This is a genomic window from Leifsonia sp. NCR5 (genome assembly GCF_002105485.1).
Lineage (GTDB): Bacteria > Actinomycetota > Actinomycetes > Actinomycetales > Microbacteriaceae > Leifsonia.
The window spans coordinates 1-57,263 of record NZ_NCSR01000012.1 but is presented as its reverse complement, the minus strand read 5'-3'; the positions used below and the strand labels follow the sequence as shown (position 1 = coordinate 57,263).

47 protein-coding genes, 1 tRNA gene and 1 riboswitch (1 of these 49 running past the window's edge) are annotated in these 57,263 nt (G+C 70.3%); of the genes, 29 read left to right on the top strand and 19 right to left on the bottom strand.

The window, feature by feature from the left end:
* The 3 genes from B7438_RS11620 to B7438_RS11610 all read right to left on the bottom strand — a co-directional run.
* On the bottom strand, positions 1 to 403 hold the 5' portion of the coding sequence (locus B7438_RS11620; protein ID WP_085369759.1) for a glutathione peroxidase. Its footprint begins 86 nt before the window's first position; the window shows 403 of its 489 coding nt (coding positions 1–403); its start codon is at positions 401 to 403; the stop codon falls past the left edge of the window.
* Positions 404 to 466: 63 nt separating this feature from the next.
* Entirely contained in the window at positions 467 to 1,432 is a 966-nt protein-coding gene (locus tag B7438_RS11615; RefSeq protein WP_085369758.1) for a sulfurtransferase, read from the bottom strand.
* Positions 1,433 to 1,523: 91 nt separating this feature from the next.
* Positions 1,524 to 2,909, bottom strand: a complete 1,386-nt coding sequence (locus B7438_RS11610; RefSeq protein WP_085369757.1) for an L-serine ammonia-lyase — start codon at positions 2,907 to 2,909, stop codon at positions 1,524 to 1,526.
* Positions 2,910 to 3,035: 126 nt separating this feature from the next.
* On the opposite strand from B7438_RS11610, the gene B7438_RS11605 reads away from it, so the two are divergent.
* The 4 genes from B7438_RS11605 (at position 3,036) to B7438_RS11590 (ending at position 5,765) form a co-directional block, all read left to right on the top strand.
* The gene (locus B7438_RS11605; RefSeq protein WP_085369756.1) at positions 3,036 to 3,275 is read left to right on the top strand and encodes a helix-turn-helix domain-containing protein; all 240 of its coding nucleotides are present in this window, start codon (positions 3,036 to 3,038) and stop codon (positions 3,273 to 3,275) included.
* Positions 3,268 to 3,831 carry a Clp protease N-terminal domain-containing protein gene (locus B7438_RS11600; RefSeq protein WP_085369755.1) on the top strand — a complete coding sequence of 188 codons (564 nt, stop codon included), beginning with the start codon at positions 3,268 to 3,270 and terminating at the stop codon, positions 3,829 to 3,831. Before B7438_RS11605 ends, B7438_RS11600 begins: the two co-directional genes overlap by 8 nt.
* 117 nt (positions 3,832 to 3,948) lie before the next feature.
* Entirely contained in the window at positions 3,949 to 4,950 is a 1,002-nt protein-coding gene (locus tag B7438_RS11595) for an ATP-binding cassette domain-containing protein (RefSeq protein ID WP_085369754.1), read from the top strand.
* Complete coding sequence (locus B7438_RS11590; protein ID WP_085369753.1) at positions 4,947 to 5,765, top strand: ABC transporter permease; 819 nt, start codon at positions 4,947 to 4,949, stop codon at positions 5,763 to 5,765. The genes B7438_RS11595 and B7438_RS11590 overlap by 4 nt, the downstream gene beginning before the upstream one ends.
* A 126-nt stretch (positions 5,766 to 5,891) precedes the next feature.
* Here B7438_RS11590 and B7438_RS11585 read toward each other — a convergent pair whose 3' ends face one another.
* Entirely contained in the window at positions 5,892 to 9,170 is a 3,279-nt protein-coding gene (locus B7438_RS11585) for a BTAD domain-containing putative transcriptional regulator (RefSeq protein ID WP_085369828.1), read from the bottom strand.
* Positions 9,171 to 9,245: 75 nt separating this feature from the next.
* Between B7438_RS11585 and B7438_RS11580 the strand changes: the two genes are divergently transcribed.
* Entirely contained in the window at positions 9,246 to 9,830 is a 585-nt protein-coding gene (locus tag B7438_RS11580; RefSeq protein ID WP_085369752.1) for a trans-aconitate 2-methyltransferase, read from the top strand.
* Between the two features lie 26 nt (positions 9,831 to 9,856).
* Here the strand turns inward: B7438_RS11580 and B7438_RS11575 are convergent, their stop codons facing one another.
* Entirely contained in the window at positions 9,857 to 10,459 is a 603-nt protein-coding gene (locus B7438_RS11575; protein WP_085369751.1) for a CoA-binding protein, read from the bottom strand.
* The gene (locus B7438_RS11570) at positions 10,456 to 11,754 is read right to left on the bottom strand and encodes an O-acetylhomoserine aminocarboxypropyltransferase/cysteine synthase family protein (RefSeq protein WP_085369750.1); all 1,299 of its coding nucleotides are present in this window, start codon (positions 11,752 to 11,754) and stop codon (positions 10,456 to 10,458) included. The genes B7438_RS11575 and B7438_RS11570 overlap by 4 nt, the downstream gene beginning before the upstream one ends.
* An 81-nt stretch (positions 11,755 to 11,835) precedes the next feature.
* A riboswitch (guanidine-III (ykkC-III) riboswitch) is annotated at positions 11,836 to 11,901 on the top strand.
* A gap of 11 nt (positions 11,902 to 11,912) precedes the next feature.
* Between B7438_RS11570 and B7438_RS11565 the strand changes: the two genes are divergently transcribed.
* The gene (locus tag B7438_RS11565) at positions 11,913 to 12,233 is read left to right on the top strand and encodes a multidrug efflux SMR transporter (protein ID WP_085369749.1); all 321 of its coding nucleotides are present in this window, start codon (positions 11,913 to 11,915) and stop codon (positions 12,231 to 12,233) included.
* A 32-nt stretch (positions 12,234 to 12,265) separates the two neighbouring features.
* Here B7438_RS11565 and B7438_RS11560 read toward each other — a convergent pair whose 3' ends face one another.
* From B7438_RS11560 to B7438_RS11545, 4 genes are all read right to left on the bottom strand, one after another.
* On the bottom strand, positions 12,266 to 13,282 hold the full coding sequence (locus B7438_RS11560; protein ID WP_085369748.1) for a YeiH family protein: 1,017 nt from the start codon (positions 13,280 to 13,282) through the stop codon (positions 12,266 to 12,268).
* Between the two features lie 25 nt (positions 13,283 to 13,307).
* Entirely contained in the window at positions 13,308 to 15,083 is a 1,776-nt protein-coding gene (locus tag B7438_RS11555; protein WP_085369747.1) for a cell wall-binding repeat-containing protein, read from the bottom strand.
* Positions 15,084 to 15,169: 86 nt separating this feature from the next.
* The gene (locus B7438_RS11550) at positions 15,170 to 16,759 is read right to left on the bottom strand and encodes a protease pro-enzyme activation domain-containing protein (RefSeq protein ID WP_085369746.1); all 1,590 of its coding nucleotides are present in this window, start codon (positions 16,757 to 16,759) and stop codon (positions 15,170 to 15,172) included.
* Between the two features lie 46 nt (positions 16,760 to 16,805).
* Positions 16,806 to 18,419, bottom strand: coding sequence for a dolichyl-phosphate-mannose--protein mannosyltransferase (locus B7438_RS11545; protein ID WP_085369745.1), 1,614 nt, complete (start codon positions 18,417 to 18,419; stop codon positions 16,806 to 16,808).
* Positions 18,420 to 18,463: 44 nt separating this feature from the next.
* Between B7438_RS11545 and rsmI the strand changes: the two genes are divergently transcribed.
* The 5 genes from rsmI to B7438_RS11520 are packed head-to-tail and all read left to right on the top strand — an operon-like array spanning position 18,464 to position 23,658.
* Positions 18,464 to 19,279, top strand: a complete 816-nt coding sequence (rsmI, locus tag B7438_RS11540) for a 16S rRNA (cytidine(1402)-2'-O)-methyltransferase (RefSeq protein ID WP_085369744.1) — start codon at positions 18,464 to 18,466, stop codon at positions 19,277 to 19,279.
* Between the two features lie 54 nt (positions 19,280 to 19,333).
* On the top strand, positions 19,334 to 20,923 hold the full coding sequence (gene metG / locus B7438_RS11535) for a methionine--tRNA ligase (RefSeq protein ID WP_085369743.1): 1,590 nt from the start codon (positions 19,334 to 19,336) through the stop codon (positions 20,921 to 20,923).
* Positions 20,920 to 21,849 (top strand): TatD family hydrolase, encoded by a 930-nt coding sequence (locus B7438_RS11530; RefSeq protein ID WP_085369742.1) that lies wholly within the window; start codon positions 20,920 to 20,922, stop codon positions 21,847 to 21,849. Before metG ends, B7438_RS11530 begins: the two co-directional genes overlap by 4 nt.
* Positions 21,846 to 22,694 carry a 16S rRNA (adenine(1518)-N(6)/adenine(1519)-N(6))-dimethyltransferase RsmA gene (gene rsmA, locus B7438_RS11525; protein WP_085369741.1) on the top strand — a complete coding sequence of 283 codons (849 nt, stop codon included), beginning with the start codon at positions 21,846 to 21,848 and terminating at the stop codon, positions 22,692 to 22,694. The genes B7438_RS11530 and rsmA overlap by 4 nt, the downstream gene beginning before the upstream one ends.
* Positions 22,695 to 22,725: 31 nt before the next feature.
* Positions 22,726 to 23,658: a 4-(cytidine 5'-diphospho)-2-C-methyl-D-erythritol kinase gene (locus B7438_RS11520; RefSeq protein WP_085369740.1), complete on the top strand. Its 933-nt coding sequence runs from the start codon at positions 22,726 to 22,728 to the stop codon at positions 23,656 to 23,658.
* 8 nt (positions 23,659 to 23,666) lie between these two features.
* Here the strand turns inward: B7438_RS11520 and B7438_RS11515 are convergent, their stop codons facing one another.
* A complete protein-coding gene (locus B7438_RS11515) occupies positions 23,667 to 24,500 on the bottom strand; it encodes an undecaprenyl-diphosphate phosphatase (RefSeq protein ID WP_085369739.1) in 834 nt (277 codons plus the stop codon).
* A gap of 253 nt (positions 24,501 to 24,753) precedes the next feature.
* Positions 24,754 to 27,621: a LuxR family transcriptional regulator gene (locus B7438_RS11510; RefSeq protein WP_085369738.1), complete on the bottom strand. Its 2,868-nt coding sequence runs from the start codon at positions 27,619 to 27,621 to the stop codon at positions 24,754 to 24,756.
* A 141-nt stretch (positions 27,622 to 27,762) separates the two neighbouring features.
* Here B7438_RS11510 and B7438_RS11505 point away from each other — a divergent pair, with 141 nt between their 5' ends.
* Both B7438_RS11505 and B7438_RS11500 read left to right on the top strand, forming a co-directional pair.
* Positions 27,763 to 29,589 carry an ABC-F family ATP-binding cassette domain-containing protein gene (locus B7438_RS11505; RefSeq protein ID WP_085369737.1) on the top strand — a complete coding sequence of 609 codons (1,827 nt, stop codon included), beginning with the start codon at positions 27,763 to 27,765 and terminating at the stop codon, positions 29,587 to 29,589.
* A gap of 27 nt (positions 29,590 to 29,616) precedes the next feature.
* On the top strand, positions 29,617 to 31,260 hold the full coding sequence (locus B7438_RS11500) for an acyl-CoA dehydrogenase family protein (RefSeq protein ID WP_085369736.1): 1,644 nt from the start codon (positions 29,617 to 29,619) through the stop codon (positions 31,258 to 31,260).
* Between the two features lie 28 nt (positions 31,261 to 31,288).
* Here the strand turns inward: B7438_RS11500 and B7438_RS11495 are convergent, their stop codons facing one another.
* Entirely contained in the window at positions 31,289 to 33,784 is a 2,496-nt protein-coding gene (locus tag B7438_RS11495) for a glycosyltransferase (RefSeq protein WP_085369735.1), read from the bottom strand.
* Positions 33,785 to 33,850: 66 nt separating this feature from the next.
* Complete coding sequence (locus tag B7438_RS11490; protein ID WP_085369734.1) at positions 33,851 to 34,369, bottom strand: MarR family winged helix-turn-helix transcriptional regulator; 519 nt, start codon at positions 34,367 to 34,369, stop codon at positions 33,851 to 33,853.
* A 67-nt stretch (positions 34,370 to 34,436) separates the two neighbouring features.
* Between B7438_RS11490 and B7438_RS11485 the strand changes: the two genes are divergently transcribed.
* The 3 genes from B7438_RS11485 to B7438_RS11475 all read left to right on the top strand — a co-directional run bounded on the left by B7438_RS11485 (position 34,437) and on the right by B7438_RS11475 (position 36,942).
* A tRNA-Gln gene (locus tag B7438_RS11485) sits at positions 34,437 to 34,508 on the top strand.
* Between the two features lie 31 nt (positions 34,509 to 34,539).
* Complete coding sequence (gene glmU, locus B7438_RS11480; RefSeq protein WP_085369733.1) at positions 34,540 to 35,964, top strand: bifunctional UDP-N-acetylglucosamine diphosphorylase/glucosamine-1-phosphate N-acetyltransferase GlmU; 1,425 nt, start codon at positions 34,540 to 34,542, stop codon at positions 35,962 to 35,964.
* Complete coding sequence (locus B7438_RS11475; protein WP_085369732.1) at positions 35,965 to 36,942, top strand: ribose-phosphate diphosphokinase; 978 nt, start codon at positions 35,965 to 35,967, stop codon at positions 36,940 to 36,942.
* A 31-nt stretch (positions 36,943 to 36,973) separates the two neighbouring features.
* Here the strand turns inward: B7438_RS11475 and B7438_RS11470 are convergent, their stop codons facing one another.
* The 3 genes from B7438_RS11470 to B7438_RS11460 form a co-directional block, all read right to left on the bottom strand.
* Complete coding sequence (locus B7438_RS11470) at positions 36,974 to 37,324, bottom strand: hypothetical protein (RefSeq protein ID WP_085369731.1); 351 nt, start codon at positions 37,322 to 37,324, stop codon at positions 36,974 to 36,976.
* Positions 37,325 to 37,403: 79 nt separating this feature from the next.
* Positions 37,404 to 38,855, bottom strand: coding sequence for an NADP-dependent phosphogluconate dehydrogenase (gene gndA, locus B7438_RS11465; protein WP_085369730.1), 1,452 nt, complete (start codon positions 38,853 to 38,855; stop codon positions 37,404 to 37,406).
* A 189-nt stretch (positions 38,856 to 39,044) separates the two neighbouring features.
* A complete protein-coding gene (locus B7438_RS11460) occupies positions 39,045 to 39,704 on the bottom strand; it encodes a hypothetical protein (protein ID WP_085369729.1) in 660 nt (219 codons plus the stop codon).
* Between the two features lie 269 nt (positions 39,705 to 39,973).
* Between B7438_RS11460 and B7438_RS11455 the strand changes: the two genes are divergently transcribed.
* The 5 genes from B7438_RS11455 to mfd all read left to right on the top strand — a co-directional run bounded on the left by B7438_RS11455 (position 39,974) and on the right by mfd (position 46,194).
* Positions 39,974 to 40,606, top strand: a complete 633-nt coding sequence (locus tag B7438_RS11455; RefSeq protein WP_085369728.1) for a 50S ribosomal protein L25/general stress protein Ctc — start codon at positions 39,974 to 39,976, stop codon at positions 40,604 to 40,606.
* Positions 40,607 to 40,614: 8 nt separating this feature from the next.
* A complete protein-coding gene (gene pth, locus B7438_RS11450; RefSeq protein ID WP_085369727.1) occupies positions 40,615 to 41,196 on the top strand; it encodes an aminoacyl-tRNA hydrolase in 582 nt (193 codons plus the stop codon).
* Positions 41,197 to 41,289: 93 nt separating this feature from the next.
* On the top strand, positions 41,290 to 41,676 hold the full coding sequence (locus tag B7438_RS11445) for a hypothetical protein (protein WP_085369726.1): 387 nt from the start codon (positions 41,290 to 41,292) through the stop codon (positions 41,674 to 41,676).
* A gap of 118 nt (positions 41,677 to 41,794) precedes the next feature.
* Positions 41,795 to 42,496, top strand: a complete 702-nt coding sequence (locus tag B7438_RS11440; RefSeq protein WP_085369827.1) for an alpha/beta fold hydrolase — start codon at positions 41,795 to 41,797, stop codon at positions 42,494 to 42,496.
* Positions 42,497 to 42,576: 80 nt separating this feature from the next.
* Positions 42,577 to 46,194, top strand: a complete 3,618-nt coding sequence (gene mfd / locus B7438_RS11435) for a transcription-repair coupling factor (RefSeq protein WP_085369725.1) — start codon at positions 42,577 to 42,579, stop codon at positions 46,192 to 46,194.
* Between the two features lie 10 nt (positions 46,195 to 46,204).
* Here the strand turns inward: mfd and B7438_RS11430 are convergent, their stop codons facing one another.
* On the bottom strand, positions 46,205 to 47,374 hold the full coding sequence (locus B7438_RS11430; RefSeq protein WP_085369724.1) for a Na+/H+ antiporter NhaA: 1,170 nt from the start codon (positions 47,372 to 47,374) through the stop codon (positions 46,205 to 46,207).
* A 195-nt stretch (positions 47,375 to 47,569) separates the two neighbouring features.
* Between B7438_RS11430 and B7438_RS11425 the strand changes: the two genes are divergently transcribed.
* From B7438_RS11425 to B7438_RS11405, 5 genes are all read left to right on the top strand, one after another.
* On the top strand, positions 47,570 to 48,298 hold the full coding sequence (locus B7438_RS11425) for a MazG family protein (protein ID WP_085369723.1): 729 nt from the start codon (positions 47,570 to 47,572) through the stop codon (positions 48,296 to 48,298).
* A 64-nt stretch (positions 48,299 to 48,362) separates the two neighbouring features.
* A complete protein-coding gene (locus B7438_RS11420) occupies positions 48,363 to 49,415 on the top strand; it encodes an iron-siderophore ABC transporter substrate-binding protein (RefSeq protein ID WP_085369722.1) in 1,053 nt (350 codons plus the stop codon).
* 9 nt (positions 49,416 to 49,424) lie between these two features.
* A complete protein-coding gene (locus tag B7438_RS11415) occupies positions 49,425 to 50,498 on the top strand; it encodes an iron ABC transporter permease (RefSeq protein ID WP_085369721.1) in 1,074 nt (357 codons plus the stop codon).
* Positions 50,495 to 51,532, top strand: coding sequence for an iron chelate uptake ABC transporter family permease subunit (locus tag B7438_RS11410; RefSeq protein WP_256921992.1), 1,038 nt, complete (start codon positions 50,495 to 50,497; stop codon positions 51,530 to 51,532). Before B7438_RS11415 ends, B7438_RS11410 begins: the two co-directional genes overlap by 4 nt.
* A 2-nt stretch (positions 51,533 to 51,534) precedes the next feature.
* Positions 51,535 to 52,341 (top strand): ABC transporter ATP-binding protein, encoded by an 807-nt coding sequence (locus tag B7438_RS11405; RefSeq protein WP_085369720.1) that lies wholly within the window; start codon positions 51,535 to 51,537, stop codon positions 52,339 to 52,341.
* Between the two features lie 257 nt (positions 52,342 to 52,598).
* Here B7438_RS11405 and B7438_RS11400 read toward each other — a convergent pair whose 3' ends face one another.
* On the bottom strand, positions 52,599 to 53,723 hold the full coding sequence (locus B7438_RS11400) for an epoxide hydrolase family protein (protein ID WP_085369719.1): 1,125 nt from the start codon (positions 53,721 to 53,723) through the stop codon (positions 52,599 to 52,601).
* A gap of 31 nt (positions 53,724 to 53,754) precedes the next feature.
* On the opposite strand from B7438_RS11400, the gene hisS reads away from it, so the two are divergent.
* From hisS to B7438_RS11385, 3 genes are all read left to right on the top strand, one after another.
* Positions 53,755 to 55,047: a histidine--tRNA ligase gene (gene hisS / locus B7438_RS11395; RefSeq protein WP_085369718.1), complete on the top strand. Its 1,293-nt coding sequence runs from the start codon at positions 53,755 to 53,757 to the stop codon at positions 55,045 to 55,047.
* A 133-nt stretch (positions 55,048 to 55,180) separates the two neighbouring features.
* Positions 55,181 to 56,461 carry a phosphopyruvate hydratase gene (eno, locus tag B7438_RS11390; protein WP_085369717.1) on the top strand — a complete coding sequence of 427 codons (1,281 nt, stop codon included), beginning with the start codon at positions 55,181 to 55,183 and terminating at the stop codon, positions 56,459 to 56,461.
* Positions 56,462 to 56,689: 228 nt separating this feature from the next.
* On the top strand, positions 56,690 to 57,181 hold the full coding sequence (locus tag B7438_RS11385; RefSeq protein WP_085369716.1) for a septum formation initiator family protein: 492 nt from the start codon (positions 56,690 to 56,692) through the stop codon (positions 57,179 to 57,181).
* Positions 57,182 to 57,263 lie beyond the last annotated feature (82 nt).

Genomic DNA, 57,263 nt, shown 5'->3' with positions numbered 1-57,263 from the left:
CGCCGTTCGGGAGGACGACGAACTTCTCGAAGTTCCACTTGACCTTGCCGGCCTTGCCGGCCGCATCCGGGGTCTTGGTCAGCTCGGCGTAGAGCGGGTGCTGCGACTTGCCGTTGACCTTGACCTTCTCCATCATCGGGAACGTGACGCCCCACGTCGTGGAGCAGTACTCCTTGATCGCGTCCGTCGACGACAGCTCCTGCAGGAACTGGTTGCTCGGGAAGCCGATGACCGTGAAACCGCGGTCGCCGTACGTCTTCTGCAGCGCTTCCAGCTTTTCGTACTGGGGCGCGAGGCCGCAGCGGGATGCAACGTTCACGATCAGGACGACCTGGCCGTCGAACGCGCCGAGGGAGGTGGTGCCTCCGTCGATGGTGGTGAGTGGGATGTCAGCGAGGCTCATGATGTGAGCTTATGCACGCATACCGGTCGCGCGTCGGGCGTTCGGCGAATCCGAAGCGGGGATTCAGGTTGGGCGTCCGGCGTCCACGACCTCCAGCGGCGCATCCGGGTCGGCCGCCCACTCGTTGAGCGAGGCGTCGTAGATGGCGACGTCGTTCCGGCCGAGCACGGCCAGCGCCAGCGCGTCGGAGGCCGCCGCGATTCCCGCAGCACAGTACGCGACGATGCGGCTGTCCGTGGCGAGCACGTCGGCGAACGTCGTGCGCAGTGCGGCAGCGGGGAGGAACGCGTTGGTGTCGCGGGAGACAAGCCGCAGGGCCGGGGCGCTCACGCTGCCGGGGATGTGGCCGAGCCTGCTGCGCGCGCCGGCCTCGCCGCTGAACTCCTTCGGCGGAAGGCCGCAGACCAGCGAGGCGTCCGCACTGCCGTCGAGCACGGCGGCGATGTCTGCCTTCGACACCCAGGCGTCCGGCCGCTCCTCCGCGAGGAAGCCCGCCGCCGCGCGCGGTTCGACATGCCCGCGTTCGACCGGCCGCTCCTCCGCCTTCCACTTCACCGCGCCGCCGTCGAGCACGGCCACCCGCTCGTGCCCGAACGCCCGGAACAGCCACCACAGCCGCGCCGCCCACTGCCCGGTCGACGCGTCGTACACGACGACGGTGGTGTCGGCGTCGACCCCCACCGACTCCGCCGCCGCCTCGAACCCGGATGCGGTTGGGCGGCTGAACGGGTACGGCCCGGCCGGGTCGCTGAACACGTCGAGCAGATCGGCGAACACGGCGCCGGGAACGTGACCGTCGACCAGGTACTGGTCGAGCCCGCTGACGGAGGTGGGTGACCCGTCCTGCCGAGTGGATGCGACGACGGTCGCGTCGAGGATCACCAGGCCGTCCGAACCCAGGTGGTCGGCGAGCCACTGCGTCGACACGAGCGGCCCGGCCAGCGCCGCGCCGAGCGGGTGGGCGGACGTGTCGGCTGCGGGGTCGATGGCGGGGCCGGTGGTGGCAGCAGGGTCGGATGCGTGGGTCACGGCACCACGCTAACCAGCGGCCTCCGATCCGCCCACCGCCTGCGCAATGCGGCGTAACGCGCATCCACACGCCGTCATGTGGCGGCCGGGCTCAGCACTCGATGACGTTCACCGCGAGACCGCCCTCGCTCGTCTCCTTGTACTTGGTCGACATGTCGAGCCCGGTCTGGCGCATCGTCTCGATCACCGTGTCCAGCGAGACCAGGTGCGAGCCGTCGCCGTGCAGGGCGAGCCGCGCAGCCGACACCGCCGTCGACGACGCGATGGCGTTGCGTTCGATGCACGGGATCTGCACCAGGCCGCCCACCGGGTCGCAGGTGAGGCCGAGGTGATGTTCCATCGCGATCTCCGCCGCGTTCTCCACCTGGCGCGGGGTGCCGCCGAGCACCGCGCAGAGCGCGCCCGCCGCCATCGCACAGGCCGAGCCGACCTCCGCCTGGCAGCCGCCCTCCGCGCCGGAGATGGAGGCGTTGGCCTTGAACAGCGAGCCGATCGCCGTCGCCGTGAGCAGGTACTTCCGGATGCCTTCGGCCGACGCCCCGGGGACGAATCGCAGGTAGTAGTGGGCGACCGCCGGCACGATCCCGGCCGCGCCGTTCGTCGGCGCCGTGACCACGCGGCCGCCGGACGCGTTCTCCTCGTTGACCGCGAGCGCGAACGCGTGCAGCCACTCGATGGACGTGTCGCGGCCCGGTTCCTCGCCGACGCACTCGAGGTGCTCGCGCATCGCGGCCGCGCGGCGCCGGACGCCGAGGCCGCCGGGCAGCGTGCCGTCCCCGGCGAGGCCGTTGGCCACGCACTCCGCCATCGCCGACCAGATCAGGTCGAGGCGTTCGCGCGTCGCCTCTTCGCCGTGGATCGCCGCCTCATTGCGGCGTGCCACCTCGCAGATCGGGATGTCCAGGGTCGCGCACAGCCGCAGCAGTTCCTCCGCCGAGTCGTACGGCAGTGGATGCGCGGCGCGCGCGGCCAGGTCCGCCTCCTCGCCGTCGCGCCGGATGAAGCCGCCGCCGATCGAGTAGTAGGTCTCTTCGAGCAGAGGGAGCACATCCACGGCACCGTCGTCGCTGGAACCCCAGGCCGTGATGGTGAGGGCGTTCGGGTGGCCGGGGAGGCGGGTGCGCGGTTCGAAGGCGATGTCGTCGCCGCTGATCGGGATGGCGCGGCGGCCGGCGAGCAGCAGGGTCGACCCCGGACCGAGCCCCGCCCAGACGCCGCGGACGTCTTCCGGACGGCAGGTCTCCGGTTCGAGCCCCGCCAGGCCGGCGAGCACGGCATCCGGGGTCCCGTGGCCGATGCCGGTGGAGCCGAGGGAGCCGTACAAGGTGCAGGTGACCTGGCTGACGCGGTGGAGGAGACCGTCGGTGACGAGGCGCTCGGAGAAGGCGCGCGCTGCTCGGAGGGGGCCGACGGTGTGCGAACTCGAGGGGCCGATGCCGACGGAGAAAAGGTCGAAGGCCGAGACGTACGCTGTCACTTCATCAGTCTACGTCGGCAGACGTGCACGATTGCTGCGTCGTGGCGCTCTTCCGCGCACGGAAACGTCGTCGCGATTTTAGCAACCAAGGTTGACAATTCGGTCTAAGCAACCTAAGTTGCTCACATGGGACCAACACAGACACCAGCACCCATCGGCGGAGCGGCGGACGGACTCGCCTCCGTCGTCGCCCTCCGCGAACTCGCCGACCGACTCGAAGACGCCGAGGTCGAGCGGGCACTCCGCGACGGCTGGACCTGGAGCCAGATCGCCGACGCCCTCGGCGTCACCAGGCAGGCCGTGCACAAGAAGCACCTGCGCCGGGTCGCGGCAGCAGGCATCGAACTGAGGAGGCGCAATGCCTGAGAACAGCACACCAGAACACGACGACCCGATCGAGCCTCAGGACCCGATCGAGCGCGACGAGACCCGCGACGACCGCCGCCTGTCCCGCTCCCTGCGCGCCACGGTCATCCGGGCCGTCGAGGAGGCCCGCCGTCGCGGCGCATCCCTCGTCGAGGCGGAGCACCTGCTGCTCGCCCTCGCCGCCGCCAAGGGAACCAGCGCCCAGCGCGCCCTCGCCGCCTCCGGCCTCGACCACGCGGGCATCGAGGCGGCCCTTCGCGCCGAACGAGACGCGAGCCTGCGCGCTGCGGGCGTCGAGCCGGTGCCGGAGGAACGGCTGACCGCTGCGCCGCGTATCGCCCGGCCGCGCTGGGGTGCTTCGGCCCGGGATGCGCTGGTCAGGGCGCACAACATCGCGGGTCGTGGGCATGGCCGCGACCGCGACGGGCGCACGGCGGAGGCCGACCTGCTCGCCGGCATCCTCACGATCGAGCTCGGCACGGTTCCGCGGGCGATCGCCATCGCGGGCATCGACAGGGCGACCCTGCTCGCCGCCGTGCTGCGCCCCGCGGCGTGAGAAAGCCCCACTTACACCGCCTCCTCTCCGCTGTAAGCGCCACGTAAGCGCCGTGTAAGCGCGCCCAGGAAACATCGTCAGCATCAACTCGAATCCCATCCATCAGGAAGGATCACCATGACCACCAGCTCAGAATGGGCGGTCGAAGCCCACGGGCTCGTCAAGGTCTTCGGCGACAACCGCGCGGTCGACGGCGTCGACCTCAGCGTCCGCGCCGGAACCGTCTACGGTGTGCTCGGCCCGAACGGCGCAGGCAAGACCACCACCATCTCCATGCTCGCCACCCTGCTCAAGCCGGACGCCGGCGAGGCCACCATCTTCGGCCACGACATCCGCAGGGAGCAGCAGGTCGTCCGCCAGCTCATCGGCGTGACGGCGCAGTTCGCGTCGGTGGATGAGCGGCTCTCCGCCACGGAGAACCTCGTCATCTTCTCCCGCCTGCTCGGTCTGAGCCGGTCGGAGGCGAAGCGGAAGTCCGCGGAACTCCTCGAAGAGTTCGGCTTGACCGACGCCGCCAAGCGTCCCATCTCCAAGTTCTCCGGCGGGATGCGCCGTCGCCTCGACCTCGCTGCCAGCCTGATCGCGCAACCGCCGCTGATCTTCCTCGACGAGCCGACCACCGGCCTCGACCCGCGCACCCGCGCTCAGATGTGGGACACCATCCGGCGCCTGGTCGCCACCGGCTCGACGGTGCTGCTCACCACCCAGTACCTGGATGAGGCCGACCAGCTGGCCGACCGCATCGCCGTGATCGACACCGGACGTGTCGTCGCGGAGGGCACGGCCGACGAGCTCAAGGCCTCGGTCGGCGAGTCGTCGCTGCAGCTGCGCCTGGCGGACACCGCCGACATGGAGGACGCGCGTCGCGCCATCGCCACCGTGCTCGGCGTGGATGCGGTCATCTCGCCGGAAGGCACGCGGATCACCGCGCCGATGCGCAACGCGGATGCCGTCACCGACCTGTTCGTGACGTTCCGCGAGGCGGGCATCCACCTCACCGAGATGTCGGTGCAGAAGCCGACCCTCGACGAGGTCTTCCTCACCCTCACCGGCCACGGCGTCGAAGACGAGAAGTCCGACTCCGCCGAGGCCCCCGAATCGGAAAGGGTCGACGCATGAGCGCCCTCACTGTCATCACCCCGCCGTCCGAGCGGCGGCTGAAGAACCACGTCAGCCTCTCCCAGAGCGTCGCGAACTCGCTGACGATGGCGTACCGCGGTCTCCTGAAGATCAAGCGGACCCCGGAACAGCTGTTCGACGTGACGCTGCAGCCGATCATCTTCACGCTGATGTTCGCGAACCTGTTCGGCGGCGCCATCGCCGGGAACGTGGCGGGATACCTCCCGCTCCTCATCCCGGGCATCCTGGTGCAGACCGTCATCACGACGTCGGTCGTGACGGGCGTGCAGCTGCGCGAGGACATGGACAAGGGCGTGTTCGACCGCTTCAAATCCCTGCCGATCGCGCGCATCGCGCCGCTCGCCGGTGCGCTCCTCGCCGACACGCTCCGCTACGCCATCGCGACGACCATCACGTTCGTCGTCGGCTTCGCGATGGGCTACCGACCGGAAGGCGGCCTGGGCTTCGTGATCCTCGCCGGTCTGCTGGTGATCGTGTGCAGCTGGGCGATCAGCTGGATCTTCGCGTTCTTCGGCGTGATCGCCCGCACGGCCAGCAGCGTGCAGGGCATCTCGTTCATGGTGCTGTTCCCGCTGACGTTCCTCTCGAACGCATACGTGCCGGTGGACAAGCTGCCCGAATGGCTGCAGTGGTTCGTCAACATCAACCCGGTCTCGCACCTGGTGACGGCGGTGCGCAACCTCGCGAACGACGGCACGTTCGGGTCCGACGGTCTGATCGCCCTCCTCGGCGCGGCGGTCATCGTCGCGGTGTTCGCGCCGCTCACTGTCCGCGCGTACATGCGCAAGGCGTAACCCGCCGCCTCCGCTCAGGCGGAACATCGGCACGACGCGCCGTCCGCGTCTCCGTTCCTACGGAGATCCGGGCGGCGCGTCGTGCTTTCTCCGCGCGAGCGGAGCGCGCAGGGGCGCTGTCCGCCCTCAGTAGCGCAGCGACTGCAGCAGCGCGTATCCGGCCGTCGTCGCCTCGTCGCGCGGAATCTCGGCGGCAGCGGCGACCGCCGCGTCCACCCGCTCGGCGCCGTGGGCGGCGACGAGCTCGTCGCGCAGCAGGACCCGGTTGAGGCTGGGGAGGTCTTGGCGGGCGTTCATCCGGGTGGCCAGCCCGTACATCCGGAAGCCGGCGTCCAGCCAGGCCGGGTCGGCGGCTCGCTCGTTCGACGGTTCGAGCATCCATCCGGCCAGGCCGAGCAGGCCGCTGCCGACCACGGGCTTGTCCACGTACGACGACTGGAAGCGGTGGCTGACCAGCATCCGTGTGCGCAGCTCCCTGGCCAGCTCGGCGACCCGCTCGGGCCCGACCACGTCGGGGGACCGGTGGCCGACCCGCTGCAGGGCGAGCAGTGCCGCCCCGGCGAGGATCACCAGCCACGGGTTGGTGATCGCGTCCGACCGGCCGAACACGCCGACCGATTCGAGGAAGAGCCGGACGCCTTCCGCGTCGTCGTCCTCCAGGAGCGCGATCTCGGCGAGGCCGGCGTATGCGACGCCGAGGTAGTCGACGTAGTCGAAGCCCGTGTCGTCCTGGTCGCGCAGGTAGCGTTCGAGAAGGTAGCGGCCGCGGTCGAGTTCGCCGAGCGTCACCGAGTTGATCGCCACGATCCAGTCGATCTGACGCACGTCGCCCATCGCCTGCAGCTGCCCGAAACCGAACTGGGCGCGGTCGGCCCACAGGATGGCCTCGGCCGGATGCGCCAGCTCGCTGTGCACCTGCGCGAGCGCCTGGGCGGCGGATGCGGTGGTCCAGGTGTCCTCCGCGGCCAGCGCCTTCTCCCAGGCGCGCTGGGCGCTCTCGCTGGCGCCGTCGAGGTCGCCCGCGTTCTCGGCGAACTGGGCGAGCAGCAGCTCGCCCATCGCGGCGAGGCCGGGGTCCTGGGACGCCCTGAGCCGTTCGAGGAGCGCCATCGTCTGAGCGATCCTGCCGCCGAGGGAGACCGCGTCGGCCAGCGCGTCGAGGCGGTCGTCGCGGAGGGCGGCGGTGCCGCGTGCCCGCTTCAGCCGGCTGATCGCACGGAGCGCGGTGCGGTGCTCGGTGAACAGGAACGTCCCGCCGAGGATCGTGTACGCGGCGACGGCGTCGATGCGTTCGTCCTCGCCCTCCGGCTCCCAGCCGGCCAGCGCCTCCATCACCACGGGACTGAACCCGACCACCTCGGTGTGCGCGCTGCGCAGCGACCAGTAGTACGCGAGCGTCGCGAACACGGCGACAATGGTCGGAGCATCCCGGTGTTCGAGCGCGACGCGCAGGATCGCGACGAGGTTGTCCTGTTCCACCGTCACCCGCCGGAACTGCGGAACCTGGTCGCGCCCGCTCATGCTGCCGAGCGCATCCCGGGCGAACGTGCGCGCCCACGCGGCCATCCGCTGCTGCACGAGCTCGGTCTCCCCGGCCTCCGCGAGGGCGAGGTCTCCGAACTCGCGCACCGTCTCTAGCTGGTGGTAGCGCACGACGCCGGTCTCGTCCTCGGTGACGGTGACGAGCGACTGGCTGACCAGCGCATCCAGGTCGTCGAGCACGCGGGAGGCGTCCTCGCCGGACACCGCCTCTGCGGCGGTCGAGCTGAACCCGTCCGGGAACCGCGACAGCCGCCGCAGCAGAGCGCGCTCCGACGAGCCGAGCAGGTTCCAGCTCCAGTCGATGACGGCCAGCAGGGTGCGGTGCCGCTCCGGGGCGGTGCGCTCGCCGCCGGTGAGCAGCGCGAAGCGGTTGCCGAGGCGGCGGGCGATCTCGTCCACCGACATCGACCGCGTGCGTGCTGCCGCGAGCTCGATCGCGAGCGGGAGGCCGTCGAGCCGCTCGCATAGCTCGGCGACGGTGTCGAGCGGCAGGACGACGCCGGGCCTGGCCGCGCGCGCCCGCTCCACGAACAGGTCGACGGCCGGACCGCGCACGGAGTCGGCCCCTCCGGCATCCCGGGCCGTGCTCGGCAGCGAGTCCAGCGGGTAGACGTGCTCGGCGCCGATCGCGAGCGGCGCCCTGCTGGTGGCGAGCACCCGCACGGTCGTCACGGATTCCAGGATGTCCGCGATCCACGCCGCCGCCGCATCCACCACGTGCTCGCAGTTGTCGACGATCAGCAGCGTCTCCCGCTCGCCGAGCACGCCCAGGATGCGCGAGCGCAGGTCGACGCGCGCGCCCGGATCGCCCGGGCGGGTGGCGTTGGCCTCCCGGATGCCGAGGGTGGAGGCGATGGCGAGCGTCACGTCGTCGCCGTTGCGCACGCTCGCAAGCTCCACGAACACCACCGACGGGATGCGCAGAGCCCGGTGACCGACCTCCTGCGCGAGCCGCGTCTTGCCGAGCCCGCCCGCGCCGAGGATCGTGGTGAGCCGGGAGGTCGCGATCAGGTCTTCGAGCGCATCCAGGTCGTACTCGCGGCCGATCAGCGCGTTGGGTGCCGCGCGCAGGCCGATGCGCAGCCGCGACGGTGCCGGCGGGGCGGCCGGCGCATCGTCCTCGACCAGCAGGGCGGCGTTGTACGCGACCAGCTCGGGGCCGGGGCGGGTGCCCAGCCGGTCGAGCAGCGTCTCCTTCACCTCGGCGAACACGTGGAGGGCGTCGGAGCGTCGGCCGGCGGCGTCGAGGGCGCGCATCCGTTCGAGGTGGAGCTGTTCGTTCAGCGGGGCGGCCTCGGCGAGGCGGCGCAGGTCGTCCAGGGCCGCTTCCGGGTCGCCGAGCAGTCTGGCCGCCCTCGCCCGCAGGAGCAGTAATTCGTCGTGGAGTTCCGCGGCCGTCCTGCCCAGCGCGTCGGCCAGGGGAGTGCCGCCGAGTTCTCCGCCGGGCTCTCCGCGCCAGAGTGCGAGAGCGGCGGCCGTCTCGGCGGCGATGGTCGCCGCATCCCCGTCCCTGTCCGCCTGGCGCGCCCGCTCCAGGTGACGGCGGGCGAGCCCGAGGTCGGTGGCGGCGTCGTCCACCCCGAGGGCGTACCCGCTCGGCGTGGACTCCAGCAGCCCGTCGGCGGTGACCGTGCGCACCCGGGAGACGAGCGTCTGCAGTGCTGCCCGCTCCTGCCGCGGAGGGGTGTCGTCCCACAGGTCGGAGACGAGCGACGGCACGGACAGCGAACCGCGCGCGAGCACGAGCGCGACGATCAGGCTCTTCCCGAGCACGCCGGAGGGTTCGGCGAGTGCACCGGACCTGTCCTCGACCAGCACGGGGCCGAGGATCGCGATCCGGGGGGACGACGGCCGAGACTCCACCTGCCGATAGTAGCGAGCGCAGCCGACGGCGAGCCCCACCCGCGCGTAGGCTCAGGGCGAAGGCGAAGGAGGATCATGGCGTTCGACTGGTCTGAGTTCTACACCGCCCAGGGCGGACGGGGTGTGCGGGGCACGTTCCTCAGCGGCCTCGACGCCTGGCAGGGGGATGCGCCCGGCGACGCCGTCGACCTCGGCTGCGGCGACGGCATCGAGACCGCCTATCTCGCCGAGCGCGGCTGGCGCGTGCTGGCGGTGGATGCGGACCCCGGCGTCGAGGAGCGCGTCACCGCGGCGGTCGGGCCGGAGTCCGCCGACCTCGTCGAGGTGCGCAGCACCGGCTTCGAGACGCTCGGGGCGCTCCCGGCGAGCGACTTCGTCTACGCCGGGTTCGCGCTGCCGTTCTGCGATGCGACGCACTTCCCGTATCTGTGGGCGGACATCCGGGATGCGCTGCGCCCGGGCGCGATCTTCGCGGGCGAGTTCTTCGGCCCGCACGACGAATGGTTCGGCCGCCCCCGGATGAACTTCCACGACCGCGCGGGTGTGGAGGGCATGCTCACCGGCCTCGAAACGCTGCACCTGGCCGAGGAGGACCGCCGCGGCATGTCGTTCGAGGGCCCCAAGCACTGGCACGTCTTCCACGTCGTCGCCCGCGCCTGACGGGGCGACGCGGGGACGCGAGGGCGTCAGCGGAGGGTTTTGCGGGCGGTGATCTGGCCGGTGTCGAAACCGAGGAGGTGCAGGCCGCCGTGGAAGCGGGCGTGCTCGATCTTGATGCAGCGGTCCATCACGACCGTGAGCCCCTTGGACTCTCCATACTCCGCGGCCTCCTGGTTCCAGATGCCGAGCTGCACCCAGATGGTGGGGGAGCCGACCGCCAGCACCTCGTCGATCACGGCGGGCAGGTCGCTCGGCTTGCGGAACACATCCACGATGTCTGGCACCTCGGGCAGCGACGCCAGGTCGGGGTATGCCTTCTCGCCCAGGATGGTGTCGGCGTTCGGGTTGACGAAGTAGACCCGGAAGTCGGTCGACTGCTGCAGGTATGTGCCGACGAAGTAGCTGGAGCGCGCGGGGTTGGGCGATGCGCCGACGATCGCGACCGACTTCGCCGAGCGCAGGATGCGCAGCCGTTCCTTGGCGTCCGGACCGACCCAGGTGCGCTGCGACTTGAGCAGCTTCGCCAGCGGGGAGGAGGCGGGGACGGCGCAGCTCAGCCCGTTGGCCAGCTGCACCTGCTCGGTGCCGCCGGATGCGCCGGATCCGGCAGCGGTGTCTGCGATCGTCATGCGTTCGTCTCCTTCACGGCGATGGTGAGGGCCTGATCCAGATCGTAGATGATGTCGTCCACGTCTTCGATCCCGACGCTGATGCGCACGACGCCGGGCAGCACCCCCGCATCCAGCAGCTGCTGCTCGGTGAGCTGCGCGTGGGTGGTGGAGGCCGGGTGGATGACGAGGGTCTTGGCGTCGCCGATGTTGGCGAGGTGGCTGGCCAGGTTGACCGATTCGATGAACGTCTGGCCGACGGCGCGACCGCCCTTGACGACGAAGCTGAACACGCTGCCGGCGCCCTTCGGTAGGTACTTCTGCGCCCGGTCGTGGTGAGGATGCGCGGGGAGGCCCGCCCAGAACACCGACTCGATGCGCGGGTCGGCGTCCAGCCATTCGGCCACGGCGCGGGCGTTGTCCACGTGCGCCTGGATGCGGTACGGCAGGGTCTCGACGCCCTGCGCGAGCAGGAAGGCGGAGTGCGGGGCGAGCGAGGGCCCGATGTCGCGCAGCTGCTCGGCACGGAGGCGGGTGAGGAAGGCGTATTCGGCGAAGTTGCCCGACCATTCGAGCCCGCCGTACGAGGGGACGGGCTGGCCGAACAGCGGGAACTTCTCGCTGTGCCAGTCGAAGCGTCCGCTCTCCACGACCACGCCGCCGAGGGTGGTCCCGTGGCCGCCGAGGAACTTGGTGGCCGAGTGGATGACGATGTCGGCACCCCACTCGATCGGCCGGTTGAGGTACGGCGTCGCGATGGTCGAGTCGATGATGAGCGGGATCCCCGCCGCGTGCGCCACCTCGGCGAGGCCTTCGATGTCGGCGATCTCGCCGGACGGGTTCGCGATGGTCTCCGCGAAGAGCAGCTTGGTCTTGTCGGTGATCGCCGCGGCGTAGTCCGCCGGGTCGGCGCTCTGGACGAACGTGGTCTCGACGCCGAAGCGGCGCAGGGTGACGTCGAGCTGGGTGATCGAGCCGCCGTAGAGGTTGGCGGACGCCACGATGTGGTCTCCCGCGCCGGCGAGTGAGGCGAAGGTGATGTACTGCGCGCTCAGGCCGCTGGCGGTGGCGACGGCGCCGAGGCCGCCCTCCAGGCTGGCGACGCGCTCCTCGAACGATGCGACGGTCGGGTTGGCCAGGCGCGAGTAGATGTTGCCGTACTTCTGCAGGGCGAAGCGGGCGGCGGCGTCCGCGGTGTCGTCGAAGACGAACGCGCTGGTCTGGTAGATCGGGAGGGCGCGGGCGCCGGTCACCGGATCGGGGATGTTGCCCGCGTGAATCGCACGCGTGCGGAAGCCGTATTCGCGATCTGCCATGCGGCCACGCTACCGGAGCGCGGGAGGCGCATCCCTCCGCCGTCGTAACAGACCGCAACCGGGCCTTGTGGTACAGTTGTGCTAGATCGCGTGATTCGCGATCCCGGACGACGGATCAGTACCCGGTGCGCGACAAGACTGGCCAACGGGAGTGAATCATGTCGTGGATCGTGCTCGTCGTCTCCGGTGTCCTCGAGGCCGTGTGGGCCACAGCGCTCGGGCGCTCGGAGGGCTTCACCAAGCTCTGGCCGTCGGTGATCTTCGGGGTCGCGCTCGTCGCATCCATGGGTGGGCTGGCCTACGCCATGCGCGACATCTCGACCGGCACCGCGTACGCGGTCTGGGTGGGCATCGGCGCAGCGCTCACCGTCGTCTACGCCATGCTCTTCGGCGGAGAGGGCTTCTCCCTCGTCCGCGCGTTGCTCATCGTCGGCCTCGTCGGCTGTATCGTCGGCCTCAAGCTCACCTCCGCCCACTGATTCCAGGGCGGTCGGCGGTCGGCAGCCGGTGGTCAGGAGAGGTGGACGGCGGCGAGGGCAAGGGCGGCGATGATCGCCCAGGAGAGCAGCCCGACCGCCAGCGCGCGCCAGCCCGTGCCGAGGAGGGTGCGCAGGCGCACGGCGGTGCCGAGGCCGAACAGGGCCATCGCGAGCAGCGCGGTCTGCAGCGTGTCCGCCCCGGACCGCACCACTTCGGGCAGCGGGATGAACGACGCCACCAGCACCGCCAGGATGAACCCGGCCACGAACAGCGGCACGATCGGCGGGCGCTTGGCCGCCGGGTCGCCCTCGACGTGACGGCGGCGCTCGACGACGGACGCGACCGCGACCATCGGCGCCAGCATCAGCACGCGCGTCAGCTTCACGACGACGGCGACGGCGAGCGCGGCCGGACCGGCGAGCTGCGCGGTGGCGACCACCTGGCCGACGTCGTGCACGCCGGCGCCCACCCAGTGCCCGAACTGCAGCGAGCTGAGGCCCAGTGGATGCCACAGCACCGGCAGCACGAAGATCGCGAGCGTCCCGCACAGCGTCACCAGCGCGACCGGCGTCGCCGTCTCCTCGTCCTTCGACTTGACGACGCCGCTCATCGCGCCGATCGCCGACGCGCCGCAGATCGAGAAGCCGGTCGCGATCAGCAGCGGCTGATGCCCGGGCAGCCGGAACAGCCGCCCCAGCCACATCGTGCCGACGAACGTCACGAGCACGATGGCGACCGTGCTCAGGATGGTCACCCAGCCCAGGTCCGCGATGTCACCGAGGCTGAGCTTCAGCCCGAGTAATACGACGCCGATCCGCATCAGCCGCTTGGCCGCGACAGACAGTCCGGGGGAGAGCGCGCCGGTCACGGCCGGGCGTGCGAACGGCAGCTGCCCGACCACGATCCCGAGCACCACGGCCGCGGTCAGCAGCGGAACGGCGGGGACCAGCCAGTGGATGCCCCACGCGACGAGGGCGGCAAGAGCGGCGGCCGCCACCCCTGGGACCCACCGGGGTGGGGTGCGGGTGGCGGCCGACGGACTCTGCATTCCTCCTATTGTGGCCGAACGGGGCCTAGTGCTTGTCCCGCCCTGCCGTGATGGCGGCGTTCAGCTTCTTCGGGTCGAGCGTGATCGGCGTGACGGGCTTCGACGTCTCCGCCGAGGCGGAGCCGAGACCGGCGCTCGATCCGTACAGCCCGGGTTGGCAGTATGTGATCTGGTGCTCGATGTCGAAGCTCAGAACGCTCGTGCCTCCCACAGCCCAGTACGTCGCGACGCCCTGGAGGGTCGCGTCTCGGAATTCGCCGTACGGGATGCACTCCGGAACGGCGAGGAGCAGCGGCGCCCCGATGGCACCGGCGATCGCGGAGATCGACAGGGCGTCAGGGAATCCGAGCCCGCTCGCGACGAACGCGGTGTCGGCGAGCGGGAAGATCTCGTTGTTGACGGCCTGCGCCGTGCCGAACCTGTCGTTGCCCGCGAGGCGGAGAACGGTGGGGACACCGAGGTTCTGCAGGTCGCGCTGGATGCCGCTGGACACCGAGTTCACGCCGCCCGCGATGTAGATGCGCAGCGGAGACAACGAGGTGATGAGCGATTTCGTCGCCGCGTCGAGCGAGCTCGACCAGCCGTTGACCAGGAGGAGCGGTCCGCCCTGGTAGCCAGCCGCCGAACCGGCGACGAGGGCGTCGGGGAAGCTGTTGCCTGTCGCGATGAAGACGCTGTTGACGTGCTGGCCGGTGAATGCGCCGGCAACCGCTCGTGAGGTGGCGAAGCGGTCGTCACCGGAGACCCGCGTGACGGTCGGGGCGAGCTTCTGCAGTTGCGCGAACGCGGACGCTCCGACGGCCGCGAGGCCGCCGACGACCACGATCTTGGGCGGTGCGAGGGTCTTGATCGCGTTGACGACGCTGGCCGGCACGAAGTCCTGGCGCGTCATCAACAGAGGCCCGCCGGCGCGCGCCGCCGCGGCGCTCGCGCCGAGCGCGTCGGGGAAGTTCACGCCGTTCGCGACGTAGACGACGCTCGCCTGACCGGCGGAGTACGCGCCGAGCGCGATCTGCACCGAGGTGTCGAACCGGTCGGCGCCCGCGATGCGGCCGCCGTACCAGGACCAGGCGCCGACCGAGCCGTTGATTCCCGTCACCTGCTGACCGGCGGTGACGGTGATCGGGGTCGAACTTCCGAGAGAGTCGGCGTTGTCGTAGTAGCTCGTCGAGAAGTTGGGCTGGTCGGCGTTGGCGTCGGCGAACCGCACCCTGTATTCGCCGGGGGCCAGTCCGCCGATGGAGTACACACCGCCGAGGCCGAGAGTGGTCGGTGCCTCGTTGAAGCCCTCCAGCAGCATCGTCGTCGGGTTGACCCGGTATGCGCGGATTCCGCCCGCGACCGTCGCCCCGGTGACCGTTCCGCTGATGGAACCGGCGACCGGCTGGGTGGCGGTGAGTCCGGAGACGTTCGCGGTGGTGACCGTGACCACCGTCGCGGAGTCCTCGAAGGTGCTGCCGATCCACGTTCCGGCGTTCGCGCCGTCATCGCTCGGGCGGAACTGGACGCGGTAGCGGCCCGGCGCGACGCCGGGAACGCTCCAGGTGCCGTTCACGGCATTCCCGGACAGCGGCTGCCGGGGAGTGCTACCCGTGAGTGGCTGAAGGAGCACGTACGAGGTCTTGTTCGTCGTCGTGCCACCGCCAGCGACGTCGTAGCTCACGGTTCCGCTGACGGTGTATGTGGAGGCGGCCGTCGCAGCGGTCGGGGCGAGGGTAAGCCCGGCGACGGCGACCGTCGCGGCTACTGCTCCGATGAGCAGGTTTCTGAGGGAGCGCGCGGGGCGCCGAGTGTGGGTCACGGGCTGAGCGTACCGGTCAGCCGGTCCACATCACTATGCCCTTATCGGGGTATATGCCTTCCCGCTCCCGAACGCTCCCGAACGCCTCACAGCGCCGCGAGCAGCGCCGTCCCGTCCGGCACGCCCAGGCCGGTGCAGGCGTCCCAGCCCGCCGTCGCCGTGAACGCTCCGTTGTCGCCGGTCGTGATGTCGCGGAAGCCCGGGGCCACCTGCCCTTTCTTCACCGAGTCGTAGAGGGCGGGCTGGGCGAGCCCGAGGGGTTTCCCCGTCGACTGCACCAGCCGGGCCACCAGAGCGGCCCAGAGCGGGGCGACCGCGCTCGTGCCACCGATCACCAGTTCTTTCCCGTCCACCAGCACCCGGTATCCGGTCTGCGGGTCGGCCACCGCCGACACGTCCGGCACGCCGCGGCCGCTCGGTCCGTTCGCGCTGCCTCCCGCATCCACGCCTCCGGCTCCGACCGGGACGCCCACGTTCTTCTGCCACGAAGGCTGGGCGAAGGCGGCGCTGACGCCCCCTCCCGTCGCTCCGCCGCCCGAGCCGTTGTTCCACACCGTCTCCGACTGCACGACCCCGGTGGAGGCGTCGGCGCTCAGCCGGGTGCCTCCGCAGGCGAGTGCGTGCGGCGACGACGCGGGGAAGTCGACGTGCGCCTTCCCGTCTCCGGCCCTGTCGCTGCTGCCGTCGTCTCCCGCGGCCGCCGTCACGGTGACGCCGAGGGCGGCGGCGTCGACGAGCGCCTGATCGAACGCCGTGCGCGCCTGCGCCGTCCAGGCGTCCTCCGACTGGCCCCAGCTGATGCTGATCGCCGCGGGGGTCGGGTCGGCGTGTGCCGCGGTCGTCACCGCATCCACGAATCCGGCGTCGGTGTTGGGTGCGAAGTACACGACAATGTCGGAGCCAGGGGCGAGGGCGCCGGCCACCTCGATGTCGAGCATGACCTCACCGTCCGCACCGTTCGGGTCGGAGCCCGGCTGGTTGGAGCCGCCGTCGACGCCGACGGCGGTCACGGTCGGCCCGGTGACGCCGAGGCCGGAGAAGTAGCTGTCGAGGTCCTTCTGCTCGTAGCCTCCGCCGAGTTCGATGATCGCGATGGTCTGCCCGCTGCCGTCTGTGCCAGCTGGGAAGCGGTAGATCGCGCCCAGTTCGAGCGGCGTGTAGCTCGTGCTCACCGCCCGGGGGCGGGCGACCCGGAACAGGGCCCGCGCCTGCGGGCGGTCGTCGAGGCCGAGCACGGCGGTGACCACGCCGTCGAGGGCGGCCGGGATGCTCAGCCCGCCCGTGCGGCTGCGGTGCGTGAACTCACGGTCCGCCGCATCCCGGGCCGTCGCCTGGTCGAGGTCGGTGCCGAAGACGCGGCCGAGCTGGGCGGCCGTCCCGGACACGCGCACCCGGCGCTCGGCGGCGCTCGCGTCGAGGACGGTGAGGCCGAGCTGGGTCATGGTCGACGTGACGAGGTCCAGGTCGGCCGTGGATGCGCCGTACGTCTCGGCGAAGTCCGCCCTGCTGACCGGTGTGGTCAGGGCGTCGTCCGGCAGGTCGGCCTGCCGCCGGAGCACGAGGGTCGCCTCGACCGTGCTGGCCGGGTCGATGGCGGCGTGGGAGGTGACGCCGGGCGTCTCCGGCCGTTCGCTGCCGGGGAGGGGGACGAGGTCGATCGGCTGGTTCGCATCCATACCCCACGGTCTACCACCCGCCACCGACGGGCGACAGGCCTGCCGGTCAGACCCAGCTGGGCAGCCACATGTGGATCTGCCAGTACCAGAACGGCACCTGCTGGGCCGTCCAGAGCGGCCAGAAGAAGATGCTCACCGCCGTCGCGACCAGAAGGAACAGCCCGACCCAGATGATCCCGCGCGTGCGACGCGGGGAGGGGTCGCTGCGTTTGCCGAGCACGATCCCGATCACCGCCGTCAGCCCGAGGATCAGGTACGGCTCGAACGCGATGGCGTAGAACTCGAAGATCGTGCGGTTGATGTAGAGCAGCCACGGCAGATAGCCGGCGGCGAGCCCGGTGAGGATCAGCCCGACCTGCCACTCCCTGTACCGGATGACGCGGTAGACCAGGTAGAACACCGCCGCGGCCGCCGCCCACCAGATGAGCGGGTTGCCGAGCGAGGTGATCGCCGACGAGCAGGCGTTGGCCGTGCATCCGTTCTCGCCGAGGTTGGAGCCGACGTAGTACATGCTGGTCGGCCGGATCATGAACAGCCAGGTCAGCGGGTTGGCCTGGTACGGGTGCGAGACGTGCAGGTTGATGCTGTAGTTGTACATCTCGGTCTGGTAGTGCCAGAGGTTCTGCAGCCAGAGCGGCACCCTGGAGAGCCCGCCGCTCCACTGCATGTGCGTCGACTCCGCCCAGTGCCGGTAGTAGCCGCCTTTCGTGACGATCCAGCCGGTCCAGGTGACGAGGTAGCTGACGAACGCGATCGGCACCATCAGCACGAACGTCGCCGGAGCCTGCTTCAGGATCGCCCCGCTGATGTAGAAGGGGAGCCCGACCCTGCGGCGCGCGACGATGTCGACGACCACCGTGTACACGGCGAAGAACGCCAGGAAGTAGAACCCGCTCCACTTCACGCCGGCGCAGAGCCCGCAGAGCAGACCGGCGGCGAGCAGCCAGGGCCGCCACCACAGCACGGGACCCCAGGCCGGGTCGCGGCCGGCCGCCCACGCTGCGTGCACCCGCTCGGCGAGCCGGGTGGCGTGCCATTGCCTGTCCAGCAGGATGCACCAGAAGGCCAGGAGCGCCAGGAACATCACAGAGTTGTCGAGCAGCGCCACCCTGCTCATCACGATCGCGTGACCGTCGATGGCCAGCAGGAACCCGGCGATCGTCGCCAGCAGCGTCGACGCGAACAGCTTCCGCGCGATCAGGAACACGACGAGAACGGCCAGGATGCCGACCACGGCCGTCGAGATGCGCCAGCCGAACGCGTCGCCGGCGCCGAACGCAGCAAGCCCGGCCGCGATCATCCACTTGCCGAGCGGTGGATGCGCCACGAACGACGGATCGGACGTGAAGATGTTCGTGTTGCCGCCCGCGAACTGGGCGTCCGCCTTGTCCGGCCAGCTGCCCTCGTAGCCGAGGTGCATCAGCGAGTACGCGTCCTTCACGTAGAAGGTCTCGTCGAACACCAGCGCGTGCGGGTACCCCAGGTTCCAGAGCCGCAGGATCGCGGCGAGCAGCGTGACGGCGACAGGGGCGCCCCAGTACCAGAGCTTCATCCGCAGCGGGGTGCGGAGCATCCTGGCCCACCAGTCGTCGAGCCTGCTGCCCGTCGGCTCCGCCGGAGGAGGCGCGATCGGGAGGCCGATGGCGGGTGTCGAGGTCACCAGATCATGCTAGAGGGTGCGTCTCCGGGTGACAGACTCGATGCATGATCATCCTCGCGGCCACTCCCATCGGCAATCTCAAGGACGCCTCGCTCCGGCTGATCGAGGTGCTCGGCTCCGCCACCGTCGTCGCCGCGGAGGACACCAGGGTGACGCAGCGGCTGCTCGCCGGCCTGGGCATCGAGAACCGCCCGCGTCTGATCGCCCTGCACGACCACAACGAGCGGGACAAGGCGGCCGAGCTGGTCGAGCTGGCGAAGGACCAGGATGTGGTCGTTCTGTCCGACGCCGGGATGCCGACCGTGTCCGACCCTGGCTTCCACCTCGTCGAGGCCGCGGCGACCGCCGGGGTCGGCGTCACCGCCCTCCCCGGCCCGAGCGCCGTGGTGACGGCGCTCGCCGTGTCCGGCCTGCCCACCGACCGGTTCACCTTCGAGGGCTTCCTGCCGCGCAAGCAGGGCGAACGCCTGAGCACCTTCCGCGCGCTGGCCTCCGAGCGGCGCACGATGGTGTTCTTCGAGTCGCCGAACCGGCTCGCCGCCTCCATCGCCGACCTCGCGACGGTGCTCGGCGACGACCGGCGCGTGGTGGTCTGCCGCGAACTCACCAAGCTGTTCGAGGAGGTCAAGCGGGGCACGGCGGCCGAGCTCGCGGCCTGGGCGGCGGAGGGCGTGCGCGGCGAGATCGCGATCGTGGTCGCCGGGGCGGAGGCGCGCACGGTCGACCTGGAGACCGGCGTAACACAGGTGCTCGCGCTGGTCGCGGGCGGCGTGCGGCTCAAAGACGCGGCGGGCGAGGTCGCGGAGGCGACCGGCCTCGGCAAGCGCGACCTCTACCAGGCCGCACTCGACCGGAAGTGACCCCCGACGGTAATACGCCAGGATGCGCCCCGGCGCGCCCGTAGGATAGTCACCATGTCCGACGGCTCTTCGTTCTACATCACCACGCCGATCTTCTACGTGAATGATGTCCCGCACATCGGGCACGCATACACGGAGGTCGCCGCCGACGTTCTCGCGCGCTGGCACAGGCAGGCCGGTGACGACACCTGGCTGCTGACCGGCACGGACGAGCACGGGCAGAAGATCCTGCGCACAGCCACCGCGAACGGCACCACCCCGCAGGAGTGGGCGGACCGTCTCGTCACCAACGAGTGGCTTCCTCTGCTGAAGACCATCGACATCGCCAATGACGACTTCATCCGCACCACGGACGAGCGCCACGAGAAGAACGTGCAGAAGTTCCTGCAGAAGCTCTACGACGACGGCTTCATCTACGCGGGCGAGTACGAGGCGCTCTACTGCGTCGGCTGCGAGGAGTTCAAGCCGCAGAGCGAGATCGTGGACGGCACGGGCGAGTACGAGGGCCAGAAGGTGTGCGCCATCCACTCGAAGCCGCTGGAACTGCTGCAGGAGAAGAACTACTTCTTCCGGATGAGTCAGTTCGCCGACCAGCTCCTCGCGCTCTACGAGGAGCGCCCGGAGTTCGTGCAGCCGGAGTCCGCCCGCAACGAGGTCGTCTCGTTCGTGCGCCAGGGCCTCAGCGACCTGTCCATCTCCCGGTCGAGCTTCGACTGGGGCATCAAGGTGCCGTGGGACGAGTCGCACGTCGTCTACGTGTGGTTCGACGCGCTGCTCAACTACGCCACCGCCGTCGGCTACGGCCAGGACGAGCAGAACTTCGCCAGGCGCTGGCCGGCCACCCACATCGTCGGCAAAGACATCCTGCGCTTCCACGCCGTGATCTGGCCCGCCATGCTGATGGCGGCAGGGGTGGATGTGCCCCACCAGGTCTACGGTCACGGCTGGCTCCTCGTCGGCGGCGAGAAGATGTCCAAGTCCAAGCTGACCGGCATCGCGCCCACGCAGATCACCGACACGTTCGGGTCTGACGCGTTCCGCTACTACTTCATGCGCGCCATCAGCTTCGGCCAGGACGGCTCGTTCAGCTGGGAAGACCTGTCCGCCCGCTACCAGGCGGAGCTCGCCAACGGGTTCGGCAACCTCGCATCCAGGGTCGTCGCGATGGTCACCAGATACTTCGAGGGCGTCGTGCCGCAGGCCGGGCGCTACGAGGATGCCGACTTCGCCGTGCGCCAGACCGTCGCCGACGCGGCGACGGCGGCCGACGCCGCCATCGAGAAGCTGGCCATCCACGACGCCATCACCGCCATCTGGACCATCGTCGACGAGCTGAACGGCTACATCACGGCCCAGGAGCCGTGGTCGCTCGCGAAGGACGAGGCACAGCGCGAACGTCTCGCCACCGTGCTCTACACCGCGGCGGAGGGGCTGCGCGCGCTCGCCGTGCTGCTGTCTCCCGTCATCCCGAAGGCCACCCTCAAGCTGTGGGTGGCGCTCGGAGCGGAGGACGAGCTCGGCGACCTCGACGACCAGCCGCTGCGCACCGCGGGGGAGTGGGGCCAGCTTCCCGCCGGCACCACGGTCAACGGACTCGAGGCGCTGTTCCCCCGGATCGACGCGGACGCGGTGCCCGGCGCATGACGGACCCGGCGTTCATCCGGCAGCGTCACGTCACCGACGGGCGTGACCTGGAGTACCCGCCGCTTCCGGAGGCGCTGGTCGTCCCCGTCTACGACAACCACACGCACCTGGAGATCTCCGACGGCGACGAGCCGATGGACTACCGGGAGCAGCTGGACCGTGCATCCAGTGTCGGCGTGCGCGGTGTCGTGCAGGTCGGAAACGACGTGGAGACCTCGCGCTGGTCGGCCGACATGGCCGCCATCGAGCCCCGGATGCTCGCCGCCGTCGCCCTGCACCCCAACGACGCCCCCGACTACGCGGAGCGCGGGGAACTCGACGACGCGCTCGCGGTGATCGCCGAGCTGGCAACGCGACCGCGCGTCCGTGCGATCGGCGAGACGGGGCTCGACTTCTTCCGCACCGAGGCCGGCCCGCGGCGGGAGGCGCAGTTCCGCTCGTTCGAGGCGCACATCGAGATCGCCAAGCAGAACGACCTCGCCATGCAGATCCACGACCGGGATGCGCACGCCGACGTGATCGCGACCCTCAAGCGGGTGGGCGCTCCGGAGCGCACCGTCTTCCACTGCTTCTCCGGCGACGCCGAGCTCGCGCAGATCTGCGCGGACAACGGCTGGTACATGTCGTTCGCCGGCAACGTCACGTTCAAGAACGCGGAGAACCTGCGCGAGGCGCTGCGCGCGGCCCCTCGCTCGCTGATCATGGTCGAGACGGATGCGCCGTTCCTCACGCCGACGCCGTTCCGCGGCCGGCCGAACGCGCCGTACCTCATCCCGCACACGCTGCGCGCGATGGCCGAGACCATCGGCACGGACGCCTCCACCCTGGCCGCGCAGATCTGCTCCAACACCGAGCTGGTCTACGGACGCTGGGACGCCGAGCCCGTCGCGTCGCCGCCGACCACCCCGATCGGGATCATCGCGTGACCGCGCTGCGACTCCTCGGCCCCGCCGAGATCCGCGACCTGGCCGACCTGCTCGACGTCACCCCCACCAAGAAGCTCGGCCAGAACTTCGTCATCGACGGCAACACCGTGCGCAGGATCGTGCGCGTCGCCAAGGTGCAGCCGGGCGACGTGGTGGTCGAGGTCGGCCCCGGGCTCGGCTCGCTGACCCTCGGGCTGCTCGAAGCGGACGCGACCGTGGTCGCCGTCGAGATCGACGGACGGCTCGCCGAGCAGCTGCCGATCACGGTGCGCACGATGGCGGAGGAGGCGGCGGACAGGCTCACCGTCGTGCACAAGGACGCGCTGCACGTCACCGAGCTGCCGCTCTCGCCGACGCGGCTGGTCGCCAACCTGCCGTACAACGTCTCCGTTCCGGTGCTGCTGCACTTCCTCGAGCACTTCCCGGGCATTCGGAGCGGAGTGGTGATGGTGCAGGCGGAGGTCGGTTTCCGGGTCGCCGCCGAGCCGGGCTCGAAGGTCTACGGCGCCCCGAGCGTGAAGGCGGCCTGGTACGGCAGCTGGCGCACGGCGGGCACGGTCAGCCGCCAGGTGTTCTGGCCGGTGCCGAACGTCGACTCGGTGCTCGTCGCGTTCGAACGCCACGACGACGAGCCGGGAGACGAGACGCTGCGGCTGCGCACTTTCGAACTGGTGGATGCGGCGTTCCAGCAGCGCAGGAAGATGCTGCGGCAGGCGCTCGCGCCCGTCTACGGCGACGCGGCCACCGCATCCACGGCCCTGGAGGCGGCCGGGATCGCGCCGACGCTTCGGGGCGAGCAGCTCGGCATCGCCGACTTCGTCCGGCTCGCAACGGCTCGGGTCTAGCGCCCGGCTCATCCGCCTGTAGGTTGGGACTATGACCACTCCGGCCATTGACGCAGTTCACGTGCGAGCACCCGGCAAGATCAACGTGTTCATGCGCGTCGGGGCGGTGATGGACGACGGATACCACGACGTCGCGACGGCCTACCAGGCGGTCTCGCTCTACGAGGATGTGCGCGCGTATCCGGCTGACGACTTCTCGGTGACGTTCGGCGGCTCGATCGACACCAGCGACCTGCCGACCGACGGCAGCAACCTCGCCATCAAAGCGGCCAGGATGCTCGCCGGGAAGACCGGATACACTGGCGGCGTCCGCCTCGAGATCGACAAGCATGTTCCCATCGCGGGCGGGATGGGCGGAGGCTCCGCGGACGCGGCGGCCACCCTCGTCGCCTGTGACGCGCTCTGGGGCACGGAGGCGAGCAAGGAGGACCTGCACGCCATCGCCGCCCGGCTCGGCGCCGACGTGCCGTTCGCCCTGGTCGGCGGAACGGCCATCGGAACCGGCAGGGGGGACAGGCTGAGCCCGGCGCTCGCGACCGGCCAGTTCCACTGGGTGCTCGCGCTGCCGGACAGCCAGCTGAGCACGCCGGCGGTCTACAGCGAGCTCGACCGGCACCGCGAACGCCACTCCCGCGACATCGCGCCGGCGCAGTTCACCCCGACGGTCGACACGGCCGTGCTGCAGGCGCTGCGGGCGGGAGACCCGGCCATGCTCGCCGAGTCGCTGACGAACGACCTGCAGGCCCCGGCCATCCACTTGGCGCCGGAGATCGGCGCCGTCATCGAGCTGGGGGAGATGAACGGCGCGCTCGCCGGCATCGTCTCCGGTTCCGGCCCGACGGTCGCCTTCCTGACGGCCGACCTCGACAGCGCGCTCGACCTGCAGATCGCGCTGAGCGCCGCCCGGCTGACCGCGGTGCGGGCGACGGGCCCCGTGCACGGGGCGCGCATCCTCAACGACTAGCGCGGCGGTCAGGTGGCGGTGATGACTCCGGTGAGGAGGAGGATCGCGACGACCACCGCGAGGCCGATGCGGTACCAGATGAAGACCGTGATCGGGTGCTTGGTGACCAGCCGCAGCAGCCAGGCGATGCTCACGTAGGCCACGACGAGGCTCACGATCGTGGCCACGATGGTGGGCAGCCAGCCGACGCTGGAGCTGATCGCGCTCGCCTGCGTGATGCCCTCGTATCCGCCCGCCGCGACGAGCGCCGGGATGGCGAGGAAGAACGACAGCCGGGTCGCCGCCACGCGGTCGAGGCCGCGGAACAGGCCGGCGCTGATCGTCGCGCCCGAGCGGGAGACGCCGGGGATGAGGGCGATCACCTGGAAGACGCCGATGGCGACCGCGTCGAGCACGGTGGTCGACTCCTCGTGCCGGTCCTGTTTCCCGACGCGCTCCGCCGCCCACATGACGATGCTCCACAGGATGAGGGCGGCGACCACCACCCACAGGTTGCGCAGGCCGCCCGAGATGAGGTCTTTGGCCACCAGGCCGACGATCGCGATCGGGATGGAGCCGATGATCACGTACCAGCCCATCCGGTAGTCGTGGCCGCGCGCATCCCGGTTGAACAGGCCGCGCGCCCAGGCGACGACGATGCGGACGATGTCTTTCCAGAAGTAGATGATCGCCGCGAGGATGGCGCCGACCTGGATGATCGCGGTGAACGCTGTGACACCCTGGTCGTCGATCTGCAGTCCGAGGAGTTTCTCGACGATGGTCAGGTGGCCGGTGCTCGACACGGGAAGGAATTCCGCGATGCCTTCGACGATGCCGAGGATCAGGGCTTGCAGCAGGTTCATCCGACCGCCTCTCGATTCAGTGTGCGCTCCCCAGCATGTCGGGACGGCGGCAAGAAGTCTCTGAGAATCGCGAAGGGAGAGGTTTTTCTACCCTGGTTTTCTACCCAGGGATGCCCAGCGCGCAGACGCAAGTCGGGTGTTGAGACGATTCGTTGAGCATCGTATCCAAGCGTCCCAGCGGGCGGGCATCCCGGGGTGTGATCCCAAAATACCGAGGCCGTCAGGTGGGCTCATAACCGTGGGAGGAAAACCGTCAAGTATTGACGGGGCGGTGCCTGGCACGGGTCGCGCGCACGCTGCGGGAGGCGATGCTGAGCTTCCGCAGATCACGCCGCGACGACAGTTCCAGCTTCGCCAGGATGTTCCGCACGTGGAAGTTGACGGTGGTCACCGACACATACAGCCGCTCCGCGATCTCCTTGTTGGTCATGCCGGCCGCGAGCGCGTACGCGACCTGCCGCTCCCTCGTGGTGAGCGGCGCGAACGGGTCCGTCTGCGCGTCGTCCGCCCCTCTGCCGCTCGCGCTCAGTTCCTCCAGCAGCCGGGCGCAGCGGGACAGGTACCCGGATGCGCCGACCCGGCGGAACGTGTCGGCCGCCTGTTCGAGCAGCGCCGTCGCGCGCGGCCGGTCCGTGCCGAGTTCGGCCAGCAGCCGCCCGGCGTCGGCCGCCGCCACAGCCTGCGGGAACGGGAACCGAGCAGCAGACGGGTCGTCGAGCGACGCGAGGTACGCGTCCAGCGCTTCCTGCCGGGCACCCTCGGCTTCGAGCACGCGGCCCTCCAGCCAGCCGAGCGAGCCGTAGTACGGTCGCCACATCCCGGGCGCCTGGCAGAGGGCGAACGCGGCGCGCGCGTCCGCCGCCCGGCCGAGTGCCGCCAGCGCATCCACCCGGTGGGTCAGCCAGCCGAGAGTGGATGCGCGGGTCGCCACCGCCTCCGCCTCCTCCGTCGCGGCGAGCTGGGTCGCGCGGTCGCCGAGGGCGCGGGCGAGTTCGGCGCGCGCGATGAACGGGAGGTCGCTGTCGTACGACCCGGCGATGCTGAGCTTCGCCTGGGCGGCGGAGCGGAGGCGCTCCTCCACGGCCGCCGCCTCTCCGCGCCCCGCGCGGACCAGCGTCGACGCCCAGAGGGCGATCGGCCAGCCGGACAGGTCCGTCTCGTCGAGGGCGAGCGCGACGGAGGCGTCCGCGAGGGTGACGGACTCGTCCCACTCGCCGAGGAGGAACAGGACGTGGGCGTAGATCGTGCGTCCGAACCCCGCCGTCCAACTCGACGGGAACCGGCGCAGCAGCTCGTTGGCCTGCGCCAGGTCGTCGCGGGCACGGTCGATGTCGCCGCTGAGGACGAAGACGCGGGCGCGGGAGATGAACGCGTCGACGACGGAGGGGGAGACGGTGGACGGCGTCGATGCGGCGGCGAGGAGGTCGTCGAGTTCCGCGACGAGCTCACCGACCACAGCGGGCCGCACGTGTCCGGCGGCGGTGAGCGCCCAGCCGAGCAGCCGCAGCAGGTAGTCGCGGGGCTGGGCGAGCCAGCGCAGGGCGGGGTCGGCGATCTCGTCCGGGTCGGTCGGCGCTTCGGCGATGAGGCGACGGCCGGTGTCGAGGTGGTCGAAGACTCCCGGGAAGTCGCGCGTCGCCATCAGGACCTTCGGCAGCGCCTCTGCGACGTGCGCGCGGATCGCCCGCTCGTCCGCCGTGGTCGCCGGGCTCGCTTCGAGCGTGAGCGCGATGCCGAGCGCACCCGGGATGTCCCCGGTGAGCGTGCGCAGTTCGAGCACGACGAGATCGCGCGCCTGGGAAGCGGGCAGCGCCTCGATGGCGGGCGCCAGGTCGAAGATGCGCTCGTGCATCCTGGTGCGCAGCGCGAGCAGCCCGATCTCCAGCAGGGCGCGGTCGTGCTCCGCCCCCGGTGCCGCGAGGTGCACGGCCGAGCGGGCGTAGCTCATCGCCTGGTCCGCCTGGTTGCGGTCGGCCGCCACCCTGCTCGCTTCGAGCAGTTCGGCCACGAGAGTCGGGTCTGCGACGTCGGCCGCCTCCACCCGGTGGCGGAGCGCGCGGTGCCCGGTCAGCACCTCGGCGGCGACCCGGTGGATGGCGACCCTGCGCTCCAGGGTCAAGTCGCCACTGAGGGCATCGGCGAGGATGGCGTGCGCGGGCTCCACCCAGACGACGCCGTCGCGCTCGGAGGAGAGCACGAGCCCGCGGGAGACGGCGCCAGCCGCATCCACCCGGCTGCCGAGCCGGGCGGCGATGGTGCCGAAGACGGGCAGCGGAAGCGGGTCGCGGAGCACGGCGATGATCTCGGCCGCTTCGCGCACGGACGGGTCTGCCCCTTCGAGCGCAGAGCCGACCGCCGTGGAGAGCGGGGTGATCGCGGCGGCGGGAAGGTCCCAGCCCGCCGGGTGCAGGGCCGCGGCGAAGGTGTCCCGGAGCTGCCCGAGCAGCACGCTGAGCAACAGGGGAGACCCCTGCGTCGCCTCGGTGAGTCTGGTGGCCGTGCGCCGCGAGACCGCGTGACCCAGGATGTGCTGGGCGAGGTCCTGGGTGTCGGCGACGGAGAACGGGGCGAGCTCCACCCTGGCGTGGTTGACCGTCGACGCGGCGACGTCCTCGAACAGCGAGACCACGCTGCCGGGGAGCGGCCTGGTCGCCGCGGTGAACAGGAAGCCCTGATCGGACAGCCGCCGCACCACGAACCGCAGAGCCCTGGCCGACGCCTCGTCGACCCACTGCGCGTCGTCGACGATCAGGCAGACCGGCTTGCCGACCCCGTCGACGGCGTCGAGCAGCAGGCGCCCGACCGTCAGAGGGTCGTCCGACGGCTCCGGCGGCCGGATGCGCGTCCCGCTGACCGCGTTGAGCCCGCGCACCAGGGTCTCCACCGTCGCGTAGCTGAGGTCGGATTCGAACGAGTCGGCGTGCACCCGCAGCACGGTCCAGCCGTCGAGGCGTTCCGCCACGTCGGCGAGCAGCGCGGTCTTGCCGAGCCCCGCCTCTCCGGTGACCAGCAGGGCGCCGCCCTTGCCGAGTGCACGATGGGCGACGAGCAGCATCGTCTCGCGTTCCCTGTCGCGGCCGAACAGCGGCTTCGCATCCGGGTTCGAGGCCTCGTCGGTCACGTTGGTTCCCCATCCCGACCGGCCGTACGCCGTGCGGGTATTCGGGAGACGGACCGGTCTCAGCGATCTTCGCACACCATCGGGCGGCCCGGATTCCCCCGTCCTGGGGGCGAACGACCGGCCGGTAGGCTGGAAACCCTCATGGCACACCTCCTCGGCGCTGAGTCGCTGCACCTGGAATACCCGACGCGCGTGATCTTCGACAGCGTCACGATCGGCATCAACGAGGGCGACCGCATCGGCATCGTCGGCCGCAACGGCGACGGCAAGTCCACGCTGCTCTCCCTGCTCGCCGGGCGCATCGAACCGGACTCCGGACGCGTCACCCGCCGCCGCGACGTCAGCGTCGGGATGCTCGACCAGGGCGATGAGCTCGACCCGGCCCTCACGGTCGGCCAGGCCATCGTCGGCGACCAGGAGGAACACCTCTGGGCCGGGGATGCGCGCGTCAGGGACGTGCTGGCCGGGCTCGTCTCCGATATCCGCTGGGAGGCGACGATCGGCGAGCTCTCCGGCGGCCAGCGCCGCCGCGTCGCGCTCGCCGCGCTGCTGGTGCACGACCACGACATCCTGTTCCTGGACGAGCCGACCAACCACCTGGACATCGAGGGCGTCGCCTGGCTGGCCGCGCACCTGAAGACCCGCTGGCCCGCCACGGCGGGCGGGCTCGTGGTGGTGACCCACGACCGGTGGTTCCTCGACGAGGTCTCCACGGCTACGTGGGAGGTGCACGACCGCCTGATCGAGCCGTTCGAGGGCGGATACGCCGCGTACATCCTGCAGCGCGTCGAGCGCGACAGGATGGCGGCGGTGGTCGAGGGCAAGCGCCAGAACCTGATGCGCAAAGAACTCGCCTGGCTGCGCCGCGGAGCCCCGGCCCGCACCTCCAAGCCCAAGTTCCGGATGGATGCCGCCGCCGAGCTGATCGCGGACGAGCCGCCCGTGCGCAACCCCGTCGAGCTCAGCCAGATGGCCACGGCCCGGCTCGGCAAAGACGTGGTCGACCTGCTCGACACCACCGTGATCTACCCGCCGAAGACGGTGCTGCGCGACATCGAGTGGCGCATCGCGCCGGGGGAGCGCACCGGCATCCTCGGCGTGAACGGCGCGGGCAAGTCCACGCTGCTCGGGCTCATCGCGGGCACCGTCGAGCCGACCTCCGGCCGGGTCAAGCGCGGCAAGACCGTGCAGATCGCCACCCTCACCCAGCAGCTGTCCGAGCTGGACGACGTGATGGACGAGCGGGTCAGCGCCGTCATCGCCGGCAAGCGCACCACCTACCTCGCGGGCGGCAAGGAGATGACGCCCGGCCAGCTCCTCGAACGCCTCGGCTTCACCAACGCCCAGCTGTCCACGCCGGTCAAGGACCTCTCCGGCGGCCAGAAGCGGCGTCTGCAGCTGCTGCTCATCCTGCTCGACGAGCCGAACGTGCTCATCCTCGACGAGCCGACCAACGACCTCGACACCGACATGCTCGCCGCGATGGAGGATCTGCTCGACTCCTGGCCGGGCACCCTCATCGTCGTCTCGCACGACCGCTACCTCATCGAGCGCGTCACCGACCAGCAGTACGCGGTGATGGATGCGTCCCTCCGGCACCTGCCGGGAGGAGTGGACGAGTACCTGCGGCTGCGGAAGAGCCAGCTGGCGAGCGGGGGACCGGCGGCGACCGCGGCGGCCGTGCCCGCGTCCGGAGCGGCGGCATCCCGCGCATCCCGAGCATCCGGGGCCGCCCCCGCGCTCACCGGCGCCGCCCTGCGCGCGGCCGAGAAGGAGGTCACCTCCATCGACCGTCGCCTCGGCAAGCTGGCCGACCAGGTGGCGGCGACGCACGAACGCCTCGCCCAGCACGACCAGAGCGACTACGAGGGCATCGGAGTCATCTCCGCCGAGCTTCGCGCCCTGGAAGACGAGATCGCCACCCTGGAAACTCGCTGGCTGGAACTCTCCGAGCAGCTCGAAGGCTGACGCATCCTGCGCGGCTAGGCTCGCCGCATGGCAACGCACGCCGTCACCAACCAGCCGCCGCCTCGCGTCGACCTGGACGAGTTCGCCGCGAACGTCCCCCTCGCCGAGGCGGTCGAACGCCACGACGCCGGATGGGCGACCTCCGACCTGGCCGCCGTCGGCCGGCTGGTCGGCAGCGCACGGTTCCAGCACGACGCTGAGCGAGCGAACGTGCACGAACCCGAGCTGCGCGCCTTCGACCGCTGGGGCACCAGGATCGATGAGGTCGAGTACGACCCGTCGTACCACCGCATCCTCGGCGAGGCCGTCGCCGCCGGCGCCCACACCTCGGCCTGGGCAAAACCACGGCCGGGCGCGAACGTCGCCCGCGCCGCCACGTTCATGCTGTTCGCGCAGATCGAGCCAGGACACGCCTGCCCGGTGTCGATGACCCACGCGGCCGTCCCTGCGCTCGCGGCCTCCGACACGCTGAGTGCAGCCTGGCTGCCTCGCCTGCTCAGCCGCTCGTACGACCCCGCCCTCTCGGCAGGCAAACGCTCGGCGCTGTTCGGGATGGCCATGACCGAGAAGCAGGGCGGCTCGGATGTGCGGGCCAACACCACCACGGCCGTCCCGGACGGCGACGGCCGACACGTGCTCACCGGGCACAAGTGGTTCTGCTCGGCCCCGATGTCCGACGCGTTCCTGGTGCTCGCGCAGACGCCGTCCGGCCACGGCGAGTCGAGACTCAGCTGCTTCCTCGTGCCCAGGATGCTCGACGACGGCACCCGCAACGTCTTCGCCATCCAGCGGCTCAAGGACAAGCTCGGCAACCGCTCGAACGCCTCCAGCGAGGTCGAGTTCGACGGCACGGTCGGGCACCTGCTCGGCGAGGAGGGCAGGGGAGTGCGCACCATCCTGGAGATGGTGACCCGCACCAGGGTGGACTGCATCCTGGGCAGCGCGGCCGGGATGCGGCAGGCGGTCGCCGAAGCGGCCTGGCACGCCAGGCACCGGTCGGCGTTCGGCGCTCACCTGATCGACCAGCCGGCGATGACCGCCGTGATCGCGGACCTCGCTCTCGAGTCGGAGGCGGCGACAGCGGTCGCCCTGCGGCTGGCGCGCGCTCACGACGCCGACGCGTCGGACGACGACCGCGCCTTCCGCCGCCTCGCGACCGCCGTGACCAAGTACTGGGTCTGCAAGCGCGGGCCCGGGCATGCGTACGAGGCTCTGGAGTGTCTCGGCGGCAACGGGTACACGGAGGCGTTCCCGCTCGCGCGCCGCTACCGCGAGCAGCCGGTGATGGCGATCTGGGAGGGCTCTGGCAACGTGATCGCGCTGGATGTGCTGCGCGCACTGCAGCGCGAGCCGGACTCTCTCGATGCCTTCGACGCCGAGCTCGCCGCGGCGCGTGGCGTGCATCCCGCGTTCGACGCCCACCACGATGCGGTGCGCGCGACCGTCGCCGGCCTGGCGGGCACCGACCCTCGGGATGCGCAGGCCGCCGTCCGGCCGCTCGTCGCGTCCCTGGCGCTGGCCCTGCAGGCGTCGCTGCTGCTGCGTCACGCGCCGGACGGGATCGGCGCCGCCTTCGTCGACGCTCGCCTCGGCGACGGCCGCGGAGCGCTCTACGGCGAACTGCCGTCAGCGGCCCGGTCGGCCATTCCCGCGCTCATCGCGCGCGCCTGACCCGACCGGAAACGGGGACCCCCCGCCGCTACTCCGCCCCGATGGCCGCGTAGAACTGCCCTACGGCCTTGCGGTTGTACGCCACGTAGTCGAACGTGCTCGCGGGCACCTCTCCGGCGAGGAACGCGGTGAGCCCCTGGGCGACACCGGCGTCCGACTGCGGCACGACGAGCCCGCTGCCGGCCGGCAGCGCGTTCTTGGCCGAGGCGAACTCGACGGTGACGATCGGCAGCCCGAGCACCAGTGCCTCGAGGATCACCATCGGCTGGCCCTCGTAGTCGCTCGACAGCACGAAGCAGTCCGCCGCCGCCATGATCGCGTGCGGATTGCGCTGCATCCCGGTCAGGAACACCGAGTCGGTGAGCCCCAGGCTCTCGACGAGCGCGGTGAGGTCGTCGAACAACGGTCCGGCGCCGACGATGACGAGCCGGGTGGCCGGATGCGCGGCGTGCACCTCCGCGAACGCCCTGATCAGCCGCGCCTGGTTCTTCTCCGGGGACAGCCTGCCGACGTTGACGAATGTGGTCACCCCGTCGTCGTGCGCGAGCAGCGCGTTCGCCCAGGCCGGGTTCGCGCCGGTCTCCTCGTCGAAGGTGAGCTCGTGCAGGTCGGCCTGCGCGTTCTCCAGGATGTGCTCGGCGTCGACCGTGTTCAGCGCGTACGTGAACTTCTCCGGCCGCGCGTACTCCGCCAGGCCGTCCCTGTTGATGTCCGACAGCGTCGGAGACACCGACACGAGGTGGTCGTACTGCTCGTAGAGGGTGAACAGCTGCGTGAGGCTGTGCAGCATCTTCTTCTCGCCGCCGACCTCGCGGTGCGCATCCGACGCCAGGTCGTTGTGCAGCCAGATCGAGCGCTCCGCCTCGGGGGAGTGCAGCAGCAGGGTCGCCCAGAACGGCCCGTAGCCGGAGAAGTCGACGACGTAGTCGAAGCGGCTCTCGCCGAAGCAGCGCGACCACTCGTCGTTCCACAGCCGGTTCTGCGACGGGATGTTCGCGTGCTCGGCGATGCGTCCGCGGCGGAAGTCGAGGTGGCGGGCGAGGTGGCGCAGCTTGGCGCCGTTCATGCCGCCGACCCGCGGGAACTGCCGCACGGCGGGGTGGATCTGCTTCTGCTTGCCGATCGTGGCCTTCGACCTGCTCTGCGCGAAGAACGCCGACACGTCGTAGCGGTCGTGGTCGAGGTTGTTGAGCAGGTTGAGGGCCGACGTGGTGATGCCGTTCGGACGCATCCCGCCCAGGTAGAGGAGGAGCTTGACGCGTCCGTCGTCGGCGAGGTCGGTGCGCAGCCGGTAGCCGTCGCGCACGCCGCGGAAGACGATGTCGACGACGCGCTTCGACGCGGCGCCGTCCTCGTAGGGAGTGAACCTGCGCTGCGCGGCGAGGTAGCGCTCGCGCCACTCCTCCGGCACCGCATCCCCGTTCTCGGCGATGGCGGCGAGGTCGTCGCCGATCTCGCGTGCGGACATGCGCGCAGGGCCCGGCCACTCGTCCGGCTCGAAGTAGAGGCCGCGGGTGCCCGCGTAGTCCGCGATGTCCGGCGTGAAGAACAGGATGGGCCTGCCGGTCTGCAGGAAGTCGAAGTAGATGCTCGAGTAGTCCGTGATGAGGGCGTCGGTCGCTCCGAGCACGGCGTTCGTCGGCAGTTCGTTCGGCACGAGCATCCGCTTCAGCTCCGGCCGGTGCCTGGCGAGCTTGTGCACGCTCTGGTGCGTCTTCAGCAGCACCACGTACCTGCTGGTGTCGATGCGCTCCTCGATCGCGGCGACGTGCGCGAGGATCTCGTCGATGTCGTCGGTGGGCCGCCCGAACGACGCGCCCTTCCAGGTGGGCGCGTACAGCACGATCTTCCTGTCGCCGAGCGGGATGCCCGCCTCGGTCAGCTGACGGCGGACGGACGCGCGGCCCGCGTCGTCGAGGAACTGCCTGTCGATGCGCGGGTAGCCCTCCTCGACCAGCGTGCCGCGGTAGATCCCGGTCAGCTTGTATCCGGTCTCGTACATCTGCTCGGCCATGAAGGGGTTGGCGGCGAGCAGGTAGTCGGCCTGCACGAAGTTGCGCACGATGTTCGCCGTGCCGAGCGCACCGTCTTCGATGTCGTAGCCCATGCGCTTGAGCGGCGTGCCGTGCCAGGTGTTGAGGTAGACCTGCCCGTCGCGCTTGCCGAAGTCGGGAGGGAACGTAGCGTTGTTGACCAGGTATTGGCTGGTGGCGAGGGCGCGGTAGTACGCGGCGGAGCCGTACTTGACGAAGCTGACCCGCGGGTTCCCGGCGAACTCCTCGACGGCTGCGCGATACTGGGTCAGGTCGGAGAGCGCCCAGACGTGGGTGAGGTGGGCGAGGTCGGGGGCGGCCAGGAGCTCACGGAAGATGGCTTCCGGGTTGTCGAGCATCCCGTTGCCGGAGAAGGACTCGTAGAACACCGAGCCGATCACGAGCGGCTGCCGACGCCAGTGCGCGTGGATCTCGAAACGGGCGGCGCGCTTGACCCGGGAGGGCAGGCGTTTCAGGCGGGAGAGTCTCATCGCCCCCGATTTTATGAGAGGGGCATAACAGTCTCCTGAGAGCGGCCGATGCGTCCGCTCTGGATGTCAGGATTCTTCGTCGAAGCCGAGGGAGAGTTTGCGGAGCAGCGAGGCGAGCCGTTCCTGCTCGGTGGGGGAGAGGCCGACCAGGATGTCCGACTCGGCGTCCACGAGGCGGGTGATCGCCGCATCCACCCTGGTGAGGCCCTGCGCCGTCATCTGCACCAGGATGCCGCGGCCGTCGTTGGGATCGGTGCGCCGCTCGACGAGCTCGCGGGAGACGAGCCTGTCGATGCGGTTCGTCATGGTGCCGCTCGACACGAGCGTCTGCTGCAGCAGCGCCTTCGGGCTCAGCTGGTACGGCGCACCGGCACGGCGGAGCGCCGCGAGCACGTCGAACTCCCACGACTCCAGGTCGGAGCGGTCGAACGCGGTGCGGCGGGCCCTGTCCAGGTGGCGGGACAGCCGGGCGACGCGGGAGAGCACCTGCAGCGGCGAGAAGTCCAGGTCCGGACGTTCGCGCAGCCAGGAGTCCACGATGCGGTCGACTTCGTCGCGTGCGTCAGGCGTCCGTGGATCAGGCATCTCCCCATGCTATTTCGTCGGGCGGTCGCTCGATGGTCTGGCAAACTGTGTTGTGCGCACAGCGCGGTCCGCCTTGGTGTAATGGCAGCACGACAGCCTTTGGAGCTGTTAGGTCTAGGTTCGAATCCTGGAGGCGGAGCGGAACCGATCGTCCGATCCCCTGGAGTGATATGACCGACCAGAATCTTGCCATCGTCGTGCTCGCGGCAGGACAGGGGACGCGGATGAAGTCCGCCACCCCCAAGCTCCTGCATCCACTGGCCGGCCTGCCGATCATCGGGCACGTCCTCGCCACGGCGAAGCAGCTCGACGCCGCGCACGTCGTCTCCGTCGTGCGGCACGAGCGCGACCGTCTCGTCGAGGTCATCTCCGTCGACCTGCCGGAGAGCGTGATCGTCGACCAGGACGACGTGCCGGGCACCGGCCGCGCCGTCGAACTGGCCGTCGATGCCCTCCCCGCCGACTTCTCGGGCGACGTGCTCGTGGTCAACGGAGACGTCCCCCTGCTCGACGCCGGCACGCTGCGCGAGCTGATCGAGAAGCACCGGGCCGGAGGAGCAGCAGCGACCATCCTGTCGTCGTTCCCCGCGGACGCCACCGGATACGGCCGCATCGTGCGCACAGAGAGCGGTCACCTCGACCGCATCGTCGAGCACAAGGACGCGACCGAGGCCGAGCGCGAGATCGGCGAGATCAACGCGGGCATCTACCTCTTCGGCCTTTCTCAGCTGCGCGACCAGCTCGCCGCGCTGACCACGGACAACGCGCAGGGAGAGAAGTACCTCACCGACGTCATCGGGCTGCTGCGCAATGCGGGCTTCGACGTGGATGCGCTCCCCGTCTCCGAGTCGTGGCTGGTCGAGGGCATCAACGACCGTGCCCAGCTCAGCGAGGCCGCCGCCAAGCTGAACGCCCTGATCGTGCGCACCTGGCAGCTGGCCGGGGTCACCATCCAGGACCCGGCGACCACCTGGATCGACGTGAAGACCAGGCTGGCCCCCGACGTCACCGTCCTGCCGGGAACCCAGCTGCGCGGCGCGACCGTGGTGGAGACCGGCGCCGTCGTCGGCCCGGACACCACCCTGCTCGACTGCGAGGTCGGCGAGAAAGCGACCGTGAAGCGCACGGACGGCACACTCGCCGTGATCGGCGCGGGCGCGACGGTCGGCCCGTTCGCCTACCTGCGCGCGGGCACCATCCTCGGCGCCGACGGCAAGATCGGCACCTTCGTCGAGACCAAGAACGCCGTCATCGGCGCAGGCACCAAGCTCGCCCACTTCAACTACGTCGGGGATGCGACGGTCGGCGAGAAGTCGAACCTGGGCGCCGGCGTCATCACCGCCAACTACGACGGCGTCAACAAGCACCGCACCGAGATCGGCTCGCACGTTCGTGCCAGCACGAACACGGTGTTCGTCGCGCCCGTTAGGATGGGTGACGGAGCGTACACGGGAGCGGGAACCATCGTCCGCAAGGACGTACCTGCTGGAGCGCTCGCCCTCACGGTGGCTCCGCAACGCAACATCGAAGGTTGGGTCGCGCAGAAGCGGCCGGGCACCGACGCCGCCACAGCTGCGGAAGAGAGCGGAGAGTAAGTGTCAGGGATCACCACCACCGGCCAGAAGCGACTAGTTCTGATTTCTGGGCGGGCGCATCCCCAGCTTGCAGAAGAGATCGCGGAGTGCCTGGGCAGCGACCTCGTCCCCACCGACGCACGCACCTTCGCCAACGGCGAGATCTACGCGCGCTTCGATGAGAGCGTGCGCGGCTCGGACGCATTCGTCATCCAGTCGCACACCTCGCCGATCAACGAGTGGCTCATGGAGCAGCTGATCATGGTGGATGCGCTCAAGCGGGCCTCCGCGAAGCGCATCACCGTCGTCGCCCCGTTCTACCCGTACGCCCGCCAGGACAAGAAGGGCCGCGGCCGCGAGCCGATCTCCGCCCGCCTCGTCGCCGACCTGTTCAAGGCCGCGGGAGCCGACCGCATCATGTCGGTCGACCTGCACGCCGCGCAGATCCAGGGCTTCTTCGACGGCCCCGTCGACCACCTCTTCGCCATGCCCGTGCTGCTCGAGCACATGAAGCGCGAGCTCGACCCCGCGGTCACCACGGTCGTCTCCCCGGACATGGGCCGCGTGCGCGTCGCCGACATCTGGAGCGACAAGCTCGGTGTGCCGCTCGCGATCATCCACAAGCGCCGCGACCCGCTGGTGCCCAACCAGGTCTCCGTGCACGAGATCGTCGGTGCTGTCGAGGGCCGCGTGTGCCTGCTGGTGGACGACCTGATCGACACCGGCCGCACCATCGTCAAGGCCGCGGAGGCGCTCAAGGCGAACGGCGCGATCGGCGTGGTCGTCGCCGCCACCCACGCCGTGTTCAGCGACCCGGCCGTCGAGCTGCTGCAGAGCGACGCGATCGACTCGGTCGTCGTCACGGACACGCTCCCGCTCCCCGAGCACAAGCGCTGGGACAAGCTCACCATCCTGCCCATCGCCCCGCTCCTGGCGAACGCGATCCAGCAGGTCTTCACCGACGGCTCCGTCACCTCGATGTTCGACGGGGCGGCCTAGCCAACAGTTCTCCGCCCCCTGCGAGTGTTTCCTAGGGAAGCGCGTGCGGGGTCGACGGGATCAGCCCGAGGGGAGCCACGAACGTGGCATCCCCCTCGGTGTTGAGCGCGTAGCACTGCCAGCCAGGGCCGGCAGGCGCGAACAATTCGAAGCGCGCTGACGAGCTCCGCGCATCCGGCTCGTAGCGGCCGACGTACACGGCACAGGTCTGCGTGGCGGTCTCGGTCGCGATGCTGATGGTGACGAGTACGCCGGGCAGCACCAGCGCCACGAGCCCGACGACCACCACGATGCGCGTGGCGATCATCGCACGGCGCCCGCGTAGCGGCCGCTCGTCCTCCGGCTCGTAGCCCACCAGCTCGGGATGCTCGTCAAACGTCACCCCTCGAGTCTCAGCCGAACGCGGGCGAACCGCAACCCGCGTCCGGCCTCGATCGCTTGGTGCGTGAGCCCGGGAGGGGTCAGTGGCTGGAGCCCTCGGTCTCGATCTCGGTGCGGTCGCCGGACCAGAGGGTGTGGAAGGTGCCGTCCTTGTCGACGCGCTTGTAGGTGTGGGCGCCGAAGAAGTCGCGCTGGCCCTGCACCAGGGCGGCGGGCAGGCGCTTCACCGCGAGCGAGTCGTAGTACGAGAGCGCTGCGCCGAAGCCGGGGATCGGCACTCCGGAGAGGGCTGCGGTGGCGACGACACGGCGCCAGGCCGCCTCGCCCTCGGCGACGGCGTCGGCGAAGTACGGGGCCTCGAGCAGCGTGGCGATGTCCGGGTTCTCGTCGTAGGCGTCGGCGATGCGGTTGAGGAACTGGGCGCGGATGATGCAGCCGCCGCGCCAGATCTTGGCGATCTTGTCCTTATTGATGTTCCAGCCGTACTTCTCGGCGCCGGCGATGATCGCGTCGAAGCCCTGCGCGTATGCGACGACCTTGGAGGCGTAGAGCGCCTTCGAGACGTCGTCCGCGAACGACGCGTCCACCGTCTGCACCTCGGGGCGCGAGGTCACGACGGACTGCACGGCGGCGCGCTGCGCCGGCTTGGACGACACGGCGCGGGCGAACACGGCTTCCGCGATGCCGCCGACCGGGACGCCGAGGTCCAGGGCGTTCTGCACGGTCCAGACGCCGGTGCCCTTCGACCCGGCCTGGTCGAGGACGATGTCGACGAACGGCTTGCCGGTCTCCGCATCCACCTGGCGGAGCACCTCGGCGGTGATCTCGATCAGGTAGGACTCGAGGTAGCCCTTGTTCCACTCGGTGAACACGTCGGCGATCGCGGCCGGCTCCAGGCCGCCGACGGTGCGCAGCAGGTCGTACGCCTCGGCGATGAGCTGCATGTCGGCGTACTCGATGCCGTTGTGGATCATCTTCACGAAGTGGCCTGCTCCGTCGGTGCCGACGTGCGTGACGCAGGGCTCGCCCTCGGCGACCGCGGCGATCGAGGCGAGGATCGGCCCGAGCGTCTTGTAGGACTCCTCCGAACCGCCCGGCATGATCGACGGGCCCTTCAGCGCGCCCTCCTCGCCGCCGGAGATGCCGGTGCCGACGAAGTGGATGCCCGTGGGGGAGATGCGCTTCTCCCGCTCGATGGTGTCCTGGAAGTTCGCGTTGCCGCCGTCGACGATGATGTCGCCCGGCTCGAACCGCTCCACCAGCTGGTCGATCACGGCGTCCGTGCCCTTACCGGCCTGCACCATGATGATCGCGGTGCGCGGCTTCGCCAGCGACGCCACGAAGTCGTCGATGCGCTCCGACGCGACGAACCCGGCTTCGGGATGCTCGGTGATGAGCTCGTCGGTGCGCGCGTACGTGCGGTTGAACACGGCGACCGTGTTGCCTTCACGGGAGGCGAGGTTGCGGGCCAGGTTCGAGCCCATCACCGCCAGACCCACGACACCGATGTTGGCTGATGCTTCGTTGGACACAGAACGCTCCTTCGGATGCGGCGGACGGCCGCCTTGAGTGTGAGAGGGGGGACGCGAGATCGCGTGCGGCCGAAACGTCCAGATCCGGACCGGAGACCATCGTTCGCGCTCCGACTGGCGCTGGTGGCGTGCGTCGAGCAGACTCGACCAGCCTACCAAGCTCCGCGCTGCGGAGGTCAGCCGGAGTGCTCAGTCGCAGAGGTCGGACGAGACGCTGTCGTCCCCGCCCACCACGATGGCCGTGACGACGTCGTCGCCGTTGACCACGAAATCGACGTACCGGCCGTTTCCGTCGCCGAGCGCGTACGCCCGCTGCCCGCCGGAGACGCTGTTGCTGCGTTCGAGGTCCGGGTATGCCGCTCGCAGCGCATCCAGGGTCGAACCGAGGCCGATGCCCGCGCTGGTCTTCGGCGTCGGGGACACCGCCTGGTCGAGACCAGAGGCGTCAGCCACCCGGATGCGCACCGCGGTCGTCGCGCTGCCGTCCCGCGCGACGGCGGTCACCGTCGGCTGGGCGCCGTCCGGCGTCGAGCCGGACTGCTTCGTCTCGAGTTCGTAGCCGATGCAGCCGTCTTCGTCGATGCTCTTCGAGAATCCCGGGACCGCGGACGTCTGCGCCTTCACGTCCCCGCCGATGGTGAGCGGGCCCATCCCCGCCCAGGTGACGAGCCAGGCCGACACGTTCGCCGGGTCGACCGGGATGGCGCTCGCGGTCTTCTGGGGCGCAGGCCTGGTCGGCGAGGCAGGGGAGGAGGTCTTCGCGGTGTCGGAGGCGGGCGTGCATCCGGTGAGTGCGGCGAGGACGACGGCGGCAGCCGCCGCGGCCGTGCCGAATCCTGTCGCGCGCATCCACGTCCCCCTGGTCCCTGATAAAGCATCAATATCGCATACGGCGGCCGTGTGCCGCCACCGCCCCGCGATCGGCTAGACTTGCTGATTGAACTTCGGCGAGGGATGCACGCGGTCACGCGCGCAGTCCGTAATCGACGCGGTGGAGCAGGGCTTCGCAGTCTTTCCTCACACGTCTTTCATCAGATCGATGCGTTCGAGTCGAACACAACCAGACACTGCGAGCAGCGCTCGCCCGACAGCCGGCCCCCGCCGGCATGGAGACAATCATGGCTGACGAGTCCAACAAGGTCGTTACCGAGGCACGCGAGAGCTTCGGCAAGGGCGCTGCGCGCAAGATCCGCGCGGCAGGCAAGATCCCCGCCGTCGTCTACGGACACGGCACCGACCCCATCCACGTGACGGTCCCGGCCCACCAGGTCGGCCTCCTGCTCCGCAAGGCGAACGCGGTCCTCGACCTCGACATCGCTGGCAAGAGCCAGCTCGTCCTCGTCAAGGACGTTCAGAAGGACCCGGTGCTGCAGATCATCGAGCACCTCGACCTCATCGTCATCCGCAGCGGCGAGAAGGTCTCCGTCGAGGTCCCCGTGCACGTCGAGGGCGACACCTACCCGGGCACCATCGCGATGCTCGACGTCCCGACGCTCCGCCTCGAGGTCGAAGCGACCCACATCCCGGAGCGCATCGTCCTCGATGTCACCGACGCGGAAGAGGGCACCCAGTTCCACGCGAAGGACTTCGTCCTCCCGAAGGGCGCCGCTCTGGCGGAAGACCCCGAGCTGCTCATCCTCAACGTCATCGTCCCCGCGTCCTCGCGTGCGGACGAAGAGGCCGACGCCGCTGTCGCAGAGGCCGCTTCCGCCGCATCGGCCGCTGCCGCTGCCGAGTCGGACGCCGAGTAACCAGCTCGATGGATTCACCCTGGCTCGTAGTCGGGCTCGGTAACCCCGGGCCCGGCTACGCCGCCACGCGTCACAACGTGGGGCAGATGGTGCTGGACGAGCTCGCCGAGCGCGGCCGTCTCACCTTCAAGTCGCACAAGACGAACGCCACGGTCGCCGAGGGGCGCATCGCCCCCGGCGGACCGCGGTACATCCTGGCCAAGCCGAACACGTTCATGAACGTGTCCGGCGGGCCGGTCGCGCAGTTGCTGCGCTTCTACTCCCTCGAACCGTCGCAGCTGATCGTCGTCCACGACGAGCTCGACATCCCGTTCGACACCCTCAAGCTCAAGTTCGGCGGAGGGCACGGCGGCCACAACGGCGTCCGCGACGTCATCTCCGCCATCGACACGGGCGACTTCACGCGCGTGCGCGTCGGCGTCGGCCGCCCGCCCGGCTCGTCCGCGGCCGCCGATCACGTCCTCAAAGGCTTCAGCAGCACCGAGAGGAAGACACTCCCGAATCTCGTCGCCGATGCGGCGGACGCGGTCGAGCAGATCGCGGCGGATGGTCTGACCGCCGCTCAGCTCCGGTTCCACACCGCTCGCTGAAATTAAAATGCAAGCATAGATATTCTTCGTCATCTCTTGTAATGTTCCGGGGGGTGCGAATCGCTGAGATTCGCGCGCCACGAAAGGACAAGGATGAAGAAACGTGTACGCGCCATCGTCGTGGCGGGGGTGCTGGGAGCGGCCATCGCGTTGAGCGGATGCACGCAGACCGACGAAACGGACCGCGGACTGCCGAAGGGGCTGCCGGACTCGATCAGCGTCGTCGACGGCACAGTGAGCAACGCAGTCACTTCGAAGGGCCAGTGGTCCTTCGACCTCGCCGTCGCCGATGAGGCCGCGCAGAAAGCGGCGGTCGCGGAACTCAAGGACAATGGCTTCACTCAAGTCGCATCGAGTTCCTCGACGCTGGTCAGGACGTACACGCTGACCAACAAGAAGGAGCACACGAAGGCATCTCTTGTGCTGAAGAAGGTGAACGGAAAGCCTGTCGTTTCCTTCACCGTCGTCACGACAAAGTGACGTTGAACGTCTGCCGTGCCGCCCGGGACGGGCGCGCACGGCCGGCGTTCAGCATCCACTGCACCGACGCCCAGCGCACCCGGATGCCATCCGCAGGATGGGCTCGTATGGTTCGGTCATGAAACTCTTCACCCGGGAGTGGGGAACCGGCACCAGGTACGCCGTCCTGGTGCACGGGGCGATGTCGGACTCGCGCAACTGGCGCAGGGTCGGACCGGCGCTCGCCGAGCTGGGCTACCACGTCGTCGCCGTCGACCTCCGTGGGCACGGCAGAAGCCCCCGCGCCATCGAGTACACGGCTGAGCTGCTCGCCCGGGATGTGGTCGAGACCGTTCCCGCGCATCCCGAGCTGGTCATCGGGCACTCGCTCGGCGGCCTCACCGTGAGCCTCGCGGTCGAGGAGCTGCAGCCGCAGCGGGTCGTCTACGTCGATCCGGCGTTCGGGCCGAACGTGCCGTGGTGGCAGCGCAAGCTCGCCCCGGCGTTCTTCCGCTCCCTGGCGAGCGCGACCGCCGAGCGGATCGCGAAGCGCAACCCGCGCTGGGACCCGCTCGACGTGGCGATAGAGCTGGAGACCCTGCGCGCCTTCGACCAGGGCGTGGTGCCGGTGCTGGTGGGCCGCGGTTCGCTGCGGGCGCCCGTGACGATGCAGGTGCCGTCGCTCGTCGTCCTGGCCGGGCGGTCGCAACTGGTGAGCCCGCGGGCGGCCGAGCGGCTGGGCGAGGCCGGATTCGTCGTGCGCACCGTGCGCGGGGCCGGTCACACCGTGCACCGCGACGACCACGCGGGGTTCATGCGGGCACTCGACGGCTGGGTCTAGCGGCTGGGTCCAGCTGGGTCCAGCAGCCGGATCCGCGCATCCCGCCCCGAGTGTCGGCGGGAGTCCGTAGACTTGGGCGAGTGATACTGCAGGGCTTGATCGCAGCGCTTTCGCGCGCCTCCACGTTCGATGACGCCCTGGCCTGCGCGGCCCGTGACGCCGACTTCTCTCTCACCGACGGGTTGCGGGCACCGCTGCTCGCCGGGTTGATGCAGCGCAGAGCTGCCGCAGGCGCATCCCAGGCCCTGCTCGTGATCACCGCCACCGGGCGCGAGTCCGAGTCCGTCCGCGGTGCGCTCGGCTGTGTGATGCCGGATGCGGAGATCGTCGAGTTCCCGGCCTGGGAGACCCTGCCGCACGAGCGTCTCAGCCCGAGCGCCGAGATCGTGGGCAAGCGGCTCACCGCCCTCCGCCGCCTCGCCGACTGGGATGCGGGGGACCGGTCGAGGCCGATCGTCCTGGTCGCCTCCGTGCGCGCCGCCCTGCAGCCCCTCGCGGACAACCTCACCGACTACGCGGCCGTCGACCTGGCGACCGGCGCACGGGGCTTCGACCTGTCCGGCCTCGCGATGCAGCTGGTCGACCTGGCGTACGCGCGCGTCGACATGGTCACCCGCCGCGGCGAGTTCGCCGTGCGCGGCGGCATCCTGGACGTCTTCCCGCCGAACGGCGACCACCCGTACCGCGTCGACTTCTTCGGGGACGAGGTGGACCAGATCCGCGCGTTCTCCGTGGCCGACCAGCGCTCGCTGCCCGAGCCCATCGCGTCCGTCTCGCTGCCGCCCAGCCGCGAGCTGCTGCTGAGCGAGTCCGTGCGCCAGCGCGCCAGGGAGATGGAGCACGAGTTCCCGAGCATGTCGGCGATGCTCGCCAAGATCGGCGAGGGCATCCCGGTCGAGGGCATGGAGTCGCTCGCGCCGGCGCTCGTCGACCGACTCGTGCCGCTCACGCACTACCTTCCGGATGGCGCGGCCGTTGCCGTGCTCTCGCCGGAGCGCGTCGCGAGCCGTGCCGTCAGCCTGGCCGAGACCAACCGCGAGTTCCTGTCGGCGGCGTGGAGCGCCGCCACCGTCGGCGCCGCCGCCCCGATCGACCTGGCCGCTGGAGACTTCCTCACCCTGCAGAAGCTGCGCGACTCCGTCACGTTCAGCAAGCCGGGAGAGAAGGCGCCGAACCACCCGTGGTGGACGATGAGCGGGTTCCAGGCAGACGAGGTCCTGCCGGAGGAGCGCGAGATCGAGGAGCACCTGCAGCTGCGGATCGCGGCGGAGGCCGTCCCGAGCTTCCAGGGCAACGTCACCGGCGCCATCGAGCACATCGGGGCCAGGCTGAAGGACGGCTGGACCGTCGCCATCGTCGCGGAGGGCGCCGGGCTCGTGGAGCGCGCGGCCGACGTGCTGTCAGAGGCCGAGCTGCCCGCCCGGCACGTCGAGGAGTTCCCCGCCGATCCTGAGCCCGGCATCGCCTATCTGCTGCGGGCAACGGTCGAGCACGGCTTCGAGGTCGGCGAGACCAAGCTGGCGCTGCTCAGCGAGAGCGAGTTCTACGGCAGGACGGTCGGCTACGACTCCCGCCAGGTGAAGAAGCTCGCCACCCGGCGCAAGAACGTGGTCGACCCTCTCGCGCTGAAGCCGGGCGACTACGTCGTGCACCAGACCCACGGCATCGGCCGGTTCGTCGAGCTGACCCAGCGCGAGGTGTCGAGCGGCGGCCGCAACGCGGTCAAGTCCAAGCGCGAATACCTCGTGCTCGAGTACGCGCCGTCGAAGCGCGGGTACCCGGGCGACAAACTCTTCGTGCCCACCGACCAGCTGGATCTGCTGACCCGGTATGTGGGCGGTGAGGCTCCCGCGCTCAGCAAGATGGGCGGAAGCGACTGGTCGGCGGCGAAGGGCCGCGCCCGCAAGGCGGTGCGCGACATCGCGGTCGAGCTGGTCAAGCTGTACTCCGCGCGGATGGCGAGCAAGGGCCACGCGTTCGGGCCGGACACCCCGTGGCAGCGCGAGCTGGAGGAGGCGTTCCCGTTCGCAGAGACGCACGACCAGTTGCAGACCATCGACGAGGTGAAGGCCGACATGGAGCGGCCCATCCCGATGGACAGGCTCATCTCGGGCGATGTCGGCTTCGGCAAGACCGAGATCGCGGTGCGTGCGGCGTTCAAGGCGGTCCAGGACGGCAAGCAGGTCGTGATGCTCGTGCCGACCACGCTGCTCGTGAAGCAGCACTTCGAGACGTTCCAGGAGCGCTTCGCCGGGTTCCCCATCCACCTGCGCGCCCTCAGCCGGTTCCAAACCGACAAGGAGGCGAAGGAGACGATCGACGGCATGGCGGACGGCACCGTGGATGTGGTCATCGGCACCCACAGGCTCCTCGCCGACAACATCGTGCTCAAAGACCTCGGCCTCGTCATCATCGACGAGGAGCAGCGGTTCGGCGTCGAGCACAAGGACGCGCTGAAGAAGCTCAAGACCAACGTGGACATCCTGGCGATGAGCGCGACGCCCATCCCGCGCACGCTGGAGATGGCGGTCACCGGCATCAGGGAGATGTCGACGCTGGCCACCCCTCCGGAGGACAGGCACCCCATCCTGACCTTCGTCGGGCCGTACTCGGACAAGCAGGTGGCCGCGGCCATCCGGCGCGAGCTGCTGCGCGAGGGCCAGGTGTTCTTCGTGCACAACCGGGTCGGCAGCATCACCAGCCAGGCGGCGAAGCTGGCCGAGCTGGTGCCGGAGGCGCGCATCGCGGTGGCGCACGGCAAGATGAACGAGCGGGCGCTCGAACAGGTGGTCGTCGACTTCTGGGAGCGCAAGTTCGACGTGCTCGTGTCGACCACGATCATCGAGACAGGCCTCGACATCGCCAACGCGAACACGATCATCATCGACCGCGCCGACAAGTACGGCCTGAGCCAGCTGCACCAGCTGCGCGGCCGCGTCGGCCGTGGCCGCGAGCGCGCGTACGCGTACTTCCTCTGGGACGAGAACAAACCGCTCAGCGAGACGGCACACGACAGGCTCTCGACCATCGCCGCCAACAACGATCTCGGCAGCGGGATGCAGGTGGCGCTGAAAGACCTGGAGATCCGCGGAGCGGGCAACCTGCTCGGCGGCGAGCAGTCCGGTCACATCGCCGGTGTCGGCTTCGACCTCTACCTGCGCATGATCGGCGAGGCGGTGAGCACGTTCCGCGGCGAGGTCGCGGAGGGGCAGACCGAGCTGCGGCTGGAGCTGCCGGTGGATGCGCACATCCCGGAGGAGTACGTGGACAGCGAGCGCCTGCGGCTGGAGGCGTACCAGAAGCTGTCGACGGCCAGCTCGCCCGCGGCGAAGGACGACCAGATCGACCAGGTGATCGAGGAGCTGACCGACCGGTACGGCGAGCCGCCGCTCGCGGTCTCGAACCTCATCGCGGTGTCCCGGCTGCGGCGTGCCGCCCAGCGGGCCGGCCTCGGCGAGGTGGTCGCGATGGGCTCCAACCTGCGGCTGGCCCCGGCGATCCTGCCGGACTCGCTGCAGGTGCGGTTGCAGCGCATGTACCCGGGCGCCAAGTACCACGCTGCGCCCAAGGTGGTCACGGTGCCGATGCCGCGCATCAACGGCGAGCCGCTCGACGACGCCGACCTGATCTCCTGGGTGGCGACGCTGCTCGGCGCGCTCTTCCCCGTGCCGGAGCCGGTGGCAGAGGCGGCGTCCTGAGCCCGGTCGCTCAGGGCTGCCGGCTCGGCTGCGGCTGCCGGTGCGGGTGCTGCGCGCGGTAGCGGCGCGCGAGCACGGTGACGCAGAAGCCGGCGGCGACGATGGAGACCGCCGAGCCCAGGAGGACGGCGAGCGTTCCCTCCGCCCTGACCAGCTCGTCGCCGGCGAACGCCAGCTCGTTCATCAGGAGCGACACGGTGAAGCCGATGCCGCCGAGCACGCCGATGGTCACCAGGCCGAACAGCGGGATCTTGGCGCGCTCGGCCTTGCTGCGGGTGAACGAGCCCAGCCAGCCGCCGAGCGTGATGCCGATCACCTTGCCCACCGGCAGGGCGACCAGGATGCCCCAGAACGCGGGCTGCAGTTGCGACGGCGACACCTGCGGGATCGCGACCAGGGCGGCCGAGAACGCGAACAGCGGCAGGATGAGGCCGTTCGACCACGGTTCGATGGCGTGCGTCACCCGTCCGGCCGGCCGGCGCGCCATCACCAGGCCGAGCGCGACACCGGCGATCGTCGCGTGCACCCCCGAGTCCCAGACGAGCCACCAGGCCAGGCAGGCGATCAGGACCATCAGCACGCCGACCGGCACGCGCATCCGGCCTTTCAGCAGGCGGCTGAGCAGGCCGAACGCGGCGACGGCGACCGCGGCCAGGACGAGTTCGACGAGGTTCGGGTCCGTGGTGAAGAACACCGCGATGATCACGATCGCGATGAGGTCGTCCAGCACGGCCAACGCGAGCAGGAACACCCGCAGCCGGTTGGGCAGGCCGCGACCGAACACGGCGAGCACCCCGAGGGCGAAGGCGATGTCGGTGGCGGTCGGGATCGGCCAGCCCTGTTCCAGGCCGCTGCCCGCGGTGAACGCGAGGTAGATCCCGGCGGGAACGATCACCCCGGCGACCGCAGCGATGGCGGGATGCACGGCCTTCTTCACGCTGTTCAGCTCGCCGGCCACCAGCTCGTGCTTCAACTCGACGGCGACGATGAAGAAGAAGATCGCCAGCAGGCCGTCGCTGATCCAGTGGCCGACGCTCATCCGGAGCCCGCCGATGCCGATGGAGGCGTGCTGCAGGTCGAGGAGTGCAGGACCTGCCGCGGTGTTCGCGAGCAGGAGGCCCAGCGCCGCGGCGCCCAGCAGGAGTCCAGCGGCTGTTCGCTCGGATCGGATGATGCTCATACGGTCTCGCCCATCTCGCGCTGTCTTCGCAGCGCGGTCGGATGCGGGAGCGGCGCGCTCGCGCCACCCGCCGACCAGACTTCCCGGCACACCAGTCGCCCAGTCTACCGGGCGGCAGGCGCCGGAGCCCGGAGGATGGGGGAGGATGGAGGAGGGCACGCAGTCGCACGCCCGCGATCGAGGAAGGCATCCACGATGACCGAGCTGAGCTTCTCTTCCGCTCCCGCGTCCGGCCAGGCGACCAAGCTGGACGAGCTGGTGGCCGTGATGGAGCGGTTGCGCGGCCCGGGTGGATGCCCGTGGGACGCCGACCAGACGCACGAGTCGCTCGTGCAGTACCTGATCGAGGAGACGTACGAGCTGGTCGAGGCGATCGAGACCGGCAACAGGGACGACCTGATCGAGGAGCTCGGCGACGTGCTCTACCAGGTGCTGTTCCACGCCGACATCGCCGCGCACACGCCCGGCGAGGACTTCGACATCCAGGATGTGGCCGCACAGATGACCGCGAAGATGGTCGGCAGGCACCCGCACGTGTTCGGTGGAGACCGCACGGCGGAGACCGCGGACGACGTCGTCGAGTTCTGGGACGACCTCAAGAAGCGGGAGAAGCCGTCGCGCACCAGCGTGCTCGACGGCATCCCGCAGGGAATGCCGTCGCTGGCGCTCGCCGACAAGCTGCTCGGCCGCGCGGAGAAGGTGGGGCTGCTGGATCTGCGCGAGGCCGGGGGAGTGCAGGTCGAGTCGGAGGACGAGCTGGGTCCGCTGCTGCTGGCCATCGTCGCGTCGGCCAAGGCGCAGGGGCTGGATGCGGAGCGCGCCCTCCGTTCGACGCTGCGCGACCTGCAGTCGGAGATCCGCGAACAGGAGCAGGATGCGGCGGACGCCGGAATCATCGGCCTGCCCACCGCATCCACCGACTGAGTGGCACCCGCGAGACGGTTAGGTTAGGCTTGCCTAAACCCCCTAGTCGTCTCGAAGGAGAAGCATGTTCGAGTCCGTTCCACGCCGCCGGTCGCGTGTCGCTGTGATCGCATCGGCGATCGTCGCGACCGCCGCCCTCATCCTCACCGGCTGCAGCGCCGGCACGCCCGGCGACGAGAGCAGCTCGACCAGCGCATCCGGTGCCTTCCCGGTCACGATCAAGAGCGCGCTCGGCCCCGTCACCATCGAGAAGAAGCCGGAGCGGGTCGCCGTCTGGGGCTGGGGAGCGGCCGACGTGGCGCTCGCCCTCGGCGTCGTTCCGGTCGCCATGCCGAAGATGACCTACGGCGGCAACGCGGACGGCGTGCTGCCCTGGGTGGCCGACAAACTGAAGGAGCTCAAGGCGAAGACGCCGCAGCTCATCGCGGGCGTCGACACCGGCGAGGTGCCGTTCGAGGAGTACGTGAAGGCGAAGCCGGACGTGATCCTCGCCCCGCTCTCCGGCCTCACCAAGGACGAGTACGCGAAGCTCAGCAAGATCGCCCCGGTGGTCGCCTACCCGAAGGTGCCGTGGGGCACCAGCTGGCAGGACCAGACCGACATCGTCGGCAAGGCGCTCGGCCTGTCCGCGGAGGCGACGGCGCTGAAGACCAAGACCGAGGACGACGTGGCGAAGCTCGCCGCGAAGTACCCGGTGCTGAAGGACAAGACGTTCGTCTACGCCGCCGCCAACGAGCCGGGCGTGATCAACGTCTACAAGGCGACGGACTCGCGCGTGCTGCTGCTCAACGAGCTCGGCCTGAAGAACTCGGCCAGCATCGACGCGCTCGACACGAAGAAGGACCCGGACAGCTTCTTCTTCCAGGTCAGCTACGAGAACCTCTCCAAAATCGACACCGACCTGCTGGTGATGTACTTCGACAAGCAGTCCGCCGTCGACACCTTCACGGCCGAGCCGCTGGTCGCCGCCATGCCCGCCGTCAAGGAAGGCCGCTTCGCGCCGATCGTCGGCGAGTCGTTCGTGATGGCGTCGAGCGCGCCCAGCGTGCTGAGCATCCCGTGGATGCTCGACCGCTACGTCCCGGAGCTCGCGGCAGCCGCCGAGAAGGTCAAGTAGCACAGGCGGATGGCCAGGAGCGTCACAGCGACGGCGGACGGCGGGCAGGGGATCGCGCACCAGGGGCGCACATCCACTGCCCGCCGGCGGCGTCGGCTGGCATACGGGTTCGGCGCGGCGGTCGTCGCCCTGCTGGTGGTGTGCATCCTGAGCCTGATGCTCGGCTCCAACCCGATCAATCCCGCCTCGGTGTTCAACGCCCTCCTGCACTACCGGAAGTCCGATGAGGCGTCGCTGATCGTGGTGGACAGCAGGCTGCCGCGCACCCTGCTCGGGCTGGGCGCCGGACTCGCGCTAGGGCTAGCGGGAACGGTGATGCAGGGGCTGTCCCGCAACCCGCTGGCCGACCCGGGCATCCTGGGGGTCAACTTCGGCGCGTCGCTCGCGGTCGTGGTCGCCATCGCCGTGTTCGGGATCACGACGCCCGGCGGCTACCTGTGGTTCGCCTTCGCCGGGGCGGCGCTCGCCTCGGTGGTCGTCTACGCGGTGGCGTCCGCCGGACGGGAGGGGGCGACCCCGATCAAGCTCGCCCTCGCGGGGGCGGCGGTCTCCGCAGCGCTCGGGTCGCTCATCACCGCGGTGCTCCTCACCAGCAGGGTGTCGCTCGATGCGCTGCGGTTCTGGCAGGTCGGCTCGCTCGCCGGCCGCAACTTCGGCGTGTTCTGGCAGGTGCTGCCGACCATCGTGATCGGAGCCGTCATCGCGCTCGCCCTGGGCCGCGCGCTCAACGGGCTCGCGCTCGGCGACGACGTCGCCCGCGGTCTCGGCCAGCGCGTCGGGCTGTCCAGGGGCTTCTCGGCCGTCGCCGTCGTGCTGCTCTGCGGCTCCGCCACGGCGGCCGTCGGGCCGATCGCGTTCGTCGGCCTGGTGATCCCGCACGTGGCCCGCTGGGTGGTCGGGGCCGACTACCGCTGGATCCTCGCGTTCTCCGCCGTGATCGCCCCGACGATGCTCATCGCCTGCGATGTGATCGGCCGGCTCGTCGCGTGGCCGGGCGAGCTGCAGGTGGGCGTCGTCACGGCGTTCGTCGGTGCCCCCGTGTTCATCGCGCTGGTGCGCCGTCGCAAGCTGGTGAGCCTGTGACCGTGGATGCGGCGCGGGCGGCCGGCGCCGACCGCCGCTCGCGCGCATCCCGGGTCGTCACCGTGTCCGTCGTGCTCGGCGTGCTCATCCTGCTGGTGTCCGCCGTGTCGCTGAGTCTCGGCGCCGCCGCCGTCGCGCCGGCCGACGTCCTCGCCGCGCTCGTCGGGCGGGCGGACAGGCTGACCCAGTTCGTGATCCTGGAGCTGCGGCTGCCGCGCCTGCTCGCCGCCGTGCTGGTGGGCGGCTGCCTCGGGCTCTCCGGAGCGCTCATCCAGTCCATTGCGCGCAACCCGCTGGCGAGCCCGGACATCATCGGCATCACGGCGAGCGCGAGCGCGACCGGCGCCATCGCACTGGTCTGGTTCGGGCTGACCGGCCTGGCGCTGTCCGGCACCGTCGTGGCGGGAACGCTGGTCGCCGCGCTGCTGATCTACCTGCTGGCCTGGCGTGGCGGCATCAGCGGCTACCGGTTCGTCCTGATCGGCATCGGCTTCGCCGCCGTCGCCGGTGGCGTCGTGTCCTACGTGCTCACCACCGCCGACCTCACGGATGTGCAGCAGGCGCTGGTCTGGCTCACCGGCAGCATCAACAGCGTCGACCCTGTCGCGCTGACCGTGCTCGCGGCGAGCGCCGTGGTGCTCGTGCCGTGCGCGCTGCTGCTCGGTCGCCCGCTCGCGGCGCTCGGCCTGGGCGACGACACCGCGGCGGCGGTCGGCGTGCGGGTGGAGCGGACGCGGCTGCTCGTGGTGCTGGTGGCCGTCGCACTCGCGGCGGTCGCGGTGTCCGTGGCTGGACCGATCGCGTTCGTCGCGTTCCTCTCGGCGCCCATCGCCCGGCGGCTGGTCGGACGCGGATCGCTCGCGCTGGTGCCGTCGGCGCTCGTCGGCGCGCTCGTGCTGGTGATCTCCGACATCGTGGCGCAGTTCGCTGTGCCGGACGTGGCGTTCCCGGTCGGCGTCGTCACCGGCATCGTCGGTGCACCGTATCTGCTGTGGCTCCTCACCAGGACCAACCGAATCGGCCGGGGAGGCTGAGCATGACCGACAACCATCACCTCGCCGCGCGCGAACTCACCCTGTCCTACGACGGCAGGGTGGTCGTCGACGGCCTCGACCTGGAGGTGCCGCCCGGCACGGTCACCGCGATCGTCGGACCGAACGCCTGCGGCAAGTCGACGCTGTTGCGCGGCCTGTCGCGGCTGCTGGCTCCCGCATCCGGGGCCGTGCTGCTGGACGGGACGGACATCCACTCGCTGCCGACCAAGCAGGTGGCGACGATGCTCGGCCTGCTGCCGCAGACGCCGACGGCGCCGGACGGGATCACCGTTGCCGACCTGGTCGGCCGCGGACGGTATCCGCACCAGGGCTGGTTCCGCCGCTGGACGGCGGAGGACGACGAGGCGGTCGCGTCCGCGATGGTGTCCACCGGGGTGGCCGACCTGGCCGCGCGGGCGATCGACGAACTCTCCGGCGGGCAGCGCCAGCGGGTGTGGATCGCGATGGCGCTCGCCCAGCAGACCGACATCCTGCTGCTCGACGAGCCCACCACGTTCCTCGACATCAGCCACCAGATCGACGTGCTCGACCTCCTGCTCGACCTCAACGCCGAGCGCGGGACCACCGTGGTCATGGTGCTGCACGACCTCAACCTGGCCGCGCGATACGCCGACCACCTGATCGCCATGCGCGCCGGAGCCATCGTGGCGGCGGGGACGCCGGCGGAGGTGGTCACGGCCGAGCTGGTGCGGGAGGTGTTCGGCGTCGACTCCGTCATCGCACCGGATCCGGTGACCGGCACGCCGCTCGTCGTCCCGCTCGGCAGGCACCACACGCTCGGGGAGTGACGGCGGCGGGGCGCTCTCGCGCATCCCGGTGACCGGCAGCGTGCCCGCTAGGCGCTGTCAGCCCGCCATTCGGGTGAGAGGTCCGCGATCCGCGGATTCGACTCTCCTGGATGGCTGACGGGCACGTTGTCGGCCTGTGTCTGACAGCGAGCATCTACCCGTGGTCGGACGGATGCGACTCATGTCAGGTCCATCGGGACACCACCGAAGTCGCAGGGCACGACCATGAGGGTGGCAACGCGCTCATCCTACGCCGGTCAGGAGATCGACGCGAAGAAGCTCCGGATGCGGTCGGCGGCGAGGTCGGGCTGCTCCAGGCCGAGGAAGTGGCCGCCCCGCGGCGCCACCTCGAACGAGCGCAGGTCGTCGGCCGCACGCTCGGCGAGCGACCGGGGGAACCCGTCCATCACCGGCTCCCTGCTGAGCAGCACGCCGAGCGGGGCGACGATGGGCGGCCGGGGCGGGTTCGCCTCGTAATCGAAGTACTGGCGGAACGAGGTGCCGATGCTCCCGGTAGCCCAGTAGAGCGTGGCGATGGTGAGCAGCGCATCCCGTGGCACCACGCTGTCGAGGTCGCCGTCGACCCAGTCGTGCCACTTGTCCGCGATCCAGGCGAGCAGCCCGGCGGGGGAGTCGCCGAGGGCCGCGGCGATGGTGTCTGGACGGGTGGCCATGATCTCGCTGTACCCGCCGTCCGTCGCGTCGTACGCATCCACCGCCGCCAGGTATGCGCGCTCGTCGTCGCTCTGCGGTTCGTCGTCGGCGGGGAACGGCGCGTGGATGAGCTGCACGCCGATGAGGCGGTCGGCGTGCTCAGCGCCGAGCCAGGTCGCCGCTCCTCCGCCGATGTCTCCGCCGAACGCCGCGTACCGGTCGTAGCCGAGCACGGTCGTCATCAGCTCGTGCAGGTCGTCGGCGATGGCCTGCCTGGTCAGCGGCCGGTCGGGCAGCTCGGAGAAGACGAAGCCGGGCAGTGACGGCACGATCACGTCGAACGCGATCCGCGCATCCGATCCGGAGCCCGCAGGGTTGGCGAGGCGCTCGGCCAGCGGAAGGTACTCGGTGTACGCGCTCGGCCAGCCGTGCAGCAGCAGCAACGGGATGCGCGTCTCGGCCGATCCCGCGGCGGGCACCCGCACGAAGTGGATGCGGTGCCCTCCCACATCGGCGAGGTACTGGTCGTAGGCGTTCAGGCGCTCCTCCTGGGCCCGCCAGTCGAACGCCAGCCACGACTCCACCAGATCGTGCAGCACGGGGCCGCCCGCGCCGCCCTCCCACGGCGACGACCCGACCGGCTGCACGAAGCGGGTGGCCGTGAGCCGCGCACGCAGGTCGTCGAGGAGGTCGTCTGGAAGCTGGATGCGGAACTCGTCGATGCTCATCCCCGCCACGCTACATGGAAGAATCGTTCGCATGGCTTCTCCGATCACCCCGCCTCGTGGCATGCGCGACTTCCTCCCGGCAGACAAGGCCCGCAGGGAGCATGCGCTCGGCGTGATCAGGAAGAGCTTCGCAGCCCACGGGTTCGACGAGATCGAGACGCCGGTGGTGGAGGACGTCGCCCGGCTGCACTCCGGCCTCGGCGGCGACAACGAGAAGCTGGCGTTCAGCGTCCTCAAGCGCGGCCTGGACGCGGACGACCTGCAGGCCGCGATGGACTCGGGCGACCTCCTCAGCCTCACCGACCTGGGTCTCCGGTTCGACCTGACGGTCCCGCTCGCCCGCTTCTATGCGACGCACCGCGCGGAGCTGCCTCCGGTGTTCCGGTCGATCCAGATCGCGCCGGTCTGGCGCGCGGAGCGCCCGCAGAAGGGCAGGTACCGCCAGTTCGTGCAGTGCGACATCGACATCATCGGCGAGGCGGGCCAGCTGGCGGAGGTCGAGCTGATCACGGCGACCGCGGCGGCACTGGATGCGCTGGGCCTCGAGAACTGCACGATCCGGATCAACGACCGGCGCATCCTGAACGGGCTGCTTGAGTTCTGCGGTTTCGCGGAGGCGCGCTGGCCGCAGGTGCTGATCTCGATCGACAAGCTCGACAAGATCGGCGCGGAGGGCGTGGTGAAGGAGCTGAGCGCCGACGGTGCAGACTCCGCGGCGGTGCTCGGCGGCATCCTGGAGCAGCTGGAGCCGCACATCGCGGAGGGCGGCGTCGCCATGACCGTCGAGGCGATCACCGGCATCCTCCCGGACGGGATCGACACCGACGCCATCGCCGCCCTGGAATCGCTCGCGCACGCGCTCGACGCCCTGCCGTCCGGCGTCTCCCTGCGCTTCGACCCGACGCTGGTGCGCGGCATGGGGTACTACACCGGCACCATCTTCGAGATCGCGCACCCCGGCTCCGGCAGCTCGGTGGGCGGCGGCGGCCGCTACGACGGGATGATCGGACGCTTCCTCGGCACGCACGTGCCGGCCTGCGGGTTCTCGATCGGCTTCGAGCGCGTGGTCGACCTCATCGAGACCCCGGAAGACGCAGCGGCGGACTCCGTCGTGCTCGTCTACGACCAGACCGTGCCGCTGAACCGTCTGCTCGCCATCAAGGCGGAGCTGATCGCCTCCGGCCGCCGGGTGCGCCTCGACCGCCGTGCCAAGAACCTGAAGGCCGTGCTCGACCGTGCGGAGGCGTCCGGCTTCCGCTCCTTCGCGTTCGTGAACGCCGACACTCCGGATGCGGCGGCGCTGGAGCTCAAGCCGCTCGGCTGACCTCGGCGCGGCCGGGCCCCCGGTCCACCCCGGTGCACCCCGGTCGGTGCCGCACGCGGACGTCAGTAGACTGGCGAGCGGATCACCGCTGATTTAACCCACCCCCACACACATGTGAAACAAGGAGACTGTTGTGGCTCAGATCGAAGCTGTAGGCGCTCGCGAGATTCTCGACTCGCGCGGAAACCCGACCGTCGAGGTCGAGGTGCTTCTCGAAGACGGCACGGTCAGCCGTGCCGCCGTGCCGTCCGGCGCGTCGACCGGTGCGTTCGAGGCGTACGAGCTTCGTGACGGCGACAAGGACCGCTACCTCGGCAAGGGCGTGCAGAAGGCCGTCGACGCGGTTCTCGACGAGATCGGCCCGGCCATCGAGGGCTTCGAGGCCGCAGACCAGCGCCTCGTCGACTCCGCCATGATCGAGCTCGACGGCACGGAAAACAAGAAGCGCCTCGGCGCGAACGCCATCCTCGGCGTCTCTCTCGCCGTCGCCAAGGCCGCCGCCGACTCCGCAGACCTGCCGCTGTTCCGCTACATCGGCGGACCGAACGCGCACACCCTGCCCGTGCCCATGATGAACATCATCAACGGTGGAGCGCACGCGGACACCGGCGTCGACATCCAGGAGTTCATGGTCCTGCCGATCGGTGCGGAGACCTTCTCCGAGGCCCTCCGCTGGGGCGTCGAGACCTACCACTCGCTCAAGTCGCTGCTCAAGCAGCGCGGGCTCAGCACCGGCCTCGGCGACGAGGGCGGCTTCGCGCCCGAGCTCGAGCACAACCGTGCCGCCCTCGACCTCATCTCCGAGGCCATCCAGAACGCCGGCTTCACCGTCGGCCGCGACATCGCGCTCGGCCTCGACGTCGCCTCCACCGAGTTCTTCGAGAACGGCGTGTACCGCTTCGAGGGCCAGGACCGCACCGCAGCAGAGATGTCTGCGTACTACGCGGAGCTCGCCGCGAACTACCCGCTGGTCTCCATCGAGGACCCGCTGGCCGAGGACGACTGGGAGGGCTGGGCGCACCTCAACTCCGAGCTGGGCGGCAAGCTGCAGCTCGTCGGCGACGACCTGTTCGTCACCAACCCGAAGCGTCTCGCCAAGGGCATCGAGCTCAAGGCGGCCAACAGCATCCTGGTCAAGGTCAACCAGATCGGCACCCTGACCGAGACCCTGGATGCGGTCTCGCTGGCCCAGCGCAACGGCATGACCGCCGTGCTCTCCCACCGTTCGGGTGAGACGGAGGACACCACCATCGCCGACCTCGCCGTCGCCACGGACGCCGGCCAGATCAAGACCGGTGCCCCGGCCCGCTCCGAGCGCGTCGCCAAGTACAACCAGCTCCTCCGCATCGAGGAGGAGCTCGGCGAGGCAGCCGTCTACGCCGGCCGCAGCGCCTTCCCGCGCTTCACGGCGTAACAGCACGCGCACAAAGGCCCCCGGATCGCCGATCCGGGGGCCTTTCGCATCCCGCGGCGACCTCGCCGAACGGACCATCGGCAATCACGGGACGCGCGGCGGGGGAGCACAGGGAGCGCGCGGGTGGGTGGCTTACGATTGTCGAGCGGGGACCGTCGGCCCCGATCTTGGTCGTGTGCGTTGGGAGGGCTTGTGGTTGCGCCTCGTACACGCCGGGTCCCTGTCGCCATGTCGTCGGGATCGGCCACGGGACGCTGGCTGCGCGGGTTGCACTTCTCCGGCTTCTCGCTGGTGATGATGGGGCTCCTCATCCTCGCCGTCGTCGTGCTCGCGCCCACCGCGCAGAGCCTCATCTCGCAGCGGCAGCAGATCGCCGACCAGCAGAAGGCGGTGGATGCGCTGTCCGGCCAGGTCTCCGACCTCAAGGAGCAGCGCGCCCGCTGGAACGACCCCAGCTACATCAGGGCGCAGGCCCGCGACCGGCTCTACTACGTGATGCCCGGCGAGGTCAGCTACCTGGTGATCGACGACAGGCCCCCTGCGGCCCAGACCAAGGATGCGCCGGTCAGCTCGAAGCTGCAGAAGACCGAGACCGACTGGCTCGGCTCCCTGTTCGGCTCGTTCATGGGCGCCGGCCTCAGCGACGCGACACCGTCGCAGCTCGGCGGCACGGCCCCGGCGAGCACTCCCACCCCCACCTCGACCCCTGGCGGCAAGTGATGACCACCCCGCCCTTCGATGCAGTGACCGACTAGGACATCGCGACCGTGTCCGCCCAGCTCGGGCGGCCGGCGCGCAATGT

Bases quoted from the DNA above. Each gene is read 5' to 3' on its own strand.
- B7438_RS11605 (WP_085369756.1), top strand. From the start codon at position 3,036: ATGGGACCAACACAGACACCAGCACCCATCGGCGGAGCGGCGGACGGA.
- B7438_RS11600 (WP_085369755.1), top strand. From the start codon at position 3,268: ATGCCTGAGAACAGCACACCAGAACACGACGACCCGATCGAGCCTCAG.
- B7438_RS11595 (WP_085369754.1), top strand. From the start codon at position 3,949: ATGACCACCAGCTCAGAATGGGCGGTCGAAGCCCACGGGCTCGTCAAG.
- B7438_RS11590 (WP_085369753.1), top strand. From the start codon at position 4,947: ATGAGCGCCCTCACTGTCATCACCCCGCCGTCCGAGCGGCGGCTGAAG.
- B7438_RS11580 (WP_085369752.1), top strand. From the start codon at position 9,246: ATGGCGTTCGACTGGTCTGAGTTCTACACCGCCCAGGGCGGACGGGGT.
- B7438_RS11575 (WP_085369751.1), bottom strand. From the start codon at position 10,459: ATGACGATCGCAGACACCGCTGCCGGATCCGGCGCATCCGGCGGCACC.
- B7438_RS11570 (WP_085369750.1), bottom strand. From the start codon at position 11,754: ATGGCAGATCGCGAATACGGCTTCCGCACGCGTGCGATTCACGCGGGC.
- B7438_RS11565 (WP_085369749.1), top strand. From the start codon at position 11,913: ATGTCGTGGATCGTGCTCGTCGTCTCCGGTGTCCTCGAGGCCGTGTGG.
- B7438_RS11560 (WP_085369748.1), bottom strand. From the start codon at position 13,282: ATGCAGAGTCCGTCGGCCGCCACCCGCACCCCACCCCGGTGGGTCCCA.
- B7438_RS11550 (WP_085369746.1), bottom strand. From the start codon at position 16,759: ATGGATGCGAACCAGCCGATCGACCTCGTCCCCCTCCCCGGCAGCGAA.
- rsmI (WP_085369744.1), top strand. From the start codon at position 18,464: ATGATCATCCTCGCGGCCACTCCCATCGGCAATCTCAAGGACGCCTCG.
- metG (WP_085369743.1), top strand. From the start codon at position 19,334: ATGTCCGACGGCTCTTCGTTCTACATCACCACGCCGATCTTCTACGTG.
- B7438_RS11530 (WP_085369742.1), top strand. From the start codon at position 20,920: ATGACGGACCCGGCGTTCATCCGGCAGCGTCACGTCACCGACGGGCGT.
- B7438_RS11520 (WP_085369740.1), top strand. From the start codon at position 22,726: ATGACCACTCCGGCCATTGACGCAGTTCACGTGCGAGCACCCGGCAAG.
- B7438_RS11515 (WP_085369739.1), bottom strand. From the start codon at position 24,500: ATGAACCTGCTGCAAGCCCTGATCCTCGGCATCGTCGAAGGCATCGCG.
- B7438_RS11505 (WP_085369737.1), top strand. From the start codon at position 27,763: ATGGCACACCTCCTCGGCGCTGAGTCGCTGCACCTGGAATACCCGACG.
- B7438_RS11500 (WP_085369736.1), top strand. From the start codon at position 29,617: ATGGCAACGCACGCCGTCACCAACCAGCCGCCGCCTCGCGTCGACCTG.
- B7438_RS11495 (WP_085369735.1), bottom strand. From the start codon at position 33,784: ATGAGACTCTCCCGCCTGAAACGCCTGCCCTCCCGGGTCAAGCGCGCC.
- B7438_RS11490 (WP_085369734.1), bottom strand. From the start codon at position 34,369: ATGCCTGATCCACGGACGCCTGACGCACGCGACGAAGTCGACCGCATC.
- glmU (WP_085369733.1), top strand. From the start codon at position 34,540: ATGACCGACCAGAATCTTGCCATCGTCGTGCTCGCGGCAGGACAGGGG.
- B7438_RS11460 (WP_085369729.1), bottom strand. From the start codon at position 39,704: ATGCGCGCGACAGGATTCGGCACGGCCGCGGCGGCTGCCGCCGTCGTC.
- B7438_RS11455 (WP_085369728.1), top strand. From the start codon at position 39,974: ATGGCTGACGAGTCCAACAAGGTCGTTACCGAGGCACGCGAGAGCTTC.
- pth (WP_085369727.1), top strand. From the start codon at position 40,615: ATGGATTCACCCTGGCTCGTAGTCGGGCTCGGTAACCCCGGGCCCGGC.
- B7438_RS11445 (WP_085369726.1), top strand. From the start codon at position 41,290: ATGAAGAAACGTGTACGCGCCATCGTCGTGGCGGGGGTGCTGGGAGCG.
- B7438_RS11440 (WP_085369827.1), top strand. From the start codon at position 41,795: ATGAAACTCTTCACCCGGGAGTGGGGAACCGGCACCAGGTACGCCGTC.
- B7438_RS11430 (WP_085369724.1), bottom strand. From the start codon at position 47,374: ATGAGCATCATCCGATCCGAGCGAACAGCCGCTGGACTCCTGCTGGGC.
- B7438_RS11425 (WP_085369723.1), top strand. From the start codon at position 47,570: ATGACCGAGCTGAGCTTCTCTTCCGCTCCCGCGTCCGGCCAGGCGACC.
- B7438_RS11420 (WP_085369722.1), top strand. From the start codon at position 48,363: ATGTTCGAGTCCGTTCCACGCCGCCGGTCGCGTGTCGCTGTGATCGCA.
- B7438_RS11415 (WP_085369721.1), top strand. From the start codon at position 49,425: ATGGCCAGGAGCGTCACAGCGACGGCGGACGGCGGGCAGGGGATCGCG.
- B7438_RS11405 (WP_085369720.1), top strand. From the start codon at position 51,535: ATGACCGACAACCATCACCTCGCCGCGCGCGAACTCACCCTGTCCTAC.
- B7438_RS11400 (WP_085369719.1), bottom strand. From the start codon at position 53,723: ATGAGCATCGACGAGTTCCGCATCCAGCTTCCAGACGACCTCCTCGAC.
- hisS (WP_085369718.1), top strand. From the start codon at position 53,755: ATGGCTTCTCCGATCACCCCGCCTCGTGGCATGCGCGACTTCCTCCCG.
- B7438_RS11385 (WP_085369716.1), top strand. From the start codon at position 56,690: ATGTCGTCGGGATCGGCCACGGGACGCTGGCTGCGCGGGTTGCACTTC.